This window comes from Streptomyces sp. NPDC004539 (assembly GCF_040610055.1).
In the GTDB taxonomy this organism is placed as follows: domain Bacteria; phylum Actinomycetota; class Actinomycetes; order Streptomycetales; family Streptomycetaceae; genus Streptomyces.
Map to the genome: position 1 here is coordinate 1 of NZ_JBEXLS010000007.1, position 54856 is coordinate 54856.

56 protein-coding genes and 3 pseudogenes (1 of these 59 cut by a window edge) are annotated in these 54856 nt (G+C 72.4%); 34 read left to right on the forward strand and 25 right to left on the reverse strand.

From position 1 onward, the window contains the following. Positions 1–110 precede the first annotated feature (110 nt). Positions 111–410 (reverse strand): annotated as a pseudogene (locus ABZX85_RS16310) (PhzF family phenazine biosynthesis isomerase); the annotation flags it as partial. Between the two features lie 62 nt (positions 411–472). Here ABZX85_RS16310 and ABZX85_RS16315 point away from each other — a divergent pair. After that, complete coding sequence (locus ABZX85_RS16315; RefSeq protein ID WP_355867969.1) at positions 473–1399, forward strand: NAD-dependent epimerase/dehydratase family protein; 927 nt, start codon at positions 473–475, stop codon at positions 1397–1399. Positions 1400–1418: 19 nt separating this feature from the next. On the opposite strand, the gene ABZX85_RS16320 is transcribed toward ABZX85_RS16315, so the two are convergent. From ABZX85_RS16320 to ABZX85_RS16330, 3 genes are all read right to left on the reverse strand, one after another. Next, positions 1419–3776: an excinuclease ABC subunit UvrA gene (locus tag ABZX85_RS16320; protein WP_355867972.1), complete on the reverse strand. Its 2358-nt coding sequence runs from the start codon at positions 3774–3776 to the stop codon at positions 1419–1421. Between the two features lie 86 nt (positions 3777–3862). Next, positions 3863–4423 carry a dihydrofolate reductase family protein gene (locus tag ABZX85_RS16325; RefSeq protein ID WP_355867975.1) on the reverse strand — a complete coding sequence of 187 codons (561 nt, stop codon included), beginning with the start codon at positions 4421–4423 and terminating at the stop codon, positions 3863–3865. A 94-nt stretch (positions 4424–4517) separates the two neighbouring features. Then, positions 4518–5330 (reverse strand): class I SAM-dependent methyltransferase, encoded by an 813-nt coding sequence (locus tag ABZX85_RS16330; protein ID WP_355868928.1) that lies wholly within the window; start codon positions 5328–5330, stop codon positions 4518–4520. 181 nt (positions 5331–5511) lie between these two features. Here ABZX85_RS16330 and ABZX85_RS16335 point away from each other — a divergent pair, with 181 nt between their 5' ends. Continuing rightward, positions 5512–6123, forward strand: a complete 612-nt coding sequence (locus ABZX85_RS16335) for a PadR family transcriptional regulator (RefSeq protein WP_355867978.1) — start codon at positions 5512–5514, stop codon at positions 6121–6123. A gap of 68 nt (positions 6124–6191) precedes the next feature. Here the strand turns inward: ABZX85_RS16335 and ABZX85_RS16340 are convergent, their stop codons facing one another. Next, positions 6192–6623 (reverse strand): SRPBCC family protein, encoded by a 432-nt coding sequence (locus ABZX85_RS16340; RefSeq protein ID WP_355867981.1) that lies wholly within the window; start codon positions 6621–6623, stop codon positions 6192–6194. A 78-nt stretch (positions 6624–6701) separates the two neighbouring features. Beyond that, positions 6702–6881, reverse strand: coding sequence for a hypothetical protein (locus ABZX85_RS16345; RefSeq protein ID WP_355868931.1), 180 nt, complete (start codon positions 6879–6881; stop codon positions 6702–6704). Between the two features lie 273 nt (positions 6882–7154). Here ABZX85_RS16345 and ABZX85_RS16350 point away from each other — a divergent pair, with 273 nt between their 5' ends. Both ABZX85_RS16350 and ABZX85_RS16355 read left to right on the forward strand, forming a co-directional pair. Then, positions 7155–7643 (forward strand): Clp protease N-terminal domain-containing protein, encoded by a 489-nt coding sequence (locus tag ABZX85_RS16350; RefSeq protein ID WP_355868934.1) that lies wholly within the window; start codon positions 7155–7157, stop codon positions 7641–7643. Between the two features lie 52 nt (positions 7644–7695). Further along, the gene (locus ABZX85_RS16355; protein ID WP_355867985.1) at positions 7696–8667 is read left to right on the forward strand and encodes a DMT family transporter; all 972 of its coding nucleotides are present in this window, start codon (positions 7696–7698) and stop codon (positions 8665–8667) included. 39 nt (positions 8668–8706) lie between these two features. Here ABZX85_RS16355 and ABZX85_RS16360 read toward each other — a convergent pair whose 3' ends face one another. After that, complete coding sequence (locus tag ABZX85_RS16360; protein ID WP_355867988.1) at positions 8707–9330, reverse strand: FMN-binding negative transcriptional regulator; 624 nt, start codon at positions 9328–9330, stop codon at positions 8707–8709. Further along, on the reverse strand, positions 9324–10025 hold the full coding sequence (locus tag ABZX85_RS16365) for a pyridoxamine 5'-phosphate oxidase family protein (RefSeq protein ID WP_355867991.1): 702 nt from the start codon (positions 10023–10025) through the stop codon (positions 9324–9326). The genes ABZX85_RS16360 and ABZX85_RS16365 overlap by 7 nt, the downstream gene beginning before the upstream one ends. Before the next feature lie 35 nt (positions 10026–10060). On the opposite strand from ABZX85_RS16365, the gene ABZX85_RS16370 reads away from it, so the two are divergent. Beyond that, a complete protein-coding gene (locus ABZX85_RS16370; protein ID WP_355867994.1) occupies positions 10061–11392 on the forward strand; it encodes an aminotransferase class I/II-fold pyridoxal phosphate-dependent enzyme in 1332 nt (443 codons plus the stop codon). 19 nt (positions 11393–11411) lie between these two features. Here the strand turns inward: ABZX85_RS16370 and ABZX85_RS16375 are convergent, their stop codons facing one another. Then, entirely contained in the window at positions 11412–12329 is a 918-nt protein-coding gene (locus ABZX85_RS16375) for a DMT family transporter (RefSeq protein WP_355867997.1), read from the reverse strand. A 74-nt stretch (positions 12330–12403) separates the two neighbouring features. Between ABZX85_RS16375 and ABZX85_RS16380 the strand changes: the two genes are divergently transcribed. Beyond that, positions 12404–13306: a LysR family transcriptional regulator gene (locus ABZX85_RS16380; protein ID WP_355868000.1), complete on the forward strand. Its 903-nt coding sequence runs from the start codon at positions 12404–12406 to the stop codon at positions 13304–13306. A gap of 48 nt (positions 13307–13354) precedes the next feature. Here ABZX85_RS16380 and ABZX85_RS16385 read toward each other — a convergent pair whose 3' ends face one another. Beyond that, the gene (locus ABZX85_RS16385) at positions 13355–13819 is read right to left on the reverse strand and encodes a pyridoxamine 5'-phosphate oxidase family protein (RefSeq protein WP_355868003.1); all 465 of its coding nucleotides are present in this window, start codon (positions 13817–13819) and stop codon (positions 13355–13357) included. Positions 13820–13994: 175 nt separating this feature from the next. On the opposite strand from ABZX85_RS16385, the gene ABZX85_RS16390 reads away from it, so the two are divergent. Next, a complete protein-coding gene (locus ABZX85_RS16390; RefSeq protein ID WP_355868006.1) occupies positions 13995–14615 on the forward strand; it encodes a cysteine hydrolase in 621 nt (206 codons plus the stop codon). Here the strand turns inward: ABZX85_RS16390 and ABZX85_RS16395 are convergent. Continuing rightward, the gene (locus ABZX85_RS16395) at positions 14602–15105 is read right to left on the reverse strand and encodes a Rieske (2Fe-2S) protein (RefSeq protein WP_355868009.1); all 504 of its coding nucleotides are present in this window, start codon (positions 15103–15105) and stop codon (positions 14602–14604) included. The two genes, ABZX85_RS16390 and ABZX85_RS16395, sit on opposite strands and share 14 nt — an antisense overlap. A 182-nt stretch (positions 15106–15287) precedes the next feature. Here ABZX85_RS16395 and ABZX85_RS16400 point away from each other — a divergent pair, with 182 nt between their 5' ends. The 8 genes from ABZX85_RS16400 (at position 15288) to ABZX85_RS16435 (ending at position 21902) form a co-directional block, all read left to right on the forward strand. Next, the gene (locus ABZX85_RS16400) at positions 15288–16046 is read left to right on the forward strand and encodes a HipA family kinase (protein WP_355868012.1); all 759 of its coding nucleotides are present in this window, start codon (positions 15288–15290) and stop codon (positions 16044–16046) included. Continuing rightward, entirely contained in the window at positions 16043–16486 is a 444-nt protein-coding gene (locus ABZX85_RS16405; protein ID WP_355868015.1) for a DUF3037 domain-containing protein, read from the forward strand. Before ABZX85_RS16400 ends, ABZX85_RS16405 begins: the two co-directional genes overlap by 4 nt. A 190-nt stretch (positions 16487–16676) precedes the next feature. Beyond that, a complete protein-coding gene (gene fabG / locus ABZX85_RS16410; protein ID WP_355868018.1) occupies positions 16677–17438 on the forward strand; it encodes a 3-oxoacyl-ACP reductase FabG in 762 nt (253 codons plus the stop codon). A 27-nt stretch (positions 17439–17465) separates the two neighbouring features. Next, the gene (locus ABZX85_RS16415) at positions 17466–18221 is read left to right on the forward strand and encodes an SDR family oxidoreductase (RefSeq protein WP_355868021.1); all 756 of its coding nucleotides are present in this window, start codon (positions 17466–17468) and stop codon (positions 18219–18221) included. Between the two features lie 188 nt (positions 18222–18409). After that, positions 18410–19987 carry an ABC transporter substrate-binding protein gene (locus ABZX85_RS16420; protein WP_355868024.1) on the forward strand — a complete coding sequence of 526 codons (1578 nt, stop codon included), beginning with the start codon at positions 18410–18412 and terminating at the stop codon, positions 19985–19987. A gap of 122 nt (positions 19988–20109) precedes the next feature. Further along, positions 20110–20796 (forward strand): uracil-DNA glycosylase, encoded by a 687-nt coding sequence (gene ung / locus ABZX85_RS16425; RefSeq protein WP_355868027.1) that lies wholly within the window; start codon positions 20110–20112, stop codon positions 20794–20796. A 314-nt stretch (positions 20797–21110) separates the two neighbouring features. Next, positions 21111–21602 (forward strand): hypothetical protein, encoded by a 492-nt coding sequence (locus ABZX85_RS16430; protein WP_355868030.1) that lies wholly within the window; start codon positions 21111–21113, stop codon positions 21600–21602. A gap of 120 nt (positions 21603–21722) precedes the next feature. Next, the gene (locus tag ABZX85_RS16435) at positions 21723–21902 is read left to right on the forward strand and encodes a hypothetical protein (protein WP_355868033.1); all 180 of its coding nucleotides are present in this window, start codon (positions 21723–21725) and stop codon (positions 21900–21902) included. Positions 21903–22189: 287 nt separating this feature from the next. Here the strand turns inward: ABZX85_RS16435 and ABZX85_RS16440 are convergent, their stop codons facing one another. Continuing rightward, entirely contained in the window at positions 22190–22927 is a 738-nt protein-coding gene (locus ABZX85_RS16440; RefSeq protein ID WP_355868036.1) for an SDR family oxidoreductase, read from the reverse strand. Positions 22928–23122: 195 nt separating this feature from the next. Between ABZX85_RS16440 and ABZX85_RS16445 the strand changes: the two genes are divergently transcribed. Continuing rightward, the gene (locus tag ABZX85_RS16445) at positions 23123–24517 is read left to right on the forward strand and encodes a hypothetical protein (RefSeq protein WP_355868039.1); all 1395 of its coding nucleotides are present in this window, start codon (positions 23123–23125) and stop codon (positions 24515–24517) included. A 237-nt stretch (positions 24518–24754) separates the two neighbouring features. Here ABZX85_RS16445 and ABZX85_RS16450 read toward each other — a convergent pair whose 3' ends face one another. Both ABZX85_RS16450 and ABZX85_RS16455 read right to left on the reverse strand, forming a co-directional pair. Then, positions 24755–25231, reverse strand: a complete 477-nt coding sequence (locus ABZX85_RS16450; protein ID WP_355868042.1) for a hypothetical protein — start codon at positions 25229–25231, stop codon at positions 24755–24757. A gap of 94 nt (positions 25232–25325) precedes the next feature. Beyond that, complete coding sequence (locus ABZX85_RS16455; protein WP_355868045.1) at positions 25326–25916, reverse strand: DUF4291 domain-containing protein; 591 nt, start codon at positions 25914–25916, stop codon at positions 25326–25328. A 109-nt stretch (positions 25917–26025) separates the two neighbouring features. Here ABZX85_RS16455 and ABZX85_RS16460 point away from each other — a divergent pair, with 109 nt between their 5' ends. Further along, positions 26026–26499, forward strand: coding sequence for a nuclear transport factor 2 family protein (locus tag ABZX85_RS16460; protein WP_355868048.1), 474 nt, complete (start codon positions 26026–26028; stop codon positions 26497–26499). Between the two features lie 48 nt (positions 26500–26547). Beyond that, complete coding sequence (lnt, locus tag ABZX85_RS16465) at positions 26548–28113, forward strand: apolipoprotein N-acyltransferase (RefSeq protein ID WP_355868051.1); 1566 nt, start codon at positions 26548–26550, stop codon at positions 28111–28113. On the opposite strand, the gene ABZX85_RS16470 is transcribed toward lnt, so the two are convergent. Next, complete coding sequence (locus tag ABZX85_RS16470; protein ID WP_355868054.1) at positions 28025–28942, reverse strand: Gfo/Idh/MocA family oxidoreductase; 918 nt, start codon at positions 28940–28942, stop codon at positions 28025–28027. The genes lnt and ABZX85_RS16470 overlap by 89 nt on opposite strands. Before the next feature lie 9 nt (positions 28943–28951). Continuing rightward, positions 28952–30103, reverse strand: coding sequence for an FAD-dependent monooxygenase (locus ABZX85_RS16475; RefSeq protein ID WP_355868057.1), 1152 nt, complete (start codon positions 30101–30103; stop codon positions 28952–28954). Positions 30104–30179: 76 nt separating this feature from the next. Between ABZX85_RS16475 and ABZX85_RS16480 the strand changes: the two genes are divergently transcribed. The 3 genes from ABZX85_RS16480 (at position 30180) to ABZX85_RS16490 (ending at position 31951) form a co-directional block, all read left to right on the forward strand. Beyond that, the gene (locus tag ABZX85_RS16480) at positions 30180–30788 is read left to right on the forward strand and encodes a TetR/AcrR family transcriptional regulator (protein ID WP_355868060.1); all 609 of its coding nucleotides are present in this window, start codon (positions 30180–30182) and stop codon (positions 30786–30788) included. Positions 30789–30830: 42 nt separating this feature from the next. Next, positions 30831–31343: a DinB family protein gene (locus tag ABZX85_RS16485; RefSeq protein ID WP_355868063.1), complete on the forward strand. Its 513-nt coding sequence runs from the start codon at positions 30831–30833 to the stop codon at positions 31341–31343. Between the two features lie 146 nt (positions 31344–31489). After that, on the forward strand, positions 31490–31951 hold the full coding sequence (locus tag ABZX85_RS16490) for a hypothetical protein (protein ID WP_355868066.1): 462 nt from the start codon (positions 31490–31492) through the stop codon (positions 31949–31951). Positions 31952–32114: 163 nt separating this feature from the next. On the opposite strand, the gene ABZX85_RS16495 is transcribed toward ABZX85_RS16490, so the two are convergent. Then, positions 32115–32990 carry an undecaprenyl-diphosphate phosphatase gene (locus tag ABZX85_RS16495; RefSeq protein ID WP_355868069.1) on the reverse strand — a complete coding sequence of 292 codons (876 nt, stop codon included), beginning with the start codon at positions 32988–32990 and terminating at the stop codon, positions 32115–32117. Between the two features lie 347 nt (positions 32991–33337). Between ABZX85_RS16495 and ABZX85_RS16500 the strand changes: the two genes are divergently transcribed. The 4 genes and pseudogenes from ABZX85_RS16500 (at position 33338) to ABZX85_RS16515 (ending at position 36860) form a co-directional block, all read left to right on the forward strand. Continuing rightward, positions 33338–34474 carry a Gfo/Idh/MocA family oxidoreductase gene (locus ABZX85_RS16500; protein WP_355868072.1) on the forward strand — a complete coding sequence of 379 codons (1137 nt, stop codon included), beginning with the start codon at positions 33338–33340 and terminating at the stop codon, positions 34472–34474. Next, positions 34471–35385, forward strand: a complete 915-nt coding sequence (locus ABZX85_RS16505; protein WP_355868075.1) for a PmoA family protein — start codon at positions 34471–34473, stop codon at positions 35383–35385. The genes ABZX85_RS16500 and ABZX85_RS16505 overlap by 4 nt, the downstream gene beginning before the upstream one ends. Further along, a pseudogene (locus tag ABZX85_RS16510) lies at positions 35379–36077 on the forward strand (cupin domain-containing protein); the annotation flags it as partial. The gene ABZX85_RS16505 and the pseudogene ABZX85_RS16510, both read left to right, overlap by 7 nt. A 375-nt stretch (positions 36078–36452) precedes the next feature. Beyond that, the gene (locus ABZX85_RS16515; protein ID WP_355868078.1) at positions 36453–36860 is read left to right on the forward strand and encodes a MerR family transcriptional regulator; all 408 of its coding nucleotides are present in this window, start codon (positions 36453–36455) and stop codon (positions 36858–36860) included. On the opposite strand, the gene ABZX85_RS16520 is transcribed toward ABZX85_RS16515, so the two are convergent. Then, the gene (locus ABZX85_RS16520; protein ID WP_355868081.1) at positions 36818–37285 is read right to left on the reverse strand and encodes a helix-turn-helix domain-containing protein; all 468 of its coding nucleotides are present in this window, start codon (positions 37283–37285) and stop codon (positions 36818–36820) included. The genes ABZX85_RS16515 and ABZX85_RS16520 overlap by 43 nt on opposite strands. A 105-nt stretch (positions 37286–37390) precedes the next feature. On the opposite strand from ABZX85_RS16520, the gene ABZX85_RS16525 reads away from it, so the two are divergent. Continuing rightward, positions 37391–38560, forward strand: a complete 1170-nt coding sequence (locus ABZX85_RS16525; RefSeq protein WP_355868084.1) for a thiolase family protein — start codon at positions 37391–37393, stop codon at positions 38558–38560. Between the two features lie 64 nt (positions 38561–38624). Here ABZX85_RS16525 and ABZX85_RS16530 read toward each other — a convergent pair. After that, positions 38625–39383 (reverse strand): annotated as a pseudogene (locus tag ABZX85_RS16530) (VTT domain-containing protein). A 324-nt stretch (positions 39384–39707) separates the two neighbouring features. On the opposite strand from ABZX85_RS16530, the gene tuf reads away from it, so the two are divergent. After that, positions 39708–40880 (forward strand): elongation factor Tu, encoded by a 1173-nt coding sequence (tuf, locus tag ABZX85_RS16535; RefSeq protein ID WP_355868087.1) that lies wholly within the window; start codon positions 39708–39710, stop codon positions 40878–40880. 80 nt (positions 40881–40960) lie between these two features. Further along, positions 40961–41740, forward strand: a complete 780-nt coding sequence (locus ABZX85_RS16540) for a fused MFS/spermidine synthase (RefSeq protein ID WP_355868937.1) — start codon at positions 40961–40963, stop codon at positions 41738–41740. A 20-nt stretch (positions 41741–41760) separates the two neighbouring features. Here ABZX85_RS16540 and ABZX85_RS16545 read toward each other — a convergent pair whose 3' ends face one another. The 3 genes from ABZX85_RS16545 to galU form a co-directional block, all read right to left on the reverse strand. Continuing rightward, the gene (locus tag ABZX85_RS16545; RefSeq protein ID WP_355868090.1) at positions 41761–42792 is read right to left on the reverse strand and encodes a hypothetical protein; all 1032 of its coding nucleotides are present in this window, start codon (positions 42790–42792) and stop codon (positions 41761–41763) included. A gap of 66 nt (positions 42793–42858) precedes the next feature. Continuing rightward, the gene (locus tag ABZX85_RS16550; protein ID WP_355868093.1) at positions 42859–43728 is read right to left on the reverse strand and encodes a hypothetical protein; all 870 of its coding nucleotides are present in this window, start codon (positions 43726–43728) and stop codon (positions 42859–42861) included. A 65-nt stretch (positions 43729–43793) separates the two neighbouring features. Further along, positions 43794–44732, reverse strand: a complete 939-nt coding sequence (galU, locus tag ABZX85_RS16555) for a UTP--glucose-1-phosphate uridylyltransferase GalU (protein ID WP_355868096.1) — start codon at positions 44730–44732, stop codon at positions 43794–43796. Between the two features lie 429 nt (positions 44733–45161). Here galU and ABZX85_RS16560 point away from each other — a divergent pair, with 429 nt between their 5' ends. Continuing rightward, positions 45162–47180 (forward strand): RICIN domain-containing protein, encoded by a 2019-nt coding sequence (locus tag ABZX85_RS16560; protein WP_355868099.1) that lies wholly within the window; start codon positions 45162–45164, stop codon positions 47178–47180. A gap of 124 nt (positions 47181–47304) precedes the next feature. Continuing rightward, positions 47305–49743 carry a beta-glucosidase gene (locus ABZX85_RS16565; RefSeq protein WP_355868102.1) on the forward strand — a complete coding sequence of 813 codons (2439 nt, stop codon included), beginning with the start codon at positions 47305–47307 and terminating at the stop codon, positions 49741–49743. A 27-nt stretch (positions 49744–49770) separates the two neighbouring features. Here the strand turns inward: ABZX85_RS16565 and ABZX85_RS16570 are convergent, their stop codons facing one another. Beyond that, on the reverse strand, positions 49771–50163 hold the full coding sequence (locus tag ABZX85_RS16570) for a hypothetical protein (RefSeq protein WP_355868940.1): 393 nt from the start codon (positions 50161–50163) through the stop codon (positions 49771–49773). A 173-nt stretch (positions 50164–50336) separates the two neighbouring features. Between ABZX85_RS16570 and ABZX85_RS16575 the strand changes: the two genes are divergently transcribed. After that, entirely contained in the window at positions 50337–50987 is a 651-nt protein-coding gene (locus ABZX85_RS16575) for a DedA family protein (protein ID WP_355868105.1), read from the forward strand. Positions 50988–51046: 59 nt separating this feature from the next. Here ABZX85_RS16575 and ABZX85_RS16580 read toward each other — a convergent pair whose 3' ends face one another. Further along, the gene (locus tag ABZX85_RS16580; RefSeq protein ID WP_355868108.1) at positions 51047–51577 is read right to left on the reverse strand and encodes a gamma carbonic anhydrase family protein; all 531 of its coding nucleotides are present in this window, start codon (positions 51575–51577) and stop codon (positions 51047–51049) included. 98 nt (positions 51578–51675) lie between these two features. Here ABZX85_RS16580 and ABZX85_RS16585 point away from each other — a divergent pair, with 98 nt between their 5' ends. The 3 genes from ABZX85_RS16585 to ABZX85_RS16595 are packed head-to-tail and all read left to right on the forward strand — an operon-like array spanning position 51676 to position 53676. Continuing rightward, positions 51676–52440 carry an acyltransferase gene (locus ABZX85_RS16585; protein WP_355868111.1) on the forward strand — a complete coding sequence of 255 codons (765 nt, stop codon included), beginning with the start codon at positions 51676–51678 and terminating at the stop codon, positions 52438–52440. A 45-nt stretch (positions 52441–52485) separates the two neighbouring features. After that, positions 52486–53058, forward strand: coding sequence for an XRE family transcriptional regulator (locus tag ABZX85_RS16590; protein ID WP_355868114.1), 573 nt, complete (start codon positions 52486–52488; stop codon positions 53056–53058). Positions 53059–53115: 57 nt separating this feature from the next. Continuing rightward, positions 53116–53676, forward strand: coding sequence for a YbaK/EbsC family protein (locus ABZX85_RS16595; protein ID WP_355868117.1), 561 nt, complete (start codon positions 53116–53118; stop codon positions 53674–53676). A 70-nt stretch (positions 53677–53746) separates the two neighbouring features. On the opposite strand, the gene ABZX85_RS16600 is transcribed toward ABZX85_RS16595, so the two are convergent. After that, positions 53747–54856, reverse strand: partial view of a 4-hydroxybenzoate 3-monooxygenase gene (locus tag ABZX85_RS16600; protein WP_355868943.1) — the 3' portion only. 60 nt of this gene lie beyond the right edge of the window; only the last 1110 of its 1170 coding nucleotides appear in the window; its start codon lies off the right edge, out of view; its stop codon occupies positions 53747–53749.

Here is a 54856-nt window from a genome sequence, read left to right on the forward strand (position 1 = left end):
GAGACCGCCGCTGCCCGCGCCGGTGCCGCAGCGACATGACGCCTTCACCGCATGTCACCACAGCCACTTGACAACCTGATTGGGAATCAGTGGCCACGCTGAAGATCCTTACTGAGCGTCCTGAAGCGTACGGGCCCCTCGTGGGCGCCGGTGGTGTGCAGGACGTGCGCCGTCGCCAGCGTGGCGTGCCCGCACATCGCGACCTCCGTGACCGGGGTGAACCAGCGCAGCGCCCAGTCCGCCTCCGGGTCCCCGGCGAGGGGGTGGGCGAACGCCGTCTCCGCGTGGTTGACCTCCAGGGCGATGTTCTGGAGACGGTCGTCACCGGGGTAGGAGTCCAGCAGCAGGACCCCCGCCGGGTTGCCGGAGAAGGGGCGGTCGGTGAACGCGTCCACGATTCTGATCTGCATGGACGCGACAGTAGGGGGTGGCGGAGTCGGGACACCAAGGCCAATCGGGGAAAACTGGACGGATGCGAGGGAACTGGCGGACGGGGTCGGACGTTGTCGTGGTCACAGGGGCCGGCGGGTTCGTCGGGAGGGCCGCTGTGCGGGAGTTGCTCGCCCGGGGAGCGCGGGTCCGGGCGCTGGTGAGACGGGTTGCGGAGGAGGTGGAGGAGGGCGGCGTCGACGACCCGGCGCGGCTCGCGTGGGTGACCGGGGATCTGACCGAGCCGGGTGCGGTGGCGGGGTTGTGCGAGGGTGCGGGGGCCGTCGTCCATCTCGCCTCGTACATCGGGAGCGACGAGGCGATGTGCCGGGCCGTCAACACCGACGGGGCGCGGGCCGTGATGGGCGAGGCCCGGCGCGCCGGGGTGCGGCGGGTGGTGCATCTGTCGACCGCCGCCGTGTACGGGGCCGGGCCGCACAGCGGGGTCGAGGTGGGCGGGATTCCCGCCGAGCCGGTCTCCGCCGTCAGCCGGAGCCGGCTGGCCGGGGAGCGGTTCGCGCTGGAGGCGGGGGGAGCCGTGCTGCGGCCGGGGCTGGTCCTGGGCGACGGCGACCGGTGGGTCGTACCGGGGCTGCGGGAGCTGACGGCGCGGGTGCCGGCCGTGTGGGACGGCGGGCGGGCGCTGCTGTCGGTCGTCGACGTCACGGCGCTCGGGCGGCTCGTCGCGGCCCTCGCCCTCCTGGAGCGCCCGGTGCCGGCGGGGGTCTACCACGCGAGCCATCCGGTGCCGGTGCGGATCGGGGACCTGATCGCCGGGCTCGTCGCGCGCGGGGTGCTGCCGCCCGTGCCCGACGCCGACTGGCCCTGGGAGGTGTGCCTGGAGCGGTTCCGGGCGAGTCGAGGGCGGGCGAGCGAGCGGCAGTTCGCGCTGGTGGGGCGGGACCACTGGTACGTGAGCGAGGAGGTGTGGCGGGTCGCCGGGTGCGATCCCGGGCCCCGGAACTGGTGACCCGGGGCCGCAGGCGTGCTCAGGAGGTCACGTACTCCGCGAGGTGTTCGCCGGTGAGGGTCGGGGACTTGACGAGGGCGGCGGGGGTGCCTTCGAAGACGACCGTGCCGCCGTCGTGGCCGGCGCCGGGGCCGAGGTCGATGATCCAGTCGGCGTGGGCCATCACCGCCTGGTGGTGCTCGATGACGATCACCGACTTCCCGGAGTCGACCAGGCGGTCCAGGAGGGCGAGGAGCTGTTCGACGTCCGCCAGGTGGAGACCGGCGGTCGGCTCGTCGAGGACGTAGACACCCCCCTTGTCGGACATGTGGGTGGCGAGCTTGAGGCGCTGGCGTTCGCCGCCGGAGAGGGTGGTGAGGGGCTGGCCGAGCGTCAGGTAGCCGAGACCGACGTCCGCGAGGTGGCCGAGGATGCGGCTCGCGGCCGGGGTGTGGGCCTCGCCCGCCGAGAAGAACTCCGCCGCCTCCGCCACCGGCATCGCCAGGACCTCGCTGATGTCCTTGCCGCCGAGGTGGTAGTCGAGGACGGCCGCCTGGAACCGCTTGCCCTCGCACTCCTCGCAGACCGTCGCGACGCCCGCCATCATCGCGAGGTCCGTGTAGACGACCCCCGCGCCGTTGCAGGTCGGACAGGCGCCCTCCGAATTGGCGCTGAACAGCGCCGGCTTGACGCCGTTGGCCTTGGCGAACGCCTTGCGCACCGGCTCCAGCAGCCCCGTGTACGTCGCCGGGTTGCTGCGCCGCGAGCCCTTGATCGGGGCCTGGTCGACCGAGACGACCCCGGCCGAGGCCGGCACCGAGCCGTGGATCAGGGAGCTCTTGCCGGAGCCCGCGACGCCGGTGACGACGGTCAGGACGCCGAGCGGGACGTCCACGTCGACATCGCGCAGGTTGTGCCGGTTCGCGCCCCGGATCTCCAGTGTGCCGGTGGGCTCGCGGACCGCGTCCTTCAGCCTCGCGCGGTCACCGAGGTGGCGGCCGGTGAGGGTGTCGGTGCCGCGCAGGCCCGCGACCGTGCCCTCGTAGCAGACCGTGCCGCCCGCCGTGCCGGCGCCGGGGCCGAGGTCCACGACGTGGTCGGCGATCGCGATGACCTCCGGCTTGTGCTCGACCACGAGGACCGTGTTGCCCTTGTCGCGCAGGCGCAGCAGGAGGTCGTTCATGCGGCGGATGTCGTGCGGGTGCAGACCGGTCGTCGGCTCGTCGAAGACGTACGTCACGTCGGTGAGCGACGAGCCCAGGTGGCGGATCATCTTGACGCGCTGGGCCTCGCCGCCGGAGAGGGTGCCCGAGGGGCGCTCCAGGGAGAGATAGCCGAGGCCGATCTCGTTGAACGAGTCGAGGGTCTCCCGCAGGGCTGTCAGCAGCGGGGCCACCGAGGGGTCGGCGAGCCGGCGGACCCAGTCGGCCAGATCGCTGATCTGCATCGCGCAGGCGTCCGCGATGCTCACGCCGTCGATCTTCGAGGAGCGGGCCGCCGCCGTCAGCCGCGTGCCCTCGCAGTCCGGGCAGGTCGTGAACGTGATCGCGCGGTCCACGAACTCCCTGATGTGCGGCTGCATCGCCTCGCGGTCCTTGGACAGCATCGACTTCTGGATACGCGGGACCAGGCCCTCGTACGTCATGTTGATGCCCGCGATCTTCATGCGGGTCGGCTCCAGGTACAGGAACGCGTGCAGTTCCTTCTTCGTGAACCGCTTGACCGGTTTGTCCGCGTCGAACAGCCCCGACTCGGAGTACATCCGGTAGCTCCAGCCGCCCGTCTTGTAGCCGGGCACCAGCAGCGCGCCGTCGTTCAGGGACCGCTCGGCGTCGAAGAGCTGCGTCAGGTCGAAGTCCGTGACCGCGCCCCGGCCCTCGCAGCGCGGACACATGCCGCCCTGGATACTGAACGAGCGCCGCTCCTTCACGGTCTGCCCGCCGCGCTCGATCGTCACCGCGCCCGCGCCGCTGATCGAGGCGACGTTGAAGGAGAACGCCTTCGCCGGGCCGATGTGCGGGGTGCCGAGGCGGCTGAAGAGGATACGGAGCATCGCGTTGACGTCGGTGACCGTGCCGACCGTCGACCGGGGGTCCGCGCCCAGCCGCTGCTGGTCCACGATGATCGCCGTCGTCAGGCCCTCCAGCACGTCGACGTCGGGGCGGGCGTGGTTCGGCATGAAGCCCTGGACGAACGCGCTGTACGTCTCGTTGATCAGGCGCTGCGACTCGGCGGCGACCGTGCCGAACACCAGGGAGCTCTTGCCCGACCCCGAGACGCCGGTGAACACCGTCAGCCTCCGCTTGGGGATCTCGACGCTGACGTCCTTGAGGTTGTTCACCCGCGCGCCGTGCACCCGGATCAGGTCGTGGCTGTCGGCGGCGTGCGGCTTCGTCATCGCGGAGTCCCTCTGTGCGGTGGCTGTGGCTGTGGGGTCAGGCTAGGCGGGGTCCTGGGGTGGGCGCTTCTCGATTCCTGACCGGTTCAGCGCCGGACGAGCTGGCGGAGGTACACGACGCCCGAGGGGAAGGTGCGGGACCCGGCGAATTCGAGGTCCACGCGGCGGGCGTGCCGGGGGTAGAACGGGGTGCCGCCGCCGACCAGGACGGGGTAGATCTTGGGCCGGTACTCGTCGATCAGGCCGGCCTCGGCGACCTCGGCGGCGAGGTCCGCGCCGCCGATCGCGATCTCACCCTCGCCGGGTTCGGCGCGCAGCCGCGCGATCTCCTCGGCGACGGTGCCGGAGGCGAGCCGGGCGTTGCCCTCCACGGCCGTCAGGGTGCGGGAGAACACCACCTTGGGCAGGGGGCGCCACAGGGCGATCCACTCGCGCGTCGCCTCGTCGGGGGACGGGTCCCGGTCGGTCTCCCAGTACAGCATCGCCTCGTACAGGCGCCGGCCCATCAGGTGGACGCCGACCTCGCGGATCTGGTCGGTGGCGAAGCGGAAGAGGGCGTCGTCGGGGGCCGTCCAGGCGAAGCCGCCGTCCGGGCCGACGATGTAGCCGTCGAGCGAGACGCCCATCGAGTAGGTCACGGTGCGCATGCGGGGCTCCTCGGTGGTCTCTGCGATGCAGGGTCGCGACAGTTCGACAGTAGGACCACCGGACGCGGCAGGACTCATCGGCCGGCGCCGCGCCCTACCGGCGCACCGCCGAGATCAGCCCCCCGGGCCGCTCCTCGGGCCGTGGCGGGGTGTCGAGCGGGCGCCCGTACGCGGCGGCGCGTTCGCGCAGGGTGTGGCAGTCGGCCGTCCAGCCGTGCCCGGCCAGCCAGCCGACCGGGTCGTCGGGCATCTCCGAGACCCACAGGGACGCCGCCGACCCCGGCCCGGCGTCCGCGGCGAAGCGCTCGATCACGCCGCGCGAGCCCAGCGTCAGCCCCATCCGGCTGCCGACCGCCGACCGCGAGCCGATCCGCTCCAGCAGGAGTTCCACCGCGTCCTCGGGCAGATAGATCAGCAGCCCCTCGGCGATCCACACGGTCGGCGCGGCCGGGTCGTGCCCCGCGGCGGCCAGCGCGCCCGGCCAGTCCGCCCGCAGATCCACCGCGACGGCGATCCGCTCGCAGCGCGCCACGGCCCGCTCCCGGCGCAGCACCGACGCCTTGAAGTCCAGCGGCGCCGCGGTGTCGACCTCGAACAGTCGCGTGCCCTCGGGCCAGTCCGTCCGGAAGGCCCGGCTGTCCATGCCGGCGCCGAGCAGCACGACCTGCCGGACCCCGGACGCGGTGGCCTGCCGCAACAGATCGTCCAGGAACCGCGTCCTGACGACGATGGAGAACGCCACGCCCAGCCGGCGGCGGCGCGCGGCCTCGTCACCGGGCGGCGGCGAAGCGGGCCACAGACCTCCGGCGGCGGCGAAGGCGCGTGCCAGCGGGTCGTGGAACAGGGCGTCCTCCCGCTCGGACTCCAGCGCCCGCACCCGGGCCACCCCCACCGCCGTGGCCCACACTCCCGACGGCCGCTCCGGCTCCCGTTCGTCAGTCACCTTGCCAGCGTAGGCGGAGCCGGCGTAGGCGGGGTCGGTGGCCGGGGGTTGTCAGGCGATCGGTTCCGATATATCGTTGAGGGGTCGTGATCGGTTGACGAAGTGATGCCGATCAATCAGAGGCATGTGAAATGGAGTGAGTGCTATGCGTATGCATGGATTCGAGCGTGGACACGGCCAGGACCCCCGCGAGCGCGGTGGGTTCGACGGTCGCCGGGGTGCCTTCGGGCCGTTCGGGCCCGGTGGCCCGGGGTTCGGCGGGCCCGGGTTCGGGCCGGGGCCCTGGGGCGGACGAGGGCGCGGCGGACCCAGGGGGAGGGCACGGCGCGGAGACGTACGGGCCTCGATCCTGGCCCTGCTCAAGGAACGGCCGATGCACGGCTACGAGATGATCCAGGAGATCGCCGAGCGCAGTGGCGGTGCCTGGAAGCCGAGCCCCGGGTCCGTCTACCCGACGCTCCAGATGCTGGAGGACGAAGGGCTCATCAGCAGTGAGAGCGAGGGCGGCAAGAAGCTGTTCTCCCTCACCGAGGCCGGGCGCACCGCCGCCGAGGAGGTGTCCGAGACGCCCTGGGAGGAGGCCACCCGCGGGGTCGACTGGGAGTCACTGCACGAGATCAGGCAGGCGGGTTCCGGACTCTTCGAGGCGTTCGGACAGGTCTGGCGGACCGGGAACAAGGAGCAGCGTGAGAAGGCTCTGGCTGTTGTCAACGATGCTCGGAAGAAGCTGTATCTGATCCTGGCCGACGAGGACTGATCTCCGCGTACGGCCTCAGGGCGCCCCGTGTTCCGCGCGGGGCGCCCAACTGTGTGCGCGGACGGCGCTCAGCCCACCAGCGCCGCCAGCTTCCGCAGCGACTCGGTCAGGGCCGCCGTCGCCGAGTCCCTCAGCTTGCCCGCCATCAGGGAGACCGCCGCGCCCGTGAACTCCCCGTCGATCCGGACCGTCGTCGCGTCCGCGCCGTCCGGGGTGAGGGTGTAGCGGGTGAGCAGGGCGACCGCCATCGGGCCCTTGCCGGTGATCGTGAACGACCTGGCGGGCGTCAACTCGTCGATCGTCCACTGCACTTCGGCCGGGAAGCCCATCAGCTTCATGTTCTCCTGGAAGGTCGCGCCCTGCTCCAGCGCCTTCGGGCCGCCCTGGGGGAAGTCGGTGTGCGTCGCGTTCCACTCGCCGTACGCCGGCCAGTCCGTCAGCCGGGTCCAGATCTGCTCCGCCGGTGCCTCGATACGTGCCTCGGCGCTCACTTCGGCCATGCGACCACCTCTTCGAATCGGCCAGGGTGCGCGGAACGTAGCCCCGGGGCCCTCAACTTGCAAGACACGGGCGCCCGTTCAGCGCAGGCGGCGGATCACCGCGGCGTCGAAGACGTCCCAGGCGCGCGGGTGCGGGCCCTCGTCGTGGCAGTGCCAGGCGGCCCAGAACAGGTCGGCGGGCAGGGCGTCCTCCGGGGCGTAGACGCGGTACACGTACTGAAGGCCGTCGACCGACGGGAGTACGACCAGCCAGCTCACCGTCACCAAACCGGAACCCCCTCTCTCACTACTGTGACGTGACCGTCCGCCGCGCGGTTGCGTCCCCGGCGCGCGAGGCTCCGCCGCACGCCGTGGGCGGGTTCCGGCCTGATGTCATCCGTAAGGAGGAGATTCCGCGCCGGGCCCTCCGCTCTGCGTGGGAGGCGGAAATGCTTCGTTACGGGGATGACCGGGGGCGTCCGGGACTGATGGGGTGAGGGGGTGCAACCCCGTATTCCCCGGCCGTCGGTCCATGAACCCGTACCGCCCACCGTGGACGACGTCGCCGGGTTCAGCGAGGAACTGGTGGCGGCGGTCGCCGGCGCGCGCCGCAGGGCCGTACGGGGCGCCGACCGGCAGATCGACAGCGCGCATCTGCTGCACTCGCTGCTGGAGTCCGACATCGAGGTGCGGCGGGTCTTCGAGGAGGGGGACCGGGTCGCCCGGGTCCTCGGCTATCTCGTCCAGCGCAGCATCGGGTACGGGCTGCGCTGGCAGAACGGGGTCGAGGACTCCGGGGCGCTGCCCGTCGTCACGGTCACCGAGGGGTTCTCGCCCGTCGCCGCCGTCGCGATCGAGACGGCCAGGGTCCGCGCGGAGCGGCGCGGCGCCGGCGCGGCGCAGGGCGTCGATCTGCTGGCGGGCGTGCTCGCTGATCCCCGGTCCCGGGCCGTGGAGGTGCTGGCCCGCGCGGGGGTGGACGCGGGCGAGCTGCTCGCGCGGGTCGACAAGGACGAGGAGCCGGACCCGTTCGAGGGGTGAGACAGGAGCTTGAAGGGGTGACGGTGCTGTCGGCGGGTGTCATCATGTCCGCGTGACGAAGGCGAACGGTGTAGGGCTGGGGCTGGCCGTCGTGTCGGCGGTGGCGTTCGGAGGCTCCGGTGTCGCGGCGAAGCCGCTGATCGAGGGCGGACTCGAACCGCTGCACGTGGTGTGGCTGCGGGTGGGGTTCGCGGCGCTCGTGATGCTGCCGGTGGCCTGGCGGCACCGGGGACTCGTACGGCGGCGGCCGGGGCTGCTCGCCGGGTTCGGGCTGCTCGGGGTCGCCGGGGTGCAGGCGTTCTACTTCGCGTCGATCTCCCGGCTGCCCGTTGGGGTCGCGCTGCTCCTCGAATATCTGGCGCCCGCGCTCGTCCTCGGGTGGGTGCGGTTCGTGCAGCGGCGGCCCGTCAGCCGGCGGGCCGTCGTCGGGGTGGTGCTGGCCGTGGGCGGGCTCGCCTGCGTCGTCGAGGTGTGGGCCGGGATGAAGTTCGACGCGGTCGGGGTGGTGCTCGCGCTCGGGGCCGCCTGCTGCCAGGTCGCCTACTTCGTGCTCTCCGACCGAGGGGGCTCCGGCACGGACGCGCCCGACCCGCTCGGAGTCATCGCCTATGGGCTCCTCGTCGGCGCCGCCGTCCTCACCGCCGTCGCCCGGCCCTGGAACCTCGACTGGGCCGTCCTCGGCCGCGCCGCCGACATGAACGGCACCGACGTACCGGCCTGGCTGCTCCTCGGCTGGGTCGTGCTCCTCGCGACCGTCCTCGCCTACGCGACCGGCGTCGTCTCCGTCCGCCGGCTCTCCCCTCAGGTCGCGACCGTCGTGGCCTGCTCCGAGGCCGTCGTCGCGACCGTCCTCGCGTGGGTCCTCCTCGGCGAACACCTCGGCCCGGCCCAGCTCGCCGGCGGTGTGGTCGTCCTGCTCGGCGCGTTCGTCGCCCAGTCGGCCACGCCCGCGAAGAGCCCGGCGGAGCCGGTGGCGGGCGGGGGACTGGAACAGGGGCTGACCGCACGCGAGACCGCCGTCTGACGACGGCCGCGTCCGCCGTGAGGGCCCCTGGCGTACGGCTCATCCGCTGCGGCGTACGACGTGCTCCCGTACCCGCGCGTCCCCCGGCCCGCCGCGTGCCGTCAGGCGGTCGGCGACCCGCTCGCGGACCTCGGCGGAGCGTTTGCCGCCGTACTTGAACTTGGCGCGCACGGAGCTGATGTCGAGGCGCAGGCCGCGCAGCCCCGGGAGCATGCGGTCGAACGGGGCGGAGTCGGTCGGGACCGAGCCGCCCTCGGGCTGGAAGTGGGCCATCTGGCGGGCCAGCAGGGCGGACTTGGCGGCCGGGTCGTCGATCACGTGGGCCGTGCAGTGGAGTTGGACGGCGGCGTAGTACGTCGTCGGCGTGCCGTGCTCGGCGGGGACGCCGGGTTCGGCCTGCCAGGGGCCCGGGATGAAGGCGTAGTCGTCGGCCACGCTCAGGACGACGTGCGGATCGGCCTCCAGGGCCCGCCATATGGGGTTGGGGCGGGCCAGGTGGATCAGGATCTCGGCCTGTTCGGGGTCGTAGAGGAAGTGGGTCGGCTGGACCCACGGGGGTTCACCGGCAAGGCCGTTGACGGCGAGCTGGCCGAAGTCGTGGGTGGTGAGCCACTGTTGCCACTCCGCGTCGTCGCGGGCGGTGTCCCAGGGGTGGATCAGCATGTCGACTCCGTGAGGTAGGAGGGGAGTTCGGTGCCGGGGGCGAGGAGCGGGTCCGGCACCGGGGTGCCGTAGACGCGCTGGACGGGGACCACGCCGGCCCAGTGGGGGAGCGCGAGGTCCTCGGGCTCGTCGTTCACGCCGCCCGTGCGGAGCTTGGCGGAGACCTCCGTCAGGTCGAGGCGGATCACGGCCGTCGCCGCCAGCTCCTTCTTGTTCGCGGGGCGGGAGTCGGCGGAGCGGCCGGGGACGACGTGGTCGACGAGGGCGTCGAGAGCCGCGCGCTTCTCGGCCGGGTCCGTCACGTCGTACGCGAGGCCGTGGACCACCACCGCGCGGTAGTTGATCGAGTGGTGGAACGCGGAGCGGGCCAGGACCAGGCCGTCGACGTGGGTCACTGTGAGGCAGACCGGGAGGCCCTCGGGGGCCCTGCCCGTCATGCGCAGGGGGCGGGAGCCGGTGGAGCCGTGGACGTAGAGGTGCTCGCCGACGCGGGCGTACAGGGTCGGGAGGACCACGGGGGCGCCGTCGCGGACGAAGCCGAGGTGGCAGACGTACGCCTCGTCGAGGATCGCGTGGACCAGGTCGCGGTCGTAGGAGGCGCGGTCGGCGGAGCGGGTGGGGACCGTGCGGTCGGTCCTGGGATAGGGAGGGGCCGTTTCCTGCCGAGTCGCTTCTCGGGGAGCCGTTTCCCGCATGGCGTTCTCCATTGCACTAGTGCATAATGTTGTTTGTGCTAGGAGAATATCCGATCGAAGGTCGCCGCGCAGCGGACATTTCCGCGAGCATCGAGAGGGCTGTGGGGGAGGGGGCGCTGGAACCGGGGCAACTGCTGCCCCCCATGCGGGAGTTGGCCGTGCATCTCGGGGTGAATCCCAATACCGTCGCCGCCGCGTACCGCACCCTGCGGGAGCGGGGCGTCATCGAGACGCAGGGGCGGCGGGGGAGCCGGGTGCGGGCGAAGCCCGCGACGACCGGGCGGGAGCGGGCCGTCGTCTCCGTGCCCGAAGGGGTGCGGAACCTCGCGGACGGGAACCCCGATCCGGCGCTGCTGCCCCCGCTCGCGCCCGCGTTCGCGGCAGCCACCTCCGGCCGGCCGGACGCGCTGTACGGCGAGGAGCCGGTGGACGCCGAGCTGGCGCGGCTGGCGCGGGCCGCCTTCGACGCCGACGGGGTGCCCGACGGGCCGCTGGTCGTCGCCTCGGGCTCGCTGGACGCGGTCGAGCGCGTCCTCGCGGTCCGGCTGAAGCCGGGGGACGCCGTCGCCGTCGAGGACCCCGGGTGGAACCGGGTGCTGGATCTGGTGCCGGCGCTGGGGCTGCGGATCGTCCCCTTCGCGGTCGACGACGAGGGGCCCGTTCCCGGGGCATTCCGGGCCGCGCTGGAGTCCGGGGCGCGTGCCGTCGTCGTCACCGACCGGGCGCAGAACCCCACGGGAGCCGCCGTGGGCGCCGGCCGGGCCCGGGAACTGCGGGCGATTCTGCGGGAGTTCCCCGACGTGCTCGTGATCGAGGACGACCACGGGCACGGGATCGTCGACCTGCCCCTGCACCCGCTGGGCGGGGTCACCCGGCACTGGGCCTTCGTGCGGTCCGTCGCGAAGGCGTACGGGCCGGATCTGCGGGTCGCGGTGATGACCGGGGACGCGGTGACCGTGGACCGGGTCCGGGGGCGGCAGCGGCTGGGGGCCGGATGGGTGAGCCTGCTGGTGCAGCGGGCCGTGGTGTGGCTGTGGCGGGAGGGGGGCGTCGATCCGGCGGTCGTGGGCGGGGCCTACCGGGCGCGGCGGGACCTGCTGATCGAGGCCCTGGCCGAGCGGGGGGTCGCCGCCCGGGGGCGGAGCGGGCTGAGCGTGTGGATTCCGGTCGACGACGAGACGGGGGTGGTGGCCCGGCTGCTGAGGGCGGGGTGGGCCGTGGCCGCCGGGGAGCGGTTCCGGGTGGGGGCGGCTCCCGGAATCCGCGTGACGGTCTCCTCGCTGGGGGAGTCGGCCGCCGAGGTGACGGCTTTCGCGGACGCGGTGGCCGAGGCCGTGAAGGGGGCTTCCTCGTGGGGGGTGGTCTAGGTCGCGAGAACCAGGGGGGCTAGGCCGTCTGCTTCTCGGGTGCCGGAGCGCTGCGCAGGCTCGTGCCCCCGGAGGGCTTCGGCTTCACCTGGGTCAGGGCCGCTCCCGCGAGGACGACGGCGGCGCCCACCGGCGTCGACCAGGTCAGCGTCTCTCCCAGGAACGCCGTCCCCGCGGCCGTCGCGATCACCGGTGTGAAGTACGTGACCATCTGGGCCGTCGTCGGACCCACCTCCGCGACCAGCCCGTACTGCATCAGGACCGCGAGCCCCGTCCCGAGGGCGCCGAGCGCCGCCACCGCCAGGAGCGAGGGCGTCGGGAAGCTGTGCGGGACCGGCGTGATCACGGCCAACTGGACGGTCGCGAGGAGGAGTTGCGCCCCCGTCATGGACAGGGCCGACTCCGGGCGCCCGGCCAGCGTGCGGCGGACGTAGATCCAGCCGACCGCGTAGCTCAGGGAGGCCGCGAGGGCGAGGGCGGTGCCCCGGGGTTCCAGTCCGGAGAAGCCCTGCCAGGCGCCGAGGACCGTGAGGACGCCCACGAAGCCGAGGGCGAGGCCCGCGACCCTGATCCGGGTGGGGCGGTCCTCGGAGAGGGCGACCAGCGAGAGGGCCATGCCCCACAGCGGCGAGGTGGCGTTGCAGATACCGGCGAGCGTCGAGGGGATCGTCAGCTCCGCGTAGGCGAAGAGGGAGAACGGGAGGGCGTTCAGGAGGAAGGCCGCGACCGTCAGATGGGCCCAGGTGCGGACACCCCGGGGGAGGCGCTCGCGCTTCACCACGAGGGCGATCGCCAGGACCGCCGTACCGAAGACCAGCCTGCCCAGCGCGACCTGGAGCGGCGCGAAGCCGTCCGTGCCGACCTTGATGAACAGGAAGCTGAAACCCCAGATCAGGGAGAGGGCGGCGAAGCGCAGGCGCCAGTCGAGGTGACTCATGCCCTCCACTGTGCGCGTACCGATCTCGTAGCACAATCGAGAATTCGATCGAGGTATCTCGTAGTATCGCTTACATGTTGAACCTGGAGCGCCTGCGCACCCTCGACGCCCTCGCCCGGCACGGCTCGGTGAGCGCCGCCGCGCTGGCCCTGCACATCACGACGTCGGCCGTCTCCCAGCAGCTCGCCAAACTGGAGCGCGAGACGGGCCGGCAGCTGCTCGCCAAGCACGGGCGCGGGGTGCGGCTGACGGACGCCGGGCTCCTGCTCGCCGAGCACGCCCGGCGCATCCTCTCCCAGGTCGAGTTCGCCGAGGCCGATCTGGAGGCGCAGCGCGGGGAGGTCGCCGGGGAGCTGCGGATCTCGGCGTTCCCGACGGCCGCGCGCGGGCTCTTCCCGGCCGCGCTCAGCGCCCTGCGCCGGGACCATCCGGCGCTGCGGGTGCGCTCGCTGGAGCTGGAGCCGGAGCGTGGGGTCGCCGGGGTGGTGCGCGGGGACCTGGACCTGGCGGTCGTCCTCGACTGGTACAACAAGCCGATGGCGCTGCCGGAGGGGCTGGCCAAGGCGCATCTGCTCGACGACCCGGTATCGATCGCGCTGCCGGACGGCCATCCGCTCGCCGGACGCGACGAGGCGGAGCTCGGGGAGTTCGCCGAGGACGGGTGGGTGATGTGGGCGGAGGGCGAATTCTGCCAGGAGTGGCTCAAGTTCACCCTGCGGGCGAGCGGCGTCGAACCGCTCATGGCCCACCAGGTCAACGAGAGCCACACCCAACTCAGCCTCGTCCAGGCGGGGTTGGGCGTCTGCGTCTCCCCCCTGCTGGGCCGCAACCCGGTGCCCGCGGGCGTGGTCACCGTCCCGCTCAGGCAGGGCGTGCGCCGTCACGTGTACGTCGTCTGGCGGGCCGACGCCGACCGCCGCCCGTCGATCAGGGCGGCGGTGGAGGCGCTCAAGTCGGCGTCGGAGAAGGTGTTCTGACGAGACCTCAGATCCCCTGAACGGGCCTCAGGCCGCCCGGGAACCCGCTCAGGCCCCCAGCTTCCTGAAGTCCCAGGACACCACCTTCTCCGGCGTCAGCCGTATCCACGCGTGCCTCCCGTCGTGCGGCATCGCCTCCACACGGAAGTTCTTGCGGGCGAACCGGGTCTCGACGGCGTCGAGTTCGGCCCGCAGTTCACCGGTGCGCGGGATCTCGCCGACGAACTCGACGGTCCCGGACAGCTCGACGCCCCGGAGCTGGTCGTACTCCTCGCCGGTGTCGACCACGACCGCGACCCGGGGGTCACGCGTCAGATGCGTCCAGCGCTTGCTGCGCACGACGGAGTACAGCCACAGCGAGGTCCCGTCCCACAGGAACCACAGGGCGCTGACGTGCGGAGTGCCGTCCGTCGAGACCGTGGCCACCCGGCAGGTGCGCTGGGTGTCGAGGAACTCGTCCAGTTCCCCGGGCGTCATCATGATCTTGCGGCCCCGGCGCTGAGTGACAGTCATGCGGCCCCCTTTTCTGTTGGTTCTTTCCGTCTTTCCTTACGTTTGACCCCACTCGGTTTCCTCACGGGAGACCGAAACATCATCTGACGGTACGTCAGAAATCAGGATGGGCCGCCTTCCGGACCGACGCAATGGTGGCTACCCTCACGGGCGTCCCGAATGCCAGGGAGGAGATGTGATTCTCGACACCGAGAATACGGTTCTGCTCACGGTGGAGTGCCAGGAGGGGGTGGTGGGGGAGACCGCCGCGCTGCCGCAACTCGCCGCCGAGGCAAGGGAGTCGGGGGCGCTGGCGAACGTCGCCCGGCTCGTCGCCGCCGCGCACCGGGCGGGCGTCCAGGTCGTCCACGCGATCGCGGAACGCCGGCCGGACGGGAAGGGGGCCAGCCGCAACGCCCGGCTCTTCCGGGCCGCCGAGCGGCTGCCCGTCCAGCAGCTCGCCGGTTCGCGCGCGGTGCGGGTCGCAGCCCCCATCGAGACCGACGCGCGGGACGTCGTCGTCCGCAGGCTGCACGGTCTGTCGCCGTTGCACGGGACCGAACTCGACGCGCTGCTGCGGAACCTGGGGTGCCGGACGCTGGTGGTGGCCGGGGTGTCGGCGAACGTCGCGATTCCCAACACGGTGTTCGACGCGGTGAACCTGGGCTACACGGTCGTCGTCGCGGCGGACGCGATCGCGGGGGTGCCGTCGGACTACACCCCCGCGATGGTCCGTCACACTCTCGGGTTGGTCGCTACGGTCGCGACCACGGACGAGGTGGTGACGGGGATCAACTCACCGGCTACGCCAGGGTGATGTCGTTCCCGCTGACGGTGATGTTCACGGCCGGGAGCGCCTTCTGCGCCGGGCCGCTCTTCACGCTGCCGTCCTCGATGGAGAAGTTGCTGTTGTGACAGGGGCAGTTGATGACCCCGTTCGAGATGCTCTTGACCGCGCAGCCCTGGTGGGTGCAGACGGCCGAGAACGCCTTGTAGGTGCCGGCCGTCGGCTGGGTGACGACGACCTTCTCCGACTCGAAGACCTTGCCGCCGCCCTCGGGGATGTCGGCGGTCGTGGTGAGCGCGGTGCCGCCCGCCGAACCGCCGGTCGTGCCGCCGGTGGTCGAGGAGGGGGTCGAGCCGGCCCCGCCCGTGGTGCCGCTGTCGTTCGAACCGGTCGCCGCCGACGAGTCGTCGTCGGAGCTTCCGCACGCGGTCAGCGCGACGGCGAGCCCTGCGGCTCCGGCCGCCGTCACGACGGTGCGACGGGCGGGGCCGGTGAGGGGTTTGAGCGGTGCGCTGGTCATGCTGACGCTTCCCTTCGGGGGGTGGTTTCTCGTGGGGTTCGCCCGGAGGTACGGTGCACGGCCGCGGACCGTTCAGCGCCGCGACGATCCGGACGTGCCGCGATACTCGCGCGTCCCCGGTCGGGCGGGCGTAAGCCAGAGCTGTCGTCGAGCTGTCGGTCCGGCCTCGGTAACCTGGGCCAATGCTCAAGGACGTCACCGCCACCCGCTACATCACGCCCCTGCGGGAGGGCGGTTCGCTGCCGGGGCTCGTCGAGGCCGACGACTACGGGACGTACGTCCTGAAGTTCACCGGCGCGGGACAGGGCCGCAAGACGCTCGTCGCCGAGGTCGTCTGCGGCGAACTCGCCCGCCGGCTCGGCCTGCGGATGCCCCGGCTGGTCACCGTCCGGCTCGACCCGGTCCTCGGACTCGCCGAACCCGACCAGCAGGTCCAGGACCTGATCCGGGCCAGCGGCGGCACCAACCTCGGCATGGACTTCCTCTCCGGCGCCCTCGGCTTCGACCCGCTGGCGTTCGAGGTGAGCGCCGAGGACGCCGGCCGGATCGTCTGGTTCGACGCGCTGATCAACAACGTCGACCGGTCCTGGCGCAACCCCAACCTGCTCATGCACCGCGACGAACTCTGGCTCATCGACCACGGCGCGACGATGATCTGGCACCACAACTGGCCCGCCGCCGAAGCCTCCGCCGCCCGCCCGTACGACGCCTCGGACCACGCGCTGATCTCGTTCGCGCCGGACGTCGCGGGCGCCGCCGAGGAGCTGGCGCCGCGCGTCACCGAGGAACTCCTCGCCGAGGTCACCGCCGAGATCCCGGACGACTGGCTGCGCGACGAGCCCGGTTTCGACGACCCCGACGAGCTGCGGCGGGCGTACGCGCGGCCGTTGCTCGCGCGGGCCGCCGACATCCACACGCGCGTGAAGGGGATCAGCGCATGACCGAGCACCTCACCCACATGGCCGGACAGCTCACCGAGCGGCACATCACCCGCTCCGGACAGGGCTCCCCCGCGGGGGACGTCTACGAGTACGCGCTGCTGCGGATCGTCCCGCGCGTGGAGCGCGGGGAGTGCGTCAACGCGGGCGTGCTCCTGTACTGCCGGGCCAAGGGGTACGTGGGTGCGCGCACCCACCTCGACGAGGCGCGGCTGCTCGCGCTCGACCCGAGGGCGGACGTCGAGGGCGTGCGGGCGGCGCTGGGGGCCGTGGAGCGGGTCTGCGAGGCCGCCGGGCAGAGCGCGCAGGACGATCCCGGGCGGCGGTTCCGGTGGCTCGTCGCGCCGCGCTCGACGATCGTGCAGCCGGGGCCCGTGCACACGGGGCTGACCGGCGATCCGGCGGCGGAGGCGGAGCGGTTGCTGGATCTGCTGGTGAGGTGAACGGATCTGCCGACGGGGTGAACGGATCTGCCGGTGGGGTGATCCGTCACACCCGTCCGGTGTCCCGTTGACACGGAGTGCCGGGGCTTCTAGCGTCACGGGTGGCGAAGGTACTAAGCGGTTGCTCACTGAATCTCAGGGCCGCGGATTTTCTCCAGAGGGATTTCTCAAGGGCGAGGAGAAGCAGCACATGTCCACCACTGAACAGCGGGTCGCGATCGTCACCGGTGCGGCGCGCGGCATCGGTGCCGCCACCGCCGTACGGCTGGCCGCCGAGGGCCGCGCGGTCGCCGTGATCGACCTGGACGAGGCCGCCTGCAAGGACACCGTCGAGCAGATCACCGCGGCCGGCGGCCGGGCGATCGCCGTCGGCGCGGACGTCTCCGACGAGGCGCAGGTCGAGGCGGCCGTCGCACGCGTCGCCGAGGAGCTGGGCGCCCCGACGATCCTGGTCAACAACGCGGGCGTCCTGCGCGACAACCTGCTGTTCAAGATGAGCGCCTCGGACTGGGACACCGTCCTGGGCGTCCACCTTCGCGGGTCGTTCCTGATGGCCCGCGCGGTGCAGAAGCACATGGTCGACGCCGGCTTCGGCCGTATCGTCAACCTCTCCTCGTCCTCGGCGCTCGGCAACCGCGGCCAGGCCAACTACTCCGCCGCCAAGGCCGGGTTGCAGGGCTTCACCAAGACCCTCGCCATCGAGCTCGGCAAGTTCGGCATCACCGCCAACTCCGTCGCCCCCGGCTTCATCGCCACCGAGATGACCAAGGCCACCGCCGACCGGGTCAAGATGGACTTCGACGAGTTCAAGAAGGCCGCCGCCACCCAGATCCCCGTGCAGCGCGTCGGCGAGCCCGAGGACATCGCCAACGCCATCGCCTTCTTCACCGGCGAGGCGGCCGGATTCGTCTCCGGCCAGGTCATGTACGTCGCCGGCGGACCGCTCAACTAGCCCCGCGCACCTAGGAAGCACTGAGCCATGACTGTGGAACTCTCCGGCAAGGTCGCGCTCGTCACGGGCGCCAGCCGAGGCATCGGGTACGGCGTCGCCGAGGCGTTCGTCGCGCGCGGCGACAGGGTCGTCATCACCGGCCGCAACGAGGACACGTTGAAGGAGGCCGTCGAGAAGCTCGGCGCGGAGCGGGTCATCGGCGTCGCCGGCAAGGCGCACGACCTCGACCACCAGAGCGAGGTCGTCGACCGGGCGATGGAAGCGTTCGGACGCGTCGACTACCTGGTCAACAACGCCGGTACCAACCCGGTGTTCGGGCCGCTCGCCGACCTCGACCTGAACGTCGCCCGCAAGGTCTACGAGACCAACGTGATCTCCGCGCTCGGCTTCGCGCAGAAGACCTGGCACGCCTGGCAGAAGGAGAACGGCGGCGCGATCGTCAACATCGCCTCCGTGTCCGGGATCGCGCCCTCGCCGTTCATCGCCGCCTACGGCATGAGCAAGGCCGCGATGATCAACCTCACCCAGCAGCTCGCGCACGAGTTCGCGCCGAAGGTCCGCGTCAACGCGATCGCGCCGGCCGTCGTGAAGACGAAGTTCGCGGAGGCGCTGTACGAGGGGCGTGAGGCGGAGGCCGCCGCCGCGTACCCGCTCGGGCGGCTCGGGGTGCCGTCCGACATCGGGGGGACGGCCGCGTTCCTCACGTCCGACCAGGCCGACTGGATCACCGGGCAGACGCTGGTGGTCGACGGCGGGATCTTCCTCAACGCCGCTGTGGGATAAACGCAGTTGGGCCTCGGCCGGGCCTCTTCACGAAGGCGTCGCCCCTGACCTGGGGCGGCGCCTTCGTCGTACGCGGACGGGCACTTCGGCATGCGAATACGTGTACGAGGAACCGGTTCGCCGCGCTTCGCACTGCGGTAGGGTCTCGCGCCAACCCCCCTTGGTACGGCCGATCGAGGAGCGTGCGCGTGTTCATGAAGCGAAGCCTGCGGGGTCTGGCGGCCTTCGCCTCCCTCGGGATGGCTGTGAGCTGCGGCTACCTCTCCGGGGGCGGATCGGGCGACCAGGGCCCCATCGTCGTCGGCACCACCAGCGCGCCCAGCACCCTCGACCCGGCCGGATCGTGGGACGGCTCCTGGGAGTTGTTCCGCAACGTCTACCAGACGCTCCTCGCCTACCCGAACGGCGCGACCACGCCCGAGCCGGACGCCGCGAAGAGCTGCGCCTTCAGCTCCGACCACCGCGTCTACCGCTGCGAGCTGAAGGACGGGCTGAAGTTCTCCAACGGCGACAAGCTGGACGCCGAGGCCGTCAAGCACTCCGTCGAGCGCATCCGGGCGATCAACGCGCAGACCGGGCCCGCCGGGCTCCTCGGCAGCCTCGACAAGGTCGAGACCAGCGGGGACCGGGAGGTCGTCTTCCGGCTCAACAAGCCCGACGCGACCTTCCCGTTCGTCCTCGCGACCCCCGCGCTCTCGCTCGTGCCGCCCGTCGACTACCCCGACAACTCGCTGCGCAAGGACTCCCGGGTCATCGGCTCCGGGCCCTACCGGCTCGACTCCTACGAGCAGGGCAAGGAGGCCGTCCTCGTCCGCAATCCGTCGTACAAGGGGCTCGCGAACCGCAAGAACGACGCGGTGACCATCCGGTACTTCCAGGATTCCGCCACCATGGTCAAGTCCCTGCGCGACGGCGGGATCGACATCACCTACCAGGGGCTCGCCGCCGACGACGTCGTCTCCCTGGAGGGCAAGAGCGACGAGAACAAGGGACTCGAGCTGTACGAGGGGGCCGGCAGCGCCATCAACTACCTCGTCTTCAACCCCAAGGACAAGGCGGCGAACAACATCGCCGTGCGGCAGGCGATCGCCCAGACCATCGACCGCCCGGCCATCGCCCACAAGGTCTACCAGGACACCGTCGAGCCCCTGTACTCCATGGTGCCGCAGGGCCTCACCGGGCACACGACGCCCTACTTCGACGTCTTCGGCGACCCCGATCCGGCCAAGGCGAAGAAGATCCTCGACGAGGCCGGCGTCACCACGCCCGTCCCGCTCACCCTCTGGTACACCAGCGACCGGTACGGCTCCGACACCGGGCTCGAATTCAAGGAGATCAAGGCCCAGTTGGACGGGTCCGGGCTGTTCCGGGTCACCCTCAACAGTCGGCCCTGGAACACGTACGTCGTCGGCTACGAGAAGGGGGAGTACCCCGTGTTCGGGCGGGGGTGGCAGCCGGACTTCCCCGATCCCGACAACTTCATCGCGCCGTTCGTGGGGCAGCAGAACGCGCTCGGGACGCCGTACGCCGTCAAGAAGATCACCGATGTGCTGCTGCCGCGGTCGCGGGAGCAGAGCAACCGGGCCGACGTCGTGAAGGACTTCCAGGAGGCGCAGCGGATTCTCGTCGAGGACGTGCGGCTGCTGCCGTTGTGGCAGGGGAAGCAGTACATCGCGGCGAACGAGGACGTGGGGGGCGCGGAGCGGGCGTTGGACCCGGCGACGATCATGATGGTGTGGGAGTTGTCGCGGAAGACGAGTTGGTGAGCGGGGGCCGGTCTCGGGCCGGCGGTTCCTGAGCGGGCGGTTCCTGGGGGCGGGGGCGATTGTCAGTGGGCGGCGGTAGGTTCTGAGGTCTGGAAGCCATCGCACGACCGAAGGACGTTGACGTGACCGACATCGCCATGCTGCCCGAGTCCTGGCGCGGGATCCTGGGGGACGAACTACAGCAGCCCTACTTCAAGGAGCTGACCGAGTTCGTGGAGGAGGAGCGGGCGAAGGGTCCCGTCTACCCGCCGCGCGAGGAGGTCTTCGCCGCGCTGGAGGCGACGCCGTACGACAAGGTGAAGGTCCTGATCCTCGGTCAGGACCCGTACCACGGCGAGGGGCAGGGGCACGGGCTGTGCTTCTCCGTGCGGCCCGGGGTGCGGATTCCGCCGTCCCTGCGGAACATCTACAAGGAGATGAACTCCGAGCTGGGGGCGCCGGTCCCGGACAACGGGTATCTGATGCCGTGGGCCGAGCAGGGGGTGCTGCTGCTCAACGCCGTGCTGACGGTGCGTGCGGGTGAGGCCAACTCCCACAAGAACAAGGGGTGGGAGAAGTTCACGGACGCGGTGATCGGCGCGGTGGCCTCGCGGCCCGATCCCGCGGTGTTCGTGCTGTGGGGGGCGTATGCGCAGAAGAAGGCGCGGCTGATCGACGCGGAGCGGCATGTCGTGGTGCAGGGGGTGCATCCCTCGCCGTTGTCCGCGAAGGGGGGGTTCTTCGGGTCTCAGCCGTTCACGCAGATCAACGCGGGGGTGGCTGGGCAGGGGCATGAGGCCATCGACTGGACTGTGCCGAATCTGAAGTGAGGGTGGGGTGACGGGCCGACCGGGGCGCGGGGGCGCGCCGGTCGGGTCGGGTGTCGAGGGGGTTGTTGGCGGGCCGGGCGGGGCTTGGGGTGGGGCCTGTCGGTGGGGTGAGGGGGGAATGGCCGGGCCGGGTGGGGTCGGCGAGGTGGTTTGCAGGGCGGGCGGCGAGGGGGGACTCGTAGCCGGGAGGCCGGAGTCCTGCCGGGCCCCCGGGTGGGCCCGTTCGTGGGGCTTGGTGTCGCCGACCGGGTTCTTCGTCGTGGGCGGTTAGCGTCATGGGAGGTACGGACGGCCGACCTGGCACGGAGGGCACGGTGGCGGAGCAGCGGGAGCGGGCAGCGGTGGACGCGTTGCTGACGCGGATCGGGCAGGGCGTGATGTTGCATCACGGGGGTGACCGGGAGGAGGCGCGGGACCGGCTGCTGGTGATGTGGGCGGAGGTGGGGGAGTCGGGGGAGGCCGTGCACCGGTGCACGCTCGCGCACTACCTCGCCGACACGCAGGACGACCCCACCGACGAGCTGGCCTGGGATCTGCGGGCGCTGACGGCGGCCGAGGAGAGTCCGGGGGCCGTACGGTCCCTCTACCCCTCCCTGCACCTCAATCTCGCCGCCGATTACGAGCGGCTCGGGCGGCCCGACGCCGCGCGTACGCATCTGCGGGCGGCGCGGGTGGCGGCGCGAGGGCTGGGGGAGGACGGGTACAGCTCGGGGGTGCGGGAGTCGATCGAGCGGCTCGCGGAGCGGCTGGGCGAGGGGGACGGGGAAGGGGAGGCGTGGGGGCCTTGGGGGCCGGCGATGCGGTGACCTCCGGTGGATCGGCCGCGGTCCGTGCGGGGGTTGATCCGAAATGCCGTGACCAACCCCATACGGTTCGGGTAGCCGTGCGGTAGCGGACCGTCAGCGCTTGCCCCTAGGCTTGTCCGCATGTCCCCCGATCCTGGTGCCCTTGGTTCCGTGCGGTCCGCTGCCGAATTGAACGAGCGGATCAGGTCGTTGTGGCTGCGCGCGGGCGGGTACCTCTCGGCGCACGAGCGCGCGGAGTACGAGTTGCTGGTCGTGGAGTGGGCCGAGGCGATCCGGGGCGAGGTCGTCGAGGCGGCTTGAAGGGCGGACGACGCGGGGTGACTCGTAGGGGTCTCGCTGGGCGTCGGGCGTGGGGTGGGGGTGTGCGGGGCTGAGACCTTGGCTGAGCGCCGGGTTGGGGTGGCGGTGCGGGCGGGGGGAATCCGGCGCGGCGGGGCTGGAGTTGAGGGTGCCCGTACGGTGCTGAGGATGCTGGCCGTGAGCCGTGAGCCGTGAGCCGTGAGCCGTGAGCCGTGAGCCGTGAGCCGTGAGCCGTGAGCCGTGAGCCGTGAGCCGTGAGCCGTGGGGTGTGTCGGTAGGCGTTCGGTTCAGCGACCGCCCGCCACCCGCAGCACCGCCCCCGTCGTGTACGCGGCCTCGTCCGACAGGAGCCACGCCACGGCCGCCGCGATCTCGTCGGCCCGGCCCGGTCTGCCCAGCGGAATCGCGGCGGCGGCCCGATGCGCTCGCCCGGGGTCCCCCATCGCCGCGTGCATCTCGGTGTCGATCATCCCGGGGGCGACGGCGTTGACGCGGATTCCGTCGGCTCCCAGCTCCTTGGACAGCCCGACGGTCAGCGCGTCCACGGCCGCCTTGCTCGCGGCGTAGTGGACGTAGTCCCCGGCGCTGCCGAGCGTCGCCGCGGCCGACGAGATGTTCACGATCGCCCCGCCGCCCCGCGACGCCATCAACTGCGCGGCCCGGCGCGAACACAGCAGTACGCCGAGGAGGTTGACGTCCACCACGCGCCGCAGATCCGCGGGCGCGGCGTCCGCGAGACGCCCCAGCGGACCCGTCACCCCCGCGTTGTTCACCAGCCCCGTCACCGCCCCCAACTCCCCCTCCGCCACCTCGAACAACCGCTCCACATCCGCCTCGACGGACGTGTCGACCCGCACCACGACCGCCCGCCGCCCCGCCTCCCGCACCTCCCTGGCCACCCCCTCCGCCGCCCCCGCGTCCCGCACGTACCCGACCACCACGTCATGCCCGTCCCCACCCAGCCGGCGGCAGATCCCCGCCCCGATCCCCCGACTCCCACCGGTGACGACAGTGACACGGGCCATCACAGAACCTCCGAGTACACGACAGCGAACCCCACCCTAGGCGCAGCCCCCCGACCACCACCCCACCCCTCACAACCGCTTCTTCGTTCGGCAACAGCAAACCCACCACACCGAGTCCACACCCACCGGGCCCGGCGTTGACGCCGTCCGTGCGACATGCGCACAATCTGCGAGCTCTTGAGGGGGAGAGGCACCATGAACGACGTTCGAGGCCACCGCGCGACCATGGGCGCGCTCGCGCTGAACCCGGCGGCGCCGGCAGAGGTCCTGATCCGGCTGCTCCACGAGGAGAGCAAGGCGGCCTGGGACAGCATCACCTGGCGTGCTCTGCCGGACGAGGTGGTGGACGCGATCGTCACGCACCCCTCCCGCAGGTTGCGCATGGCGCTGGCCGGGAATCCCGCGGTGACGCCGGAACAGCGCGCCAGGCTCGTCGACGACGCCGACCCACGCGTCCGCATGGCCTTGGCCGACGGCCCCAACTGGTTCCGCGTTCCTGTGGAGCCGCTGCCCCTGCCCGCACAGCGGCGTCTGCTCGCCGATCCTGACCCACGGGTCCGCGACAGCGCGGCGCACTGCCGCCACACGGCCCCGAGTCTGGTCGCCGGCCTCGCGGACCACCAGGAGGCGGAGCTCCGCCGGGCCGCCTGCGGCGAGTGGAACCTTCTCTCGGAGGACACCCGAAGCCGTCTGCTCCACGACACTGACGACGACGTACGCCGGACGGCCACGACACAGGCGTGCCGGAGCGACGCGGACCTCACGGACCACCTCCTCGCCGAGGGAATCGCCGGCTTCGCCAGACAGGACGTGATCCGGCACGGCGCCATGAACCCGACGACCGCCGAACGCCTCGCGGCGAGCACGGCCGAGGAGGACCGGCGGGAACTGGCCGCCAACCTCGGCGTCCCCATCGACATCGTCAGGCCGTTGGCGTACGACGAGGCGCACGGCGTCCGCCTGGAAGTGTCCGTACGACCCGAACTGACGGAGACGGAACGCGCCGCCGTCGACATCACCATCGAGGAGTCCGACCGGATCTACCCCGTGGAGTGGGTCCTGCGCTGCGACGACCCCGACGTACTGCGCCGCTGTGGCACCTCGTCCAACATCCTGCTGCGCCGCAGTGCCGCCCACAGCCGGCACCTGCCCGCCGACGTCGTCGAGCTGCTCTCGAAGGACGAGGACTACCCCGTACGACTCCTGCTGTGCGAGAACCAGCCGACCGTCGATGGCGAGGTGGTGCTCCGGACGTATCTCGACTGCCAGGTCATCACCAAGAGCGGCCTCCTGCACCACCCGAACTTCCCGCGCACGGGCAACGCGGGACGCTTCGCCGACGACCCTGACCCGGACAGCCGCCTGCTGGTGGGGCTCGACCCCCAGGCACCCGCCGACGTGATCGCCCGGCTGCTCACCGACCCCGACGCGCGTGTCCGCGCCATGGCCGCCGCGCACCCCACGCTGCCGCTGCCCCTCGTCCTCCGCGCCCTGAAAGCCCCCGAGACCGCCTCCCGAGCCCTCGCCAACCCGAGCCTTCCCGTGGACACCATGCACCGATGGCTGGACGACACGGGCATCCCCCGCTGACCCGGCCGTCGGCCCACCAGGCCACTCGCCCAGCCGACGCCGGTCTGTCAGGAGCGCGAAAGCGAGCCGTACGGTTTTCTGCTGCTTGGCGGTGGACTGCCAGCCGCTGAGGTCGGGACGGCGATGATGCGTGTCGTGCGTCGCGACGACGTGGACGTCGACAATGGCGACGGCGTGCTCTCGTTCGGCCGCCCACCGGCACCTCCCGAACCATTGCTCTCGTCTCGTGAACCTCGTTCAGAAGGACCGGAAGATCCCCTCGGGATCATCGTGCGCCCACGCCGCATACTCCTCGAAGCCCAGGTTGCCGATGCTCAGGTTCGCGTGCACTTCATGGACGCCCGCGGGGGCGACGCGGAACTCGCGGCCGAACTCGGTCAGCCGGTCGTAGGACTCGTCGTCCTCGCAGTCCTCCCGCGTCAGCGTGGTGACGGCCAGCAGCGCGTGGCTCTCGGTCCGCATGGTCGTACGGTCGGAGAGGAAGACGACGGACAGCTCGTCGTCGGCGCGGGTCGCGGTCAGCACCTCGTCCACGGTCGCCGCCGCCCAGGCCGGATCGTTGACGAAGTGGACGTCAGCGTCGTACGGCCTGTCTCCCCAGGGCTGCGTCAAGGCCGCTGCCACGTTCTGCCATGCCTGGTCGTCGTGGTAGTCGGTCCTGACGATCAGAGTGTCGTACTCGGCACGTCCGGTGACGGCGGGCAGCGGTCTCATGGAGGTCTCTCCTCGGCGGCATTCGGTGAGTCGTGCCCGACTGTCTCATGCAGGCGTACGCCCCCCCGCCGAGGGCCGAGACGGCGACGTTCCGTCACCGCAGATGCCCCAACACATCCTCCGCCACCTCGAACGGCCGCTCCCGCGGCAGCAACTCCGTCGCCTGGTCCAGGCGGCCCGCGCGGACGTGTTCGTGGATCTGGTGGGCCAGGGGGGTCACGTCCTCGATGCCGACGATCCAGTCGTCCGCGTATCGGGCGGTCGCCTCGCCGGTGAGGCCCAGTTGCAAGGAGCGATGGGGGAGGGGCTGCGAGCGGAGACCCCGTTCCGGGTCCCACTGGACCCGGGCGGGGGACCGCTTCAACTGCCGTTTCCAGTCGGCCTGGTCGGCGTACAGCTCGGGCACGTAGTGGGACAGGCAGGCGTTTCGGAGGGCCCATTCGAAGCCCTCTCGACGGATCTCGACGGCCAGGACGGTCTCCTGGCCCTCCTTCGTGCCCCATCCGCAGCGGTACATCATCCACAGGAACGACGGCTTGATCCAGGTCATGCGCTCCCGGCTCCAGGCAGGCGGAAAGTGGTCGTCGCGGGCCGCGGGGAGGCCGATGTCGGGGCGGTACGCCTGGTAGACGGTGAGGGTCGTGGAGGTGTGGTGGGCGCGGATCTCGCGGATCGGGTGGGGCATGGGGGAAGGGTTGCCGAGAGTGGTGACGCGGGGCCAGTGAATATCGAGTCGGGGACAGTTGGGTGACTGCCTCTTGGTTTGGGGGCGGTGATCCCCAAGACTCGGTGGTATGACCCAGCGTGTGGAACTCGCCACCGTGATGGACCGGTTGGCCGTCGACGAGCTGATCACCGACTACGCGAGAGCCGTGGACGACGCCGACTGGGCGTCGTACGAAGGGCTGTTCGTCGCCGAGGGGCGGGCCGACTACCGGTCGGCCGGGGGGATCGAGGGGAGGGTGGGGGAGGTGGCCGTGTGGCTCGCGGAGAGCATGGCGCTGTTCGGGATGCGCCAGCATCTGATCGTCAACCGGCGGGTCAGTTTCGGGCAACGGGAACAGGATCTGGGGGACACGGCGCGGGTGGAGGCCGACTACGTCAATCCGATGCGGTTCGCGGGCGGGGAGTCTTCCGCGACGGTTCCCGATTTCGTCGCCGGGGGGCGTTACGTCTTCGCGTTGCTGCGGACGTACGACGGTTGGCGGTTCGCCGGGGTGGTCGTGGAGGAGAAATGGCGCCGGCTGGCCGAGCGCGGCCTGTCGTAGATCGCCGGGCACGCGCACACTGGACGCACATCGACCCGGAGGCGCCGTATGACCATCCCCTGGCCCGCCTCCCCCCGTGCGCGTACGGCCCTCGCCGCGCTCACCGGCGCGCTTCCCGTCCTCGCCTTTCCCGCGCCCGGCCTCTGGTGGTGGGCGTACGCGGCGCTCGTGCCCTGGATGCTGCTCGTGCGTACGGCGCCGACCGGGCGCCGGGCGGCGTACGAGGGGTGGGCCGGCGGGTTCGGGTTCATGCTGGCCATGCATCACTGGCTGCTGCCGAGCCTGAACGTGTTCACGTTCGTGATCGCCGGGCTGCTGGGGGCGTTGTGGGCGCCTTGGGGGTGGCTGGTGCGGCGGCTGCTGGGTGGTCCGGGAGGGCCCCGCCCCGGAACCTCCCGCCCCCGAGACGCCGCGATCGCCCTCCTCGTCCTCCCCTCCGCCTGGCTCGCCGTCGAACTCGTCCGCTCCTGGCAAGGACTCGGCGGCCCCTGGGGCATGCTCGGCGCCAGCCAGTGGCAGGTGGACCCGGCGTTGCGGCTCGCCTCCGTCGGCGGCGGCTGGCTGCTGAGCCTCCTCGTCGTCGCCGTGAACACGGCCCTCACGATCCTCGTCGCCGCCCCCGCCGCCCGTACCTCCGCCCTCGCCGCCCTCCTCGCGACGACGGTGGCGACCACCGCCGCGTACGTGTGGGCACCCCGCCCCGGAACCACCGGCCACACCCGGATCGCCGTCGTCCAGGCGGGCGTCGTCGACGGCCCCGACCGCCGCTTCGACCGCGAGGAACAGCTCACCCGCGAACTGATCGGCCAGGACGTCGACCTGGTCGTGTGGGGTGAGAGCAGTGTCGGATACGACCTCAAGGACCGCCCCGACCTGGCGAAACGCCTCGCCGCCCTGTCCGGCGCGACCGGCGCGGACATCCTCGTCAACGTCGACGCGCGCCGCTCCGACCGCCCCGGCATCTACAAGAGCTCGATCCTGATCGGCCCGGACGGTCCGACGGGCGACCGGTACGACAAGATGCGGCTGGTGCCGTTCGGGGAGTACATCCCGGCGCGTTCGCTGCTCGGCTGGGCCACGTCCGTGGGGAAGGCGGCCGGTGAGGACCGGCGCCGGGGCACCCGACAGGTCGTCATGGACGTCGCCCCCGACCTGCGCATCGGCCCGATGATCTGCTTCGAGACGGCGTTCCCCGACATGAGCCGCAACCTGGCCCGTGAGGGCGCCGACCTCCTCGTCGCCCAGTCCTCGACCTCGTCGTTCCAGCACAGCTGGGCCCCCGCGCAGCACGCCTCCCTGGGCGCGCTGCGCGCCGCCGAGACCGGCCGGACGTTCGTCCACGCGACCCTGACCGGCGACTCCGCCGTCTACGACCCGGACGGCCACCGCATCGGCCGCACCCTCGGTACGACCGACAGCGCCACGGCCGTGTACGAGGTCCCGCTCACCGAAGGCCGGACGCTGTACGCCCGCTACGGCGACTGGACGGTGTACGCGGCCCTCCTCACGCTCGCCGCGTACGCCGTCAGGATCGCCCCGACCCTCCGTGACCGGACACCTCGCGCACGATCCGCTCGCACAGCTCATGAGTCGCCAGCGCGTCCCGCGCGCTGAGCGTCCGCCCCGCCCGCACCGCCTCCAGGAACGTCAGCACCACCTGCTCGATGCCGCGCTGCCGGGCCACCGGCACCCAGTCGCCGCGCCGCCGCACACTCGGCTGGCCCTTGTGGTCGACGATCTCGGCGAGGTTGACCACCTGCCGCTTGGTGTCCTGACCGGAGACCTCCAGGATCTCCTCGTTCGACCCGCTCAGCCGGTTCATCACCCCGAGCGCGGTGAAACCGTCGCCCGCCAGTTGCAGCACGACGTGGTGCAGCAGGCCCTCCTCGACCCGGCCGCGCACGGTGACGTCCTCGATCTCGCCCGGCACCAGGAACCGGAGCGTGTCGACGACGTGCACGAAGTCGTCGTACACCATCGTGCGGGGGTCCTCCGGGAGCCCTATGCGGTTCTTCTGCATCAGGATCAGCTCGCGCGGGTGGTCGGCGCACTGGACGTACCCGGGCGCGTGACGCCGGTTGAAGCCGACGGCGAGCGAGACGCCGCGCGCCTCCGCGAGCTCCACCAGCCGTACGCAGTCGTCGAGCCGGTAGGCCAGCGGCTTGTCGACGTACGTCGGGACACCCGCCTCCAGCAGCCGCGTCACCAGCTCCGGGTGCGCCGACGTCGAGGCGTGCACGAACGCGGCGTCGAGGCCCTGGGCGAGGAGCGAGTCGAGGTCGCCGTGCCGCCGGTCCGCCGGGAGCCGGAGCCCGTCGCCGACCTCGTCCAGCGTCGCGGACGTCCGCGTGTGCAGATGCAGATCCAGCCCCGGCAGCCCGCCGAGCACCGGCAGATACGCCTTCCGCGCGATGTCCCCGAGCCCGACACAGCCGACCTTCACCCGCACTCCTCACGTCGCCGTCCGCTCCGCAGCATACGGCGGAGACCAGTCCGCTATGCCGTCGAAGCCTCGCAGCAGCACCCCGGAACCGCCCGCCGACAACACCCTGACGACCGTGTCCCGCAGCCCCGTCGACACCCGTCCCGGCAGCAGACTCAGCCGCCCCGCCCGCACGGCCCGCCGAGCGATGCCCGTCGTGCGCGGCAGCCGCGCGGCCGTGTACGCGGACAGGTCGGCCCGATGGCGCGCGAGCACGACACCGTCCTCGATCGCCTGATTGCCCCCTTGCCCGAGACTCGGCGGCATCGCGTGCGCCGCGTCCCCGAGCAGCGCGACCCGGCCCCGGTGGAACGCGGGGAGGGGTACGGCGAGCCGGTACACGTCGTGGCGCAGGACGTCCCCGGCTCCGACGGCGGCCAGGATCTCCGGCACCGGCCGGTGCCAGTCCCCGTACCGCCGCAGCAGTTCCTCCCGCTCGTCGCCGGCCTGCTCCCCCTCGGGCGCGAGCGCGGCGGCGTACGCGTACACCCGTCCGTCCCGGAGCGGATGCGACCCCCACAACCGCCCCCGTCCCCACGTCTCGTGCGAGGCGAACTCCACACCCGCGAGCGGCACCAGCACCCGCCATGTGGTGAACCCGGCGTACACCGCGTCGGGCCGGTCCGGGAACAGCACCCCGCGTACGACGGAGTGGGCCCCGTCCGCGGCGACGACCAGGTCGGCCTCCAGTTCCCCTTCCGGCGTGGACACGCGGGCCGGCCGTGAGCCGTACCCGGCGTCGGCGAGCGTCGCGCGGACGCCCGTCCGGACGGCGCCCGGCGGGAGGAGCGCGGCGAGCGTGTCGACGAGGGTGGCCCGGGGGAGCAGGACGAGGGGACCGCCGAAACGCCTCCGCGCGGCCTCGGCGCTGGAACGCGAGAGCCAGCGTCCGCCGGGGGACCGGAGCCCGCCGTCCCCCTGCCACGCCGCCAGGTCACGGATCTCGTCGCCGGCCCCGAGTACGTCGAGGGCGCGCAGGGCGTTCGGGGCGAGGGAGATCGCGGAACCGACCGGGGCCAGGGAGGGGGCGCGTTCGAGGACGGTGACCTGGGCACCGGCACGGTGGAGGGCCGCGGCGGCGGTGAGGCCGCCTATGCCGGCGCCGATGACGAGGGTGCGCATGCTTCCTCCTCGGACTACATCTGTAGTGGCGCGTCGACTGTACTACGGGTGTAGTTGGAGGGGGTAGGTTCGGTGCATGCCGGTACACCACCCCACCCCCGAGCCCGAGCGCGTGGCCTCGGTCTCCCGCGCCGACCTCGTCGCCGACGCGGCCATCGCGCTCCTCGCCGAGCGGGGTATGCGGGGCCTCACCCATCGCGCCGTCGACGAGGCCGCCGGGCTCGCGCAGGGGTCCACCTCCAATCTGGCCCGGACCCGTCAGGCACTTCTCGAACTCGCCGTCCGGCGGCACGCCGAGCGGGAGGCGGGCGTGCTGGGCCTCGGTGGACTTCCCGGTCCGGAGGAGGGGGTGGACGCGCTCGCACGCGCGCTCGCCGGCGCCGTACACAGGCTGTTGAGCGAGGAGCGGGTGCTGGTGGTCGCGCGGTACGAGCTGGCGTTGGAGGCCACGCGGCGGGCCGAACTGCGGGAGTTCTACGACGCGACGGGGGCGCGGTTCCGGGAGGCGCTGCGGGGGACGGTCGTGGGGGCCGGGTCCCGGGAGCCCGAACGGCATGTGCTGTCGCTCGTGGCGTGGGCGGACGGGCTGATGTTCTCGTGTGTCGCGGGGGGCTTCGGCGCGCCGTCGCAGGACGAAGTGCGCGATGGGGTGCGGGAGTTGCTGCGGGGGATGCTGTGGCGGTGAAAACGCGTGGCCGGTCGAGGGGGTGTGCGGGATCATGCGGGGATGAGTACGCAGCGCACCGAACCGGCCCAGGACGCGTCCGAGCGGGACATGGTGGAGGGGTGGTTGGAGTATCACCGGCAGACGCTGGCATGGAAGTGCGAGGGGCTGAGTGACGAGCAGTTGAGGACGGCCGCGGTGGCGCCGTCCGAGTTGTCGTTGATGGGGCTCGTCCGGCATATGGCGGAGGTCGAGCGGGGGTGGTTCCGGCGGACTCTCGCGGGGGGTGCGGAGGGGCCGATCTACTACAGCGACGCCGATCCGGACGGGGAGTTCCATCTCACCGAGAAGGACACCTGGGCCGAGGCGTACGCCACCTGGCAGGGGGAGATCGAGGCCGCCCGGGAGCATGCCGCCCGGTTCGCGCTCGACGATCTCTCCGAGGGGAAGGGGCGGTCCACCGGGGAGCCGTTCAGTCTGCGGTGGATCTACACGCACATGATCGAGGAGTACGCCCGCCACAACGGGCACGCGGACCTGCTGCGCGAGCGCATCGACGGCGCCACCGGGGAGTGAGGGGGCGCCCGGGGGCGTGACGCCGGGGGCGCGGCGTCAGTTCGCGCCGACCGGGGCCGTCCGTACGGGGCAGGAGATCACCCGTGCGGGCCAACCTCCGCTTGTCCACCGCCCCTCCGGGCGCCGGAGCCGCCAGAGTTGCGCGGGTGCACCGTACGACGACTACCGCGACCCTGCTGGTGACCGTGGCCGCCTCCGCTCTCACCGGATGCGTGACCGTCCAGCACCACCCGCCCGCGCCCGGCGCGTCCGCCGTCCCCTCCGTCCCGCCGCTGCCCCGGCCCGACGGGAACGCGCGGACGCGGGTGATCCAGGCGCCGGCCCGGGAGGCGCTCGACATGGTCGCTCCGTCGCGTACGGCGCCGGCGCCGCGCAGGCGGGGGGCGGAGGCGACGCAAGTGCCTGCGGCGCGGGAGCGGGAGTCGGTGCCCGAGCGCCGGGTTCGTCCTCAGCGGCCGGTGACGCCTGACGAGCCTCGGATCGAGATTCCCGATGTGGAGTCGGAGGTTCGGAGGCAGGCGGATGTGTGTGCGCTCGGGAGGCAGTACGGGGGGTGGCGGGAGGGGAGTGCCGAGGCTCGGATCTGTGATCAGGCGTATGGGCGGTAGCGGTGGGTGCCTGAGGGGGTGGTGCTTCGAGTTGTGTGGCGGCTGCTGGTTCGTCGTGGCTTGTCGCGCCCACGCGGCGGTAGCCGCACATCGGATACAGCCCCGCGCCCCTTAGGGGGTGCGGGAGCCCCTGGTGGAAAGAGCCCCCTCGTCTTCAATTTTCTCAGCCCGCCGATTCCGCCGCGTGCGGGCTCAGGACGCCCGCGCTGACCAGGGCGATGATGACGATGCCGAGGGCGACTCGGTAGTACACGAACGGCATGAAGGACTTGGTGCTGATGAACTTCATGAACCACGAGATGACGACGTAGCCGGAGACGAAGGCGATGCCGGTGGCGAAGAGGGTGGGGCCCCAGGCGACGTGGTCGCTCTCCAGGGCGTCCTTCGTCTCGAAGAGGCCGGACGCGAGGACGGCCGGGATCGCGAGGAGGAAGGAGTAGCGGGCGGCGGCCTCGCGCTTGTAGCCCATGAAGAGGCCACCGGTGATGGTGGCGCCGGAGCGGGAGACGCCGGGGATGAGGGCGCACGCCTGGCAGAGGCCGAAGATCAGGCCGTCCTTGATGCCGAGGTTCTCCAGGGACTTGCGCTGCTTGGGCGCGCGGTGCCTGCGGTCCGCCTCGTCGCGGGCGGCGAGCCGGTCGGCGACGCCCATCACGATGCCGATGACGATGAGCATCGTCGCGGTGATCCGCAGATCGCGGAACGGGCCCTCGATGTGCTCCTTGAGGGTGAGCCCGAGGACGCCGATCGGGATCGAGCCGACGATCACCAGCCAGCCCATCCTGGCGTCGTGGTCGGCACGCATCTCCTTGTCGAACAGCGAACGCGTCCACGCGGACAGGATGCGTCCGATGTCCTTGCGGAAGTAGATCAGCACCGCCGCTTCCGTACCGATCTGGGTGATCGCCGTGAACGCGGCACCGGGGTCCTTCCAGCCGGAGAACGCCGCGGTGAGCCGCAGGTGCGCGCTGGAGGAGACGGGGAGGAACTCGGTCAGCCCCTGGACGAGCCCGAGGATGAGGGATTCAAACCAAGACATGTGGTTACGGAGTCCAAGTGCCGATCGGGAACTGACGAGGAACGCGACAACGGTGACGTGGGCCGCCGGTGACACGGCAGCACGCCGCGCGCGGAGATCAACGGGTGCAGGGGCAGCGTAGCGTCCCCCGGGGACAGGGCGGGCACAGGGGCGGCGCATGCGGCTCGTGAGATGTTCACATCAGCGGCCCGAACCCACACCCTGCCCCACCCCCTCTCACCCCATTTGACCTGTTGACCCACCCCACCACCGCCACATACGTTGCTGGCGAGAGAAAGCGCTTGCTGTAGGGATCGCCCCACGGCTCGCGCGTACGGCCGCCAGTCCGAGGAGCACTGATCACCCCCATGCCCCCGACCACTCCGCTCACCGGCCGAAGGATTCGCGCGGCTGTCATCGGCACCGGCGCCATCGGCCGCGGCTCGCATCTCCCGGCGCTCCAGCAGCTCGCCGCGGAGGGCGAGGTCGAGGTCGTCGCGGCCGTCGACATCGACGCCGCCGCCGTCGAGGCGTTCTGCGCGGAGGGCGGTGTGCCGCATCCGTACACCGATCTGGAGCTGATGCTCGCCGAGCAGCGCCCGGACCTGGTGACCATCTGCACGCCGCCCACCCTGCACCGCGTCCAGAGCCGGGCCGCGCTGCGGGCCGGGGCGTGGGTGCTGTGCGAGAAGCCGCCCGTCCTGACCCTGGCCGAGTACGACTCCGTCGCCGCCGAGGAGGGGACGGCGACGGGTCCGTACTCCTCCATCGTTTTCCAGCACCGTTTCGGTTCGGGCACCCGGCATGTGCGCCGCCTGCTCGCCGAGAAGGCGCTCGGACGGCCGCTCGTCGCGCACTGCCAGACGACGTGGTACCGGGACACCGCCTACTACGCCGTCCCCTGGCGCGGCCGGTGGGCCACCGAGGGCGGCGGGCCCGCGATGGGGCACGGCATCCACCAGATGGACCTGATGCTGGACCTGCTCGGCCCCTGGAGCGAGGTCCGCGCGATGGCGGGCCGGCTCGTGCACGACGTGGAGACCGAGGACGTCTCCACCGCGCTGCTGCGCTTCGAGAACGGCGCGCTGGCGACCGTCGTCAACAGCGTGCTCAGCCCCGACGAGGTCAGCCGTATCCGCATCGACTGCGAGCGGGCGACCGTCGAACTCGTCCACCTCTACGGGCACTCCAACGCGAACTGGACGATCACCCCCGCGCCTGGTGTCTCCGCGGAGGAGGCCGCCGCGTGGCTCGACTTCGGCGCGGACGTGCCGAGTTCGCATCTGGAGCAGCTGCGGGAGCTGGTCGCGAGCATGCGCGCCGGTGAACGGCCGCGGCTCAGCGGCGAGGAGGGGCGGGCGAGCCTCGAACTCGTCAGCGCCCTCTACAAGTCGGCGTTCACCGATGTGACGGTCCGGCGCGGCGAGATCGGCGACGGCGACCCGTACTACACCGCACTGCACGGCAACGCGCCCGGCTGGGCGCCCGAGGAGGGGTCCGCGTGAGCCAGGAGCTGCGTGTCGTCCACGCGCACGGCGAGCACATCACCGTCACCGAACCGGTCACCGGCGTCGAACTCCTCTCGTACGTCTACCGCGCCGAGGCCGACTGGGAGGCGCCCAAGCCGTACATCCACCCGCTGCGCACCCTCGCCGGGGACGTCGTCACCGACTACCGGCCCAACGACCACCGCTGGCACAAGGGCCTCTCCCTGACCGCCTCGCACCTCTCCGGCGCGAACCTGTGGGGCGGCAACTCCTATGTGCACGGCGAGGGTTACCTCGCGCTCCCCGAGCGGGTCGGCTCGATGCGGCACGCCGGCTTCGACGAGGTGACGGCCGCCGACGGCCGCGTCGTGATCGCCGAACGGCTCACCTGGCACCCGTACGACGGTGAGCTGTGGGCCGAGGAGACGCGCCGGGTCGAGGTGCACGACGTCGACCTGCACTCCCGTTCCTGGGCGCTGACCTGGACGAGCGCCATTACCAACCGGCGTACGGAACCGCTCCTGTTCGGCAGCCCCACCACCGCCGGGCGTGACATGGCGGGCTACACCGGGCTGTTCTGGCGCGGTCCCCGTGCCTTCCGGGACGGCCGCATCATCGGCCCCGACGGGGAGGGCCCCGAACTCATGGGCACGCAGGGGGAGTGGCTCGCCCTCTCCGGCGAGCACGACGGCACCGACGGCCACGCCACCGTCGTCCTCGCCCACGCCCCCGAGAACTCCGGCGGGCACCCCGCGCACTGGTTCGTCCGCAACGAGCCCTTCGCCGCGATCGCCCCCTCCTGGGCCTTCTTCGAGGAGCTGGAGCTGCCGCCGGGCGAGACGCTCACCCGGCGCTACCGGGTCGTCGTCGCCGACGGCGCCTGGGAGCGGGCCGACATCGTCAAGTACCTGGCGGAGCGCCCGTGGTGAACGGCTTCGCGGGGCTGCCGGGCGGCGTCGGCGTCTCCCGGCTGTGCGTGTACGACTGGCCCGCCCCCGACGGCCTCCACGGCGGAACTCCCCATATGCACCTGGCCTGTTCGGAGGGGTATGTGGTGACCGGCGGCCGGGGCGCCGTCCAGACCCTCACGGCGTCGGGCTACGAGGTCACCCCGCTGGAGCCTGGCACGGTCGCCTGGTTCACCCCCGGCACGATCCACCGCCTCGTCAACGAGGACGACCTCCGGATCACCGTCCTCATGCAGAACTCCGGTCTCCCCGAGGCGGGCGACGCGGTCCTGACCCTGCCCCCGGAGTACCTCACGGACCCGGACACGTACGCCTCCGCCACCCGCATCCCCCTCGACGCGCCCCGCGAGGAACAGGAGCGGTTCGCCCGCGGGCGGCGCGACCTGGCCCTTGAGGGCTACCGCGCCCTCCGTGACTCCCCCGACGCGCTGTCCGCCTTCCACGCCTCCGCCGCCGCCCTCGTCCGCCCCCTCCTGTCCGAGTGGCGGGAACGCTGGGAGCGGGGCGCGCTGGCCGCCGCCCGGACGACCGGCGACCACCTCGACCGCCTCGCCGAGGGCGACGCCTCACATCTGCGCGGCGCGCTCGTGCGGGCCGAACAGCCCGCCGAGCGGGGGAAGTTGGGGATGTGCGGGCGGCTGGACGTGTACGAGTCGGCGGCGGTGTCGACGCCGTCCGAGTTCGGCGGCTTCGACGTGGTGTGGCGCGGCTACGACCGCCACCAGGTCGATCGCTATCTCAGGACCCTGCCCGAAGCCGGCCCGTCGGCGGGCCCGCCGACGTTCCGGATCGTGGGGCGGGGCTACGACCGGCATCAGGTCGATGCACGCGTCAGGGACCTCCTGGCGGACAGGGGCGTGAACGGCTGACCGCTCGCGCCTCACCTCCGGGGTGGCGGGCGCGGGCCGTGGCGAGTGTCGCGGGGTCCCGGTCGACACCGGTGGCTCGTACACCACGCGCGGAGGGCGGCGGCGTCCAGGCGGGAGGCGAGGGTGGTCATGGGGGAGAGGGTGTGACTTGATGTCGGGATGAGGTCGAGCCGCTTGGGGATCGGGGAGGTCGCGCTGCGCCACGGGGTGGCGGCGCACGTGCTGCGGCACTGGGAGGACAGGGGGCTGCTGGCGCCCGCGCGGGACGGCGCCGGGCGCAGGCGGTACGGGGACGACGAGCTCGCGCGGGTCGCCGTGATCCTGCGGGGCAAGGAGGCGGGGCTCTCGCTCGACGCGATCCGGGTGCTGGTCGAGGACGGGGGTGATCCCGTCGTCCGCCGAGCCGTGCTCGGTGCGCAGGCGGCGGTGCTGCGGGAGCGGATCGCCGCGGCGCGGGCGGCGCTGGGGATCGTCGAGTGCGCTCTGGGGTGCGAGAGCCATGAGCCGGAGGGGTGCGGGTGCGGTCAGGCGGGGAGGGGGCCCGAGAGGGTCCAGCCCGGGGACTGAGGGTGGGGGGTGAGGTCCTCGTGGGCGACCTCGTGGCCGCAGGTGGTGCAGGTGACCGTGGGGATCAGTTCGTGGCCGCAGGTGTGTTCCAGGGACATCGGCGGGTCCGTGGGGTGGAGGTGGCGGTCGCCCCAGGCCATGAGCATGAGGAGGGCGGGTTCGAGGTCGAGGCCCGCGTCCGTGGGGCGGTACTCGTGGCGCAGGGGACGCTCCGAGTAGGTGTGTTTCGTGAGGACGCCGGCGTCGACCAGACGGCGCAGGCGCGCGGAGAGGACGTCCCGGGGGGCGCCGATGTTGCGGACGAGCCGGTCGAAGCGGCCGTTGCCCATGAGGACCTCGCGGACGATCAGGAGGGCGTACTTCTCGCCGACGAGGGAGAGGGCGTCCGCGATGGAGCAGGGGCGGGGGTCCTTGGGGGTGGCCATGGGACCAGTCTAGGGGAGAGTTTGGATTTCCAACTTTGCTGGTCCGAGAGGTGCCTTCGGGGTTAGAGTGGGTTTGGATTTCAAACTTACTCTCGGAGGCATGCCATGCGCGACGCCGTCATCGTCGAAGCCGTCCGCACTCCCGTCGGCAAGGGCAGGCCCGGCGGCTCCCTGTCCCACGTCCACCCCGTCGAACTCCTCGCCCACACCCTGCGCGCCCTCGTCGACCGCAGCGCAGTCGACCCCGCGCTCGTGGACGACGTCATCGGCGGCACGGTCGACCAGGTCGGCGAGCAGGCCGTGAACACCACCCGGTACGCCGTCCTGTCCGCCGGCTTCCCGGAGTCGGTGCCCGCGACGACGGTGGACCGGCAGTGCGGCTCCTCCCAGCAGGCCGTGCACTTCGCCGCGCAGGGCGTCATGTCGGGCGCCTACGACCTGGTCGTCGCCTGCGGGGTCGAGTCGATGAGCCGGGTGCCGATGTGGTCGAACATCCCGGAGGGCAAGGACCCCTTCGGCCCGGGGATCGCCCGGCGCTACCCGGAGGGCCTCGTCCCGCAGGGCGTCAGCGCCGAACTGATCGCCGCGAAGTGGTCCCTCACGCGCGCGCAGCTCGACGAGTTCGCCGCGTCCTCGCACCGCAAGGCCGCCGCCGCGTGGGGGCGGGGCCGTTTCGACGCCGAGGTCGCGCCCCTGGACGGCGTCTCCCGCGACGAGTCCGTGCGCCCCGGCACCACCCCCGAGATCCTCGCCGGCCTCAAGCCCGCCTACTACGACCCCGCCTTCGCCGAACGCTTCCCCCAGATCGAGTGGAACGTCACCGCCGGCAACGCCAGCCCCGTCAACGACGGAGCCTCCGCCGTCCTGATCGCCTCCGCCGACACCGCCGCCCGCCTCGGCCTGCGCCCCCTCGCCCGCCTCCACAGCTTCGCCGTCACCGGCTCCGACCCCCTCCTCATGCTGACCGGCGTCGTCCCCGCCACGGAGAAGGTGCTGCGCCGGGCCGGACTCACCCTCGACGACATCGACCTGTTCGAGGTCAACGAGGCGTTCTCCAGCGTCGTCCTCGCCTGGCGGCAGGAGACCGGCGCGGATCTCGCCAGGGTCAACGTGGACGGCGGGGCGCTCGCCCTCGGGCACCCTCTCGGGGCGAGCGGGACCCGGCTGACGACGACGCTGGTGCACTCCATGAGGGAGCGCGGTGCGCGCTACGGCCTCCAGACGATGTGCGAGGCCGGGGGGCTGGCCAACGCGATGATCCTGGAAGCCGTCTGAGGGGGAGGCCCCACGGAAAACGGAACCCGTTCAAAAAGGTGACCGAGTCTCAGAAAACCGCCCGCTACTTCCCCCGGAGGTGATGCCTCTTCCGCCACGCCACCACCGCCCCCGCCACCGACGGCAGCGCGATCGCCGCGACGGCGATCAGGAACACCGGCGACGTCGGCGACGACGCCCGCGCCCCGGCGACGACGTACGCGGCCGTGTTGGGCACCGACCCCAGCGCGGTCGCGCACAGGAACGGGAACCAGCCGATCCGCGAGACGGCGGCACCGTAGTTGGCCAGTCAGAACGGCATCCCGGGGAACAGCCGCGCCGCCAGCATCGACCGCATGCCGTGCCGGCTCAGCTGGCCGTCCGCCGCCGTCAGCAGCCGCCCCCGCAGCAACGGCCGCAGCGCGTCCTGCCCCAGCACCCGGCCCAGCCCGAACGCGAGCCCCGCGCCGAGGACCGTCCCCACCAGTGTCGTGACGAGCCCCGCCTCCCAGCCGAACAGCGCGCCCGCCGCGAGGTTCAGCAGCGGCCGGGGCACGAACGCGACCGTGCACAGGCCGTAGGCGACCGTGAAGACGGCGGCGGCCGAGGCGCCCGTCATATGGGGCGGCCAGCCGTCCTGGAGGAGCTTCTGCGGCTCGAAGAGCAGCACACTCGCCCCCGCCGCCGCGAGCAGCGCGACCAGCAGCGAGAAACGGGACCAGGGAGCGAGCAGCACGCGCGCGCGGCCCCCGGCCGGCACGGCGACGGGGACGACGAGCTCCGTGGCGGCGGCCGGGGGAGAGGCCGTGGCGGTGCCCCCAGAGCGGGTGGTGGCATCGAGCATTCCGTGACGGTAGCCCACGAAGATGTCTGATCGCTGTATGGGTCTTCTCACCGGGACCCCGCTGAACGCCCCCGCGCGGAAAATCGTTCGACGTACGGCGGTGCTTCGACGAGGATCGAGCACATGTTCCGGTACGCCTTCCACCTCGCAGCATCCGCGGTCGCGGATGCCCCGAAGGCTGCCGTCGCGTACGTCCTGGCATCTGTCGACGGCGCCCGAAGCTGACCCTCCCCCGGAAGTCCGGCGGACCCCGCGAGGGGAGGGTCGGACGGATCACCGGGGTCCCGCACGCTCTCTCCACCGCCACAGCTTCGAGGTACAGCCATGTCCAAGACCGCGTACGTACGCACCAAGCCGCATCTCAACATCGGCACGATGGGCCACGTCGACCACGGCAAGACGACGCTCACCGCCGCCATCACCAAGGTCCTCGCCGACCGCGGCACCGGCACGTTCGTGCCGTTCGACCGCATCGACCGCGCCCCCGAGGAGGCCGCCCGCGGCATCACCATCAACATCTCGCACGTCGAGTACGAGACCGACACCCGGCACTACGCGCACGTCGACATGCCGGGCCACGCCGACTTCGTCAAGAACATGATCACCGGCGCGGCCCAGCTCGACGGGGCGATCCTCGTCGTCTCCGCGCTCGACGGGATCATGCCGCAGACCGCCGAACACGTCCTGCTGGCCCGGCAGGTGGGGGTCGACCACATCGTCGTCGCCCTCAACAAGGCCGACGGCGCGGACGACGAGCTGATCGAACTGGTCGAGCTGGAGGTCCGGGACCTGCTCACGACGCACGGCTACGGCGGCGACAGCGCGCCCGTCGTCCGGGTGTCCGGGCTCAAGGCCCTTGAGGGCGACCCCCGTTGGGTCGCCTCCGTCGAGGCGCTGCTCGACGCGGTCGACACGTACGTGCCGATGCCCGAGCGGTATCTCGACGCGCCGTTCCTGCTGTCCGTCGAGAACGTGCTCACCATCACCGGGCGCGGGACCGTCGTCACCGGTGCCGTCGAGCGGGGGACCGTGCGGGTCGGCGACCGCGTCGAGGTGCTCGGGGCGGACGTCGACACGGTCGTCACCGGCGTCGAGACCTTCGGGAAGCCGATGGACGAGGCGCAGGCCGGCGACAGCGTCGCGCTGCTGCTGCGCGGGGTCCCCCGGGACGCCGTCCGGCGCGGGCACGTCGTCGCGGCGCCGGGGAGCGTGGTGCCCCGGCGGCGGTTCACGGCGCAGGTCTATGTGCTCTCGGCCCGGGAGGGCGGCCGTACGACCGCCGTCTCGACCGGCTACCGGCCGCAGTTCTACATCCGTACGGCGGATGTGGTGGGCGACGTCGACCTCGGCGAGGCCGGTGTCGTGCGGCCGGGGGAGCGGGTGGACATGACCGTCGAGCTGGGGAGGGACGTGCCGTTGGAGGCGGGTCTGGGGTTCGCCATCCGTGAGGGTGGCAGGACCGTGGGGGCGGGGACGGTCACGGCCGTCCTGGACTGACGGCCACCAGGCACAATGGACGGGTGAACCCCGAGCCCGTCCCCGTCCTCCGTGCCGTCGACCATGGGTTCGCCAAGCTCATGCCCGATGTCGATCGGGACCGGGCCTGGCTGCTCACGGTCGACGGCGCTCCTCAGTCCTACGTCGACCTCGACGCCCCCGATCACCTGGAGTTCGAGTACGTCCGGCGGCTCGGGCACGCGCTCGATGTTCTCGTGGAGCCCGAGGACGTCGTGCATCTCGGGGGCGGTGCGCTGACCCTGCCCCGCTATCTCGCCGTCACCCGGCCGGGCTGCCGACAGCACGTCGTCGAGTTCGATCGCGGGCTGCTGGACCTCGTCGTCGAGCAACTGCCGCTCCCGGACGGCGACTTCACCCTGCACGCCGCCGACGCCCGCGCCTGGCTCGCCGCCGCGTCGGACGCCTGCGCCGATGTCGTCGTCGCGGACGTCTTCGGCGGCTCCCGGGTGCCCGCGCAGGTGACGTCGACGGGGTACGTCCGTGAGGTCGCCCGGGTGCTGCGCCCGGACGGCGTCTATCTCGCCAACCTCGCCGACTCCGCCCCCTTCGGCTTCCTGCGTTCCCAACTCGCCGGGTTCGCCGAGGCGTTCGAGGAGCTGGCGCTGGTCGCGGAGCCGGCGGTGCTGCGGGGGAGGCGGTTCGGGAACGTCGTCCTCGTCGGCGCGCACCGGCCCCTCGACTGGCCCGCGCTGGCCCGTCGTACCGCCTCCGACGCCTTTCCCGCCCGGGTCGAACACGGGCCGGGGCTGCGGAAGTTCATCGGGGACGCGCGGCCCGTGCGGGACGCGGACGCGGTCGCCTCACCCGAGCCGCCGGACGGGACCTTCGGGATCGGGTGAGGGGCCGCGCCGGCCGGTTCTCAGCCCTCCACCGGGTCCCCGTGCAGCCGTACGGTGCTCAGGATCTTCATGATCGTCGCGTCCGGCAGCTCGTCCTTGACGCCCTTCGCCGTGGACAGCGTCCACGACACGAAGTCGCCCTTGGAGTTCTTGAAGCCGAACGTGATCGCCTTGCCGTCGGCCGCGCACTTGCCCTTCGTAGGGTTGTTCGCCGACCGCGCCCAGCCGTAACTGCCCGCGATCCCGGCGGCGGTGGTGAACGGCGTGCCCTTCTTGTCGAAGGTGATGCTCTTCTTGTCCGGGTTGGTGTACCCGCCGTACACCCACCACGCGGGCGTGTTCACGGCGATCTCGTCGGTGTTCTTCGCCCCGGACGCGCCCTTCGTGCCGGCCACCCCGAGCCGGGAGTCGCTGGTCTTGCCGTCCTTGTCGGGGTCGGACGTGCACCACTTCGGCTTGAGCGCGGCGGCGCCGGACATGATGACCGAGTCGTAGCCGGTGGGCTTGGACTTGTCCTCCCACTCGTAGCCGAGCGAGGTCCCGGGCGGCTGCACCTCCCAGTCGGCCGGCACGTCGAACGCGGTGCCCCACTTGGGGTTGACGACGACCTTCCACCCGGCGATCGTCGGCTTCTCGTCGGTGTCCCCGCCGCGCGGGTTCTCCCCGGCGGCCGAGGACTCCGACGGCGACGCGGACGCCGGGGCCGACGGCGAGGAACTCGTGTCGCTCTTCGCCTCGTTCTTCGTGTCGTCGCTCCCGCCGAGCACGACGAACCCGGTGACCGCGGCCGTCAGCACGACCGCGGACGCGGAGACGATCGCGACCGTCCTCGTCCGGTTCCGGCCGTCATTGGTGCCGCCACCGCCCGGCTGCGGCTGCGGGGTGCCCGCCGCGGTCGGCGCCCCCCAGCCCGGCTGCTGGGCGTAGGGGTTCGGCTGCTGGAACCCGGGCTGCTGGTACGGGTTGGGCTGCTGGTAGCCCGGCTGCTGGTACGGATTGTTCTGCGCCTGCGGGTTCTGCTCTCCCCCGGGCGGCTGCTGTCCTTGCCACATGCCGAGAAACCCTAACGGCGGATGCGGTGCCTTTCGGCCACCACCCCCGGGACGCTCACGGTTCGCTCACGACTTCGGCGGCTCGTACGTCCGCACCGTGGCCATGATCCGCCGTACGTCCGCGTCCGCGACCTCGTCCCGCACGTCCCGTACGCCGACGAACGTCCAGGACGCGAGCGTCCCGCCGGGCAGCCGGAAGACGAACGCCGTGGCCTTCCCGTCGTAGGCGCACTTGCCCTGTTTGTCGACGCCGGCCGAGCGGGCCGTGACCACGCTGCCGGTGAGGCCGGACGCGGTGGTGAAGGAGGTGGCCGGGTCCGACGTCACCTTGCCGTGGTCGGGCTGCGTGAAGTCGCCGTACACCCAGGTCTCCGCGTCCTTGCGGGCCGCCGCCTCGGCGGACGTCGCGCTCCGCTCGCCGCGGGTGCCGGCCATCGCGAGCGCCGTGTCGTCCGTACGGCCGTCGCGGTCGTCGTCGGACGTGCACCACCGGCGCTCCAGGTAGGCGGGCGCCTTCACCGCCACCAGCGGCTTGTCGTCGGGGTCGGTGTCCTCGGCGACCCAGGTGATCCAGCTCGCCTTCTGCGGCGCCCAGGCGGCGGGTACGTCGAAGGCGACCCCGAGGTCCGGGTTCGCGACCGTCTTCCAGCCGGGGACGGTCGGCCGCAGCGGGTCTGCGCCGGTGGAGGCGCTCGTGGTGGGGGCGGGCGCGGGGGCGCCGTCCTCGCCGCGCAGGAGCAGGGCGCCGGTCACGGCGCAGGTGGCGACGACCGCCGCGCCGGCGGTGAGGGCGAGCACGCGGGTACGGCGACCCCGGGCGGGCGGCGGGGGCGGCTGCCGGTAGGGGTTCGGCTGGTGGTAGCCCGGCTGCTGGTACGGGTTGTCCGGCCTCTGCGGGTTCTGTTCTCCCCCGGGCGGCTGCTGTCCTTGCCACATGGGCGGCAAGCATAGGCCGATGATCACACCGCCCCGGCCGGCGTTCACCCGGTCTCGGTGATCCGTCACGCGGCCAGCCGGCCGGCTCCCGTCCCCTCCTCGAACCCGGCGACGAACTCCTTCAGCCACGCCACGAACTCCGGCCCGAGGTCGTCCCGCGCACACGCGAGCCGCACCACCGTGCGCAGGTAGTCCGCCTTGTCGCCGGTGTCGTACCGCAGCCCCTTGAAGATCACGCCGTGCACCGTGCCGTCCGCCGCCAGCTCCTGGAGCGCGTCGGTGAGCTGGATCTCGCCGCCCCGGCCGGGCGGGGTGCGCTCCAGGACGCCGAAGACGGCCGGGTCGAGGACGTACCGCCCGATCACGGCGTACCGGCTGGGCGCGTCCTCCCGCGCCGGCTTCTCGACGAGCCCGGTCACGCGGACGACGCCGTCCTCGCCGGTCGGCTCCACCGCCGCGCAGCCGTAGAGGTGGACCTGCTCGTCCGGGACCTCCATGAGCGCGACGACGCTGCCCGCGTACCGCTCGCGCACCTCCAGCATCTCGCTGAGCAGGTTCTCGCTCGCGTCGATCAGGTCGTCGCCGAGCAGGACCGCGAACGGCTGGTCGCCGACGTGGTGCTTCGCGCACAGGACGGCGTGGCCGAGGCCGAGCGGGTCGCCCTGGCGGATGTGGTGGATGTCGGCGAGCCGGGCCGGGTCGCGCACGGCGTCGAGGCGGACCGTGTCGCCCTTGGCGGCGAGGGCCTGCTCCAGCTCGAAGGCGTTGTCGAAGTGGTCCTCGATCGCCCGCTTGTGGCGGCCGGTGACCATCAGGACGTCGTCGAGCCCGGCCGCGGCGGCCTCCTCCACGACGTACTGGATGGCCGGCTTGTCGACGACCGGGAGCATCTCCTTCGGGGTCGCCTTCGTCGCGGGCAGGAAGCGGGTGCCGAGGCCGGCGGCCGGGACGACGGCCTTGCGGACGGTGGGCGGGGTCTGCGCGGGGCGGCGGGGGGTGGTCATGCCGTCATGCTGGCCCACCGGTTTGGGAGTAGGCCGAGAGGTTGATCGGAGAAACCTGTGGATCTCCGCCCCGGGCGGCTCCCCGGCGAGCGGTGAACGACCTGGGGAGGTACACGAGTTGAAGATTTCGTGTGCCATCCACCGGGGCGGCCTCACAAGTTGAGGGCCGCCTTCCGGGGAAGCGCCGGAAGTTATCGAATGCCGGTGCGGATACCGCCGGTAACTTATCTGAAATTCCGGCTGTTTGAACTTGGGTCACCCGAACTTCTTGTTTCCTGTGAGACGTATGTGCGAAAGTAAGCCTCCCTTAAGGAGGGTCGGTTCAGGCCAAGGGAGCCGATCCGGCCACAGGTACGCACCAATCACGCACCTGCTTTTCCGGCGGGCACTTTTCCGTGGCCCAACGCCGGCTTGGAAGGAAATGGTTCCGTGCAGTCGCCCAACCCACCTCGTCCCCCCTATCCGCCCCGTCCCGGCTGGCACCCGCAGGACTCCGACCGCAACCTCGCGGCCCAGGTCGCCGCCCCCGAGGGCGAGAACTCCCGCGCCGTGGCCCTGCTGCTCGCCCGGCACTGGCGGGCCACTCACGAGTACGCGGCCATCTGCCTCGCCGCCCGAGGGCAGTCCCCGCAGCTCGTGGCCGCGGCGGCCTTCCACCGCGTGCTCGGCAGGCTGGCCGGTGGCCGGCCCGGCGGCGCACTGCGCCCCCAATTCCTCGTCGCCGTCCGCGACATCGTCCGCGAATGGGCCGGAGCCGACGCGGTCCCGGCCGCCCTCCCGGAACTCGCCAAGACCGTCGGCGGACGCGGACTGCGCGCCTCACGTGCCGGAACCCCGGAAAGGCGACAACTCGCCGACACCGCTTTCCGCGCACTCCCGGCCGCCTCCCAATGCCTCTTGTGGCACGCCGAAGTGGAAGCCGAAACCATTTCCATACCCGCTGGTCTGCTGGGCGTCGACGAGGTGACCGCGACCGCCGGACTGGCCGAGGCGCGCACCCAATTCCGCAGAGGCTGTGTCCGCGCCCACCGCGAACTCGCGCCCTCCGACGAATGCCGCTTCTACAACCGCCTCCTCGACGTCCCCCTGAGCCGCGGCGGCACCCTGCTGCCCGATGTCCGCGAGCATCTCGCCGAGTGCCGCTACTGCCGGCACGCCGCCGAGCAACTCAGCTTCTTCGACGACGCGTTGGACATCCTGCTCGCCGAGACCGTGCTCGGCTGGGGAGGCCGCCGCTACCTGGAGTCCCGGCCCGGCCGGGGCGGCGGCGACCGGCACACCGGCCACCCGCTCCACACCGGCAGACATCGGAGCGCTCGCATTGTCGACCTCGCCGGGCGCCGCGCCAAGGCCGTCCTCATCGGCGCGGGCGTCACCTCGCTCGTGCTCATCGGGAGCGTCCTCGTCGCCCAGGGCTGGTCCGGCGGCGGCAGCGGACCGGGGCCCCGCGCCACCTGGGGCGCGCCGGTCGGCGGGCCGAACTTCCCGACCCCGTCCGAGAGTTCGCAGTCCTCCGCCTCCGGTGCCGCGTCCCCCGCCTCCGTCGAGCAGGAGCCCGTCGGCATCGCCCAGGGCCGCCTCCTCGCGCCGTCCACCGGGCTCTGCATGGACAGTGAGGGCGGCCGGGTCGCGGACGGGGTGCGCGCCGTGCTGGCCGACTGCTCCGCCTCGGCCTCGCAGCAGTGGTCGTACCAGGCGGACGGCCTGCTGCGCAGTGCCGCCGTGCCGACGCTCTGCCTCGCCGCCGACGCCGACGGACACGACGGGGCGGCCGTGCTCGCCGGGTGCGTCGTGCACTCCGGGGAGGTGTTCTTCGACCTGACCGTGCGCGGGGAACTGCTGCTGCGGCGGGGCGGAGGGCTCGTGGTGGCGCCCGGGGAGACCCGGGAAGGGGTGGGGGTCGTGGTGACCAAGAGGGACGGGTCGAACGGGCAGCGCTGGGTGTTCGACTCGTCCGCCGCGAGTTCCGCCGGGAGTTCCGGCGGCGGTGCCGGGGGTCGGGCGACTCCTGGGCCGACCGGTGGGGGCGCTCCGGACGCGGGGCGGCCCGAGGAGGGGCCGGAGCGGAAGGGGCCCGGGGGGTCGCAGGGTTCGGAGGGGGATTCTGCGGCTCCCGGTGCCTCGACCGGTCCGTCGGCGGGCACGGGGCCGGGGCCGGACACTCCGGACGCGCCTCTCGCTCCGCAGTACAACCGGCGGATCGTGCAGGTCGGGGCGCCGGACCAGGGACCGGCCGCGCCGGCCCCGGTCCCCGCCTCGGCCGGCGGCGCGGTGGAGCGGGTGACGGCCGGCCTGCCGGAGCCGGTCCGGCAGCTCGCCGAGGAGGTCACGAGGAGCGTGCCCGTCGTACTCGGCCAGGTCACGAAGGGCGTGCCCGCCGTGGTGGGCAAGGTGTCCGACGTGACCGGCGTCGTCGGCGGGCTCACCCGGGGGCTGCCGAAGGGGTGACACGCGTCAGGGGTGGTTCGCCGGGTTCGTGGTGTGTCTGACGGATCGTCAGCTCGGTGGCGGCGCATAGTGCCGTGCAGGGCCGGACCTGGTCCGTCTCCGCGCACCGAAGGAGCGACGTCTCGTGTCGGATCACCTCTCCCGGCGAACCGCCCTCACCCTGCTGGCCGCCGCGTGGCCCACGCGCGCGTGGGCGAGCGAAACGGACGGCGCGCGCACCCGCGCCGGGAGCGCCGACGACGTCAGTCCCCGCGTCGAGAACCTGCTCTCCCAGCTCACCCTCGACGAGAAGCTCTCCCTCCTGCACGGCGCCCCCGACCCCGCCCCCCTCGGCCAGGCCGGCCACGTCCCCGGCGTCCCCCGCCTCGGCATCCCGCCCCTGCGCCTCGCCGACGGCCCGGCCGGCGTCCGGGTCACCGCGCCCGCCACCGCCCTCCCCGCCCCCGTCCTCCTCGCCTCCGCCTTCGACCCCGACCTCGCGCGCCGCTACGGACAGGTCATCGGCAGCGAGGGGCGCGCCCTCGGCCAGGACGTCCTGCTCTCCCCGATGGTCAACCTCCTGCGCACCCCCTACGGCGGCCGGAACTTCGAGACGTTCACCGAGGACCCGCTGCTCGCCGCCGACCTCGTCGCCGCCGAGATCGAGGGCATCCAGGGCGCGGGACTCATCGCCACCGTCAAGCACTTCGCCCTCAACAACCAGGAGACCGACCGCGAGAGCGTCGACGTCCGCGTCGACGAACAGACCCTCCACGAGGTCGAACTGCGCGGCTTCGAGGCCGCCGTCACCGCCGGCGTCGGCTGTGTCATGGGCGCCTACAACAAGGTCGACGGCGTCCACGCCTGCGAGAACGAACGCCTCCTCACCGACATCCTGCGCGAACTCTGGGGCTTCACCGGGTGGGTGGTCACCGACTGGTCCGCCGCCCACAGCACCGGCCCCGCCCTGCGCGCCGGGCTCGACATGGAGATGCCCGACGGAACCCACTTCGGGGCGGCCCTGAAGGCGGCGGTCGAGCGCGGGGAGGTCCCGGAGACGTACGTCGACCGGGCCGTGCGGCGGATTCTCACCGTGCGCGAGCGGTTCGGGCACCTCGACGGGGAACGGCCGCACCCGGCCCGCGACGCCGAGGCCGGTGCCGCCGTCGCCCTGGAGGTCGCCAAGGCGGGAGCGGTCCTGCTGCGCAACGAGCGGGGCACCCTGCCACTGCGGCCCGGCGCGTCGGTCGCCGTGATCGGGGCCGGCGCCGGCCATCCGTTCGTGAGCGGCGGGGGCAGCGCGCACATCGTGAGCGAAGGGGCCCAGAGCCCGCTGGCGGCGATCCGGAAGCGGGCGGGCGAGGTGTCGTACGCCCTCGGGGAGGACCTCTTCGGGAAGGCGATCCCCGAAGGGACCCTGAGCCCCGGCTTCGACACCGAGGGACAGCGGGTGGAGAAGGGGTGGCAGTACGAGGGCACGTTCGCGGACGACGGCGGCGAGCGGACGTACGTCCTGCACTGCACCGGCTCTCCCGTAGACCGGCCCCGCATCCTCCTCGACGGCACGGAACTCTTCCCCCAGGCCCCCGGCTGGGGCGAGTACTTCGTCGGCGGCCTCACCACCACCGCCCCCGACGGCCTCACCGTCCGACGCTCCACCCGCAGCCTCACCCCCGGCACCCACACCCTCGGCATCACCGCGACGGACAGCCGGCTCTTCCGCCTGCGCCACATCACCGCCGCCACCCGCGCCCAGGACGTCACCGAGGCCGCGGCCACCGCCCGCGCCGCCGACCAGGTCGTCCTCTTCGCCTACGAGGACGCCACCGAGTCCCTCGACCGCGCCGGCCTCGCCCTCCCCGGTAACCAGGAACGGCTCATCGAGGCGGTGACGGCCGCGAACCCGCGGACCACCGTCGTCCTGAACACGTCCTCCGCGACGTCGATGCCGTGGCTGGAACGGACCGGTGCCGTCCTCCAGATGTACTACCCCGGCCAGGAGGGCGCCGCCGCCACCGCCGCCGTCCTCGCCGGGGACTGCGACGCGGGCGGCCGGCTCACCCAGACGTTCCCCGTGGACGACGCCCACCACCCCGTCGCCGGGAACCCGCGGCGCTACCCGGGCACGGACGGGACCGTCGAGTACACGGAGGGCGTGCACACCGGCTACCGCTGGTACGACGCGCAGGGCGTGCGCCCGCTGTTCCCCTTCGGGCACGGGCTGTCGTACACGTCGTTCGCGTACGCCGGGCTCGCGGTGAGCGCGGACGGGCGGGGCGGGATCGGGGTCGAGTTCACGGTCGTCAACACGGGGGCGCGGGACGGGATCGACGTACCGCAGGTGTACGTGGGGCCGTCGCCGGACGTACGCGTCGCACAGCCCGTCAGAGTGCTCGCCGGGTACCGGAGGGTGGCGCTGCGGGCGGGGGAGCGGGTGCGGGTTCGGGTGGAGGTGGCGGCGCGGACCTTGTCGTCGTGGGACCCGGACAAGGGCGGGTGGGTGCGGGGGACGGGGGCGCGGACCGTGTGGGTGGGGGCGTCCGCCGGGGAGCTGCGGCTCCGGGCGGGGGTGGAGGTCGGCTAGGGGCGGGTGGTCAGGAGGGGCTGGCGGTCAGCTGGTGCAGACGTCCTTGAGGCGGTCGGCGGCGCGGTCGATCTTCGTGGAGTCCGGGGAGTCGCCGTTCAGGATGTCCCGGTTGTAGTCCTCGATGGCCTGGTTCAGGTCGTCGACCGCCTTGTCGACCTTGCTGTCGTCCGACTCCTTCTTGTCGTTGATCGTGTCGAGGTTCTTCTCGATCGTGTCGATCGAGTCCTTGGTCTTCGTCGGGTCCTTGATCGCGTCGATCCCGGCCTCGTTGATGGCCCGGACGTTGTCGGAGATCGTGTCCGCGCTGGACAGGCAGTCGAAGGTGTCGTCCCACTCGCAGCCGGTGAGCAGGGCGGCCGACAGGGCGACGACGGCCGCGGTCGAGGCGAGGGTGGCGGTGCGGCGTCGGCGGAGCATGTTCACGGAAAGGGGTCCCTTCGGGTGCCGGTCGGTGACGTTCTCCACGATCCCGTCGGCGGGGTTCCCCGCACGAGGGAGCGCGCACCCGGACCCGAGGTGTAGCCCGCTCCACCCCCGCGCGTTCGGTAGGCTCGCGGAGTTCGTCGACGTCCAACGGAAGGAACCCGGCGGTGCACGTCCAGGAGTGGCTCGACTCGGTGCCCCCGGTCGCCGTCTACGCCGTGGTGGGGCTGGTCATCGGCCTGGAGAGCCTCGGCATCCCGCTGCCCGGCGAGATCATCCTCGTCTCGGCGGCGCTGCTCTCCTCCCAGCACGCCGGGATCAACCCGGTGATCCTCGGGGTGTGCGCGACCGTCGGCGCCGTCGTCGGGGACTCCATCGGCTACGCGATCGGCCGCAAGGGCGGACGGCCGCTGCTCGCCTGGCTCGGCAAGAAGTTCCCGCGCCACTTCGGCGAGGGGCACATCGCGACCGCCGAGCGCTCCTTCGAGAAGTGGGGCATGTGGGCCGTCTTCTTCGGCCGGTTCGTCGCCCTCCTGCGGATCTTCGCCGGGCCCCTCGCGGGCGTCCTGCACATGCCGTACTGGAAGTTCCTCACGGCGAACGTCCTCGGCGGGATCGCCTGGGCCGGCGGCACCACCGCCGTCATCTACTACGTCGGGGTCGTCGCCGAGGACTGGCTCAAGCGGTTCTCCTGGCTGGGACTGGTCCTCGCGCTGCTCATCGGGGTCACGTCGATGCTGGTGCTGAAGCGGAAGGCCAAGAAGATGCAGGCGCAGGGGAAGACGGAGAGCGCGGAGGCGGTGCCGGCGGCGGAGTGAGCGCGGGCGGGGCGTGAGGGGGCGGCGGTGCGGTTCTCGCCGCCCGGGGCGTCCGTCCGCTATCCGCCGTGAACCGCCTTGTGCTCCCTGGCCAGTTCCGCGTACACCGTGCCGTTCAGCGTGACCCCCTCACGCTCCTGCGGCGTCAGCTCGCGCCGCACCTTCGCGGGGACGCCCGCGACCAGCGAACCGGGCGGGACGACCATCCCCTGCGGGACCAGCGCCTGCGCGGCGACCAGCGAACCCGCCCCGATCACCGCCCCGTTGAGGACCGTCGCCCCCATCCCGACCAGGCAGTCGTCCTCGACGGTCGCGCCGTGCACCACCGCGTTGTGGCCGACGGAGACCCGCTCACCGACGCGCACCGGGAACCCGGGATCGGCGTGCAGCGTGCAGTTGTCCTGGATGTTGCTCGCGGCGCCGACCGCGATCGACTCGACGTCGCCGCGCAGCACCGCGCCGTACCAGACGCTCGCGCCCGCGCCGAGCGTGACGTCGCCGATCACGGTCGCCGTCGGCGCGACGAACGCCTCCGCGTCGATCTTCGGCTCCCTGCCCCCGATGCCCGTGATCAGGGCCTGCTGCGTCATCGCCGTCTCCTCGCGTCGCTCGTGTCACCGCACGGTACGCCACCGGGTGGGGTGAAGATCACAGCGCGGGGGCCCGCGGGGGCGACTACGGTGGGCGCGTGCCGAACCCCAAGAACACGTTCTCGTCCTGGCGGGGCCGACTCGCCCAGCGCGCCGTGCACGCCGGGTGGGAGTGGGTGCGGCGCACGGGCTCGGTGACCGCCGAACGCCCCGGCCGGCTGCGCTTCGGCGCGATCGGCGAGCACACCCGCCTCGCCTTCCCGCTCGGCACGGTCTTCGGTGAACCCTGGATACACCTCGGCTCCCACTGCATCGTCGCCGAACAGGTCACCCTGACGGCCGGGCTCATGCCCGACCTCGACCTCGGCGCCGAGCCCATCCTGCGCATCGGCGACGGCGTCGTCCTCGGCCGCGGCAGCCACGTCATCGCGGACACGACCGTCACCATCGGCAGCGACTGCTACTTCGGCCCGTACGTCTACGTCACGTCCACGAACCATTCGTACGACGATCCCCACGAGCCCATAGGCAAGCAGTGGCCCCGCATGGAGCCCGTCGAGATCGGCCCCGGCTGCTGGATCGGCACCGGCGCCGTGATCCTGCCCGGCGCCCGCATCGGCCGCAACGTCGTCGTCGCCGCCGGCGCGGTGGTCCGCGGCGAGGTCCCCGACCACGCGGTCGTCGCCGGCGCCCCCGCCCGCGTCGTACGCCGCTGGACCCCCGCCGACGGCTGGCAGCCGCCGCTGCGCACGCCCCCGCCGGTGCCGATCCCGGAGGGGGTCACCTCCGAGGAGCTGGTCGCGCTGTCGGAGCTGGACGAGGAGGCCGTGGCGGGGCTGGCGCGGCTGGAGCGGGAGCGCTGAGTAGACTCGGCGCTTCCCTGTATCGGCCCCTGAAGTGGATGGATCGTGGCGGACCTCGAACTGCTGACCCAGTACCTGGCACGCAACGTCAAGCACTGGCGGGCGGTGCGCGGCTTCACCCTCGACGTCCTCGCCGCGCGGGCCGGGGTGAGCCGGGGGATGCTCATCCAGATCGAGCAGGCCCGCACCAACCCGAGCATCGGCACGGTCGTGAAGATCGGCGACGCGCTCGGCGTCAGCATCACGACCCTCCTCGACTACGAACAGGGCAGCAAGGTCCGGATCGTCCCCGCCGAGGACGCCGTCCGCCTCTGGCACACCGACGCGGGCAGCTACAGCCGCCTCCTCGCGGGCACGGAGGCCCCCGGGCCCGTCGAGCTGTGGGAGTGGAAGCTCATGCCGGGCGAGAGCAGCACCTCCGAACCCCACCCCGCCGGCACCGTCGAACTCCTCCACGTCACCTCCGGCGAACTCACCCTCACGGTCGACGCCACGGAGTACCGCGTCCCGACCGGCGCGAGCGCCACGTTCGACGCGAACAACTCCCATACGTACGGGAACCAGGGGGATGTTCCGGCGGTGCTGGTGCTTGCGGTTTCGGTGCCGCCGGTGTCCTGAGCGGGGTGTGTCCCGGTGCCCTCCGGCCGTCCCGGCGGCGGCTGTTAGCGTGCGGTCATGCGCGCACCCATCGGAGACTTCGACACCGCGACCCCCGCTCCCGACTGCCTGGCCGATCTCGTCGCCCCCGTCGCCGACGCCGTCCGCGGCTGGTCCGCGAGCGTGCCGGCCGAGCAGATCCTGTACGTCGAGACGGACGACAGGTGGGCGGACACGGCCGTCTTCGTCGAGCACTACGGCCGGGACCTGCTGGAGCGGTCCGCGAACTGTGTCGTCGTCGCCGGGAAGCGCGGCGGGGAGACGACCCTCGCCGCGTGCCTCGTCCTGTCCACCACCCGCGTCGACGTCAACGGCGTCGTCCGCCGCCAACTGGGCGCCCGCAAGGCGTCGTTCGCGCCCATGGACACGGCGGTCGGCGAGTCCGGCATGGAGTACGGCGGCATCACCCCGATCGGACTCCCCGCCGCCTGGCCGCTGTTGGTGGACGCGGCCGTCGTCGACCTGCCGTGGGTGCTGGTCGGCAGCGGGCGCCGGCGGGGCAAACTCCTCGTCCCGGGAAAGGCGTTCGCGGAGCTGGCGGGGGCGGTCGTGGTGGAGGGGCTGGGGGTCGCGGGCTGACGGCGGCGGGGCTGTCGGCTGACGGTGGCGGGGAGCGGCTCGGGATCGTCGGGTGGTGACCGGTGGCGGGTCAGTAGTGCTCGGCGCTGCCCAGGTACTGCTCCGCGAACGCGGCAGCGGCGGCGGGGGAGGTGAACAGGCGGCGCAGACGGGCGAAGGACGTCCCCGCGCGGAAGGGGTCGCCGCCGGCCGAGCCGTGGTAGACCTCCGACAGCCACTGGGAGAACTCCTGGTAGTCCCACACGCGGCGCAGACAGGCGTCCGAGTACGCGTCGAGCCCGCCCCCGTCACCCCGCAGCAGGTAGGCCACCAGCGCGTCGCCGAGCAGGAACGCGTCGTGCAGCGCGAGGTTCATGCCCTTCGCGGCGATCGGCGCGACCAGATGCGCCGCGTCCCCGGCGAGGAAGAGCCGGCCGTACGTCATCGGCTCGACCACGTAGTCGTGCATGTCGAGCACGCGTCTCTCGGTCAGCTCCCCCTCGACGAGCGGTGGGGCGCCGGCCGCCTCCAGGCGCGTGCGCAGCGCGGTCCACACCCGGTCGTGCGGCCAGTTCTCCGGGTCGTCGCCGGGCGGGCACTGGAGGTAGTAGCGGGTCACCTCGGGACTGCGGGCCATGTGCCCGGCGAACCCGTCCGGATGCACGCCGAACAGCACGCAGTCCGACGACGGGGGCGCCTGCGCGAGGAGCGCGAGCCAGCCGATGCCGTAGTCGTGCCGGGCCACGCGCGCGTGGCCCTCCGGTATCGCCGCCCGGCTCACCCCGCGCGCGCCGTCCGCGCCGACCACGAAGTCGCAGTGCAGCAGCCGCCGTTCACCGCTGCGCGGATCGGTGTACGACACCGTCGGGCGCGCGGTCGTCAGGTCGCCGGGCTCGACGTCCCGGACGCCGAAGCGGACGTCGCCCGCGCGGACGTCCGCGTACTCCCGGACCAGGTCCGTGACCAGCAGGGGCTGCGGATAGACGTAGTGATGGCGGCCCGTCAGCTCGCCGTACCCGAAGCGGTAGGCGGCGCCGCCGAAGCGGAACTCGCACGCCGTGTGCCGCTCGGCCCGCTCCAGCAGGTGATGCGCGAGGCCCCGCCGGTCCAGCGCGCGCGCCGCCCACTCCTCCAGCACCCCTGCGCGCGGGCGCCGTTCGACGAACTCCCTGCTCTCCGTCTCCAGCACCACGCAGTCCAC

Coding starts and splice junctions, on each gene's coding strand:
- ABZX85_RS16435 (WP_355868033.1), top strand. CDS start 21,723: ATGTCCCCCGATCCTGGTGCCCTTGGTTCCGTGCGGTCCGCTGCCGAA.
- ABZX85_RS16400 (WP_355868012.1), top strand. CDS start 15,288: ATGCTCAAGGACGTCACCGCCACCCGCTACATCACGCCCCTGCGGGAG.
- ABZX85_RS16335 (WP_355867978.1), top strand. CDS start 5,512: ATGCGTATGCATGGATTCGAGCGTGGACACGGCCAGGACCCCCGCGAG.
- ABZX85_RS16580 (WP_355868108.1), bottom strand. CDS start 51,577: ATGACGCAGCAGGCCCTGATCACGGGCATCGGGGGCAGGGAGCCGAAG.
- ABZX85_RS16315 (WP_355867969.1), top strand. CDS start 473: ATGCGAGGGAACTGGCGGACGGGGTCGGACGTTGTCGTGGTCACAGGG.
- ABZX85_RS16570 (WP_355868940.1), bottom strand. CDS start 50,163: ATGCTCCGCCGACGCCGCACCGCCACCCTCGCCTCGACCGCGGCCGTC.
- ABZX85_RS16475 (WP_355868057.1), bottom strand. CDS start 30,103: ATGCGCACCCTCGTCATCGGCGCCGGCATAGGCGGCCTCACCGCCGCC.
- ABZX85_RS16515 (WP_355868078.1), top strand. CDS start 36,453: ATGAGGTCGAGCCGCTTGGGGATCGGGGAGGTCGCGCTGCGCCACGGG.
- ABZX85_RS16320 (WP_355867972.1), bottom strand. CDS start 3,776: ATGACGAAGCCGCACGCCGCCGACAGCCACGACCTGATCCGGGTGCAC.
- ABZX85_RS16460 (WP_355868048.1), top strand. CDS start 26,026: ATGACCCAGCGTGTGGAACTCGCCACCGTGATGGACCGGTTGGCCGTC.
- galU (WP_355868096.1), bottom strand. CDS start 44,732: ATGACCACCCCCCGCCGCCCCGCGCAGACCCCGCCCACCGTCCGCAAG.
- ABZX85_RS16525 (WP_355868084.1), top strand. CDS start 37,391: ATGCGCGACGCCGTCATCGTCGAAGCCGTCCGCACTCCCGTCGGCAAG.
- ABZX85_RS16520 (WP_355868081.1), bottom strand. CDS start 37,285: ATGGCCACCCCCAAGGACCCCCGCCCCTGCTCCATCGCGGACGCCCTC.
- lnt (WP_355868051.1), top strand. CDS start 26,548: ATGACCATCCCCTGGCCCGCCTCCCCCCGTGCGCGTACGGCCCTCGCC.
- ABZX85_RS16455 (WP_355868045.1), bottom strand. CDS start 25,916: ATGCCCCACCCGATCCGCGAGATCCGCGCCCACCACACCTCCACGACC.
- ABZX85_RS16385 (WP_355868003.1), bottom strand. CDS start 13,819: ATGACTGTCACTCAGCGCCGGGGCCGCAAGATCATGATGACGCCCGGG.
- ABZX85_RS16365 (WP_355867991.1), bottom strand. CDS start 10,025: ATGCGGGAAACGGCTCCCCGAGAAGCGACTCGGCAGGAAACGGCCCCT.
- ABZX85_RS16395 (WP_355868009.1), bottom strand. CDS start 15,105: ATGACCAGCGCACCGCTCAAACCCCTCACCGGCCCCGCCCGTCGCACC.
- ABZX85_RS16405 (WP_355868015.1), top strand. CDS start 16,043: ATGACCGAGCACCTCACCCACATGGCCGGACAGCTCACCGAGCGGCAC.
- ABZX85_RS16340 (WP_355867981.1), bottom strand. CDS start 6,623: ATGGCCGAAGTGAGCGCCGAGGCACGTATCGAGGCACCGGCGGAGCAG.
- ABZX85_RS16380 (WP_355868000.1), top strand. CDS start 12,404: ATGTTGAACCTGGAGCGCCTGCGCACCCTCGACGCCCTCGCCCGGCAC.
- ABZX85_RS16500 (WP_355868072.1), top strand. CDS start 33,338: ATGCCCCCGACCACTCCGCTCACCGGCCGAAGGATTCGCGCGGCTGTC.
- ABZX85_RS16545 (WP_355868090.1), bottom strand. CDS start 42,792: ATGTGGCAAGGACAGCAGCCGCCCGGGGGAGAGCAGAACCCGCAGGCG.
- tuf (WP_355868087.1), top strand. CDS start 39,708: ATGTCCAAGACCGCGTACGTACGCACCAAGCCGCATCTCAACATCGGC.
- ABZX85_RS16360 (WP_355867988.1), bottom strand. CDS start 9,330: ATGCTGATCCACCCCTGGGACACCGCCCGCGACGACGCGGAGTGGCAA.
- ABZX85_RS16595 (WP_355868117.1), top strand. CDS start 53,116: ATGCGCGCACCCATCGGAGACTTCGACACCGCGACCCCCGCTCCCGAC.
- ABZX85_RS16325 (WP_355867975.1), bottom strand. CDS start 4,423: ATGCGCACCGTGACCTACTCGATGGGCGTCTCGCTCGACGGCTACATC.
- ABZX85_RS16540 (WP_355868937.1), top strand. CDS start 40,961: ATGCCCGATGTCGATCGGGACCGGGCCTGGCTGCTCACGGTCGACGGC.
- ABZX85_RS16440 (WP_355868036.1), bottom strand. CDS start 22,927: ATGGCCCGTGTCACTGTCGTCACCGGTGGGAGTCGGGGGATCGGGGCG.
- ABZX85_RS16480 (WP_355868060.1), top strand. CDS start 30,180: ATGCCGGTACACCACCCCACCCCCGAGCCCGAGCGCGTGGCCTCGGTC.
- ABZX85_RS16450 (WP_355868042.1), bottom strand. CDS start 25,231: ATGAGACCGCTGCCCGCCGTCACCGGACGTGCCGAGTACGACACTCTG.
- ABZX85_RS16375 (WP_355867997.1), bottom strand. CDS start 12,329: ATGAGTCACCTCGACTGGCGCCTGCGCTTCGCCGCCCTCTCCCTGATC.
- fabG (WP_355868018.1), top strand. CDS start 16,677: ATGTCCACCACTGAACAGCGGGTCGCGATCGTCACCGGTGCGGCGCGC.
- ABZX85_RS16415 (WP_355868021.1), top strand. CDS start 17,466: ATGACTGTGGAACTCTCCGGCAAGGTCGCGCTCGTCACGGGCGCCAGC.
- ABZX85_RS16495 (WP_355868069.1), bottom strand. CDS start 32,990: ATGTCTTGGTTTGAATCCCTCATCCTCGGGCTCGTCCAGGGGCTGACC.
- ABZX85_RS16485 (WP_355868063.1), top strand. CDS start 30,831: ATGAGTACGCAGCGCACCGAACCGGCCCAGGACGCGTCCGAGCGGGAC.
- ABZX85_RS16445 (WP_355868039.1), top strand. CDS start 23,123: ATGAACGACGTTCGAGGCCACCGCGCGACCATGGGCGCGCTCGCGCTG.
- ABZX85_RS16550 (WP_355868093.1), bottom strand. CDS start 43,728: ATGTGGCAAGGACAGCAGCCGCCCGGGGGAGAACAGAACCCGCAGAGG.